This window comes from Robertmurraya sp. FSL R5-0851 (assembly GCF_038002965.1).
GTDB lineage: Bacteria > Bacillota > Bacilli > Bacillales > Cytobacillaceae > Robertmurraya_A > Robertmurraya_A beringensis.
Genome location: NZ_JBBOOE010000001.1, coordinates 1,553,074 through 1,610,744, shown reverse-complemented (window position 1 = coordinate 1,610,744; position 57,671 = coordinate 1,553,074). Strand labels below are relative to the sequence as shown.

At 38.9% G+C, this 57,671-nt stretch carries 61 protein-coding genes and 3 pseudogenes (2 of these 64 only partly in view); all 64 read right to left on the bottom strand.

Annotated elements, in window-relative coordinates; translation table 11 throughout:
- Positions 1–447: the 5' portion of a UMP kinase gene (gene pyrH, locus MKX65_RS08385; RefSeq protein WP_340903218.1), read on the bottom strand. Its footprint begins 279 nt before the window's first position; only the first 447 of its 726 coding nucleotides appear in the window; it begins with the start codon at positions 445–447; its stop codon lies off the left edge, out of view.
- Positions 448–580: 133 nt separating this feature from the next.
- Positions 581–1,465 (bottom strand): translation elongation factor Ts, encoded by an 885-nt coding sequence (gene tsf / locus MKX65_RS08380; protein ID WP_340903217.1) that lies wholly within the window; start codon positions 1,463–1,465, stop codon positions 581–583.
- Between the two features lie 149 nt (positions 1,466–1,614).
- Complete coding sequence (rpsB, locus tag MKX65_RS08375) at positions 1,615–2,313, bottom strand: 30S ribosomal protein S2 (RefSeq protein WP_119707565.1); 699 nt, start codon at positions 2,311–2,313, stop codon at positions 1,615–1,617.
- 146 nt (positions 2,314–2,459) lie between these two features.
- Complete coding sequence (locus tag MKX65_RS08370) at positions 2,460–3,077, bottom strand: hypothetical protein (protein WP_340903216.1); 618 nt, start codon at positions 3,075–3,077, stop codon at positions 2,460–2,462.
- A 9-nt stretch (positions 3,078–3,086) separates the two neighbouring features.
- Positions 3,087–3,395, bottom strand: a complete 309-nt coding sequence (locus tag MKX65_RS08365; protein ID WP_340903215.1) for a hypothetical protein — start codon at positions 3,393–3,395, stop codon at positions 3,087–3,089.
- A 50-nt stretch (positions 3,396–3,445) separates the two neighbouring features.
- Positions 3,446–4,207, bottom strand: coding sequence for a FliA/WhiG family RNA polymerase sigma factor (locus MKX65_RS08360; RefSeq protein WP_160545577.1), 762 nt, complete (start codon positions 4,205–4,207; stop codon positions 3,446–3,448).
- A gap of 157 nt (positions 4,208–4,364) precedes the next feature.
- A complete protein-coding gene (locus MKX65_RS08355; protein ID WP_160545578.1) occupies positions 4,365–4,862 on the bottom strand; it encodes a chemotaxis protein CheD in 498 nt (165 codons plus the stop codon).
- Positions 4,855–5,494, bottom strand: a pseudogene (locus tag MKX65_RS08350) (chemotaxis protein CheC). The gene MKX65_RS08355 and the pseudogene MKX65_RS08350 overlap by 8 nt, the downstream one beginning before the upstream one ends.
- Before the next feature lie 4 nt (positions 5,495–5,498).
- Positions 5,499–5,970: pseudogene (locus MKX65_RS08345) on the bottom strand (chemotaxis protein CheW).
- Between the two features lie 45 nt (positions 5,971–6,015).
- Positions 6,016–8,061: a chemotaxis protein CheA gene (locus MKX65_RS08340; protein WP_340903214.1), complete on the bottom strand. Its 2,046-nt coding sequence runs from the start codon at positions 8,059–8,061 to the stop codon at positions 6,016–6,018.
- Between the two features lie 19 nt (positions 8,062–8,080).
- A pseudogene (locus MKX65_RS08335) lies at positions 8,081–9,161 on the bottom strand (protein-glutamate methylesterase/protein-glutamine glutaminase).
- Positions 9,162–9,170: 9 nt separating this feature from the next.
- Positions 9,171–10,034 (bottom strand): MinD/ParA family protein, encoded by an 864-nt coding sequence (locus MKX65_RS08330; RefSeq protein WP_160545583.1) that lies wholly within the window; start codon positions 10,032–10,034, stop codon positions 9,171–9,173.
- A 3-nt stretch (positions 10,035–10,037) separates the two neighbouring features.
- Positions 10,038–11,252: a flagellar biosynthesis protein FlhF gene (gene flhF / locus MKX65_RS08325; RefSeq protein ID WP_340903213.1), complete on the bottom strand. Its 1,215-nt coding sequence runs from the start codon at positions 11,250–11,252 to the stop codon at positions 10,038–10,040.
- On the bottom strand, positions 11,249–13,285 hold the full coding sequence (gene flhA, locus MKX65_RS08320) for a flagellar biosynthesis protein FlhA (RefSeq protein WP_340903212.1): 2,037 nt from the start codon (positions 13,283–13,285) through the stop codon (positions 11,249–11,251). Before flhA ends, flhF begins: the two co-directional genes overlap by 4 nt.
- 33 nt (positions 13,286–13,318) lie before the next feature.
- Positions 13,319–14,401 (bottom strand): flagellar biosynthesis protein FlhB, encoded by a 1,083-nt coding sequence (gene flhB, locus MKX65_RS08315; protein WP_340903211.1) that lies wholly within the window; start codon positions 14,399–14,401, stop codon positions 13,319–13,321.
- Position 14,402: 1 nt separating this feature from the next.
- Positions 14,403–15,179: a flagellar biosynthetic protein FliR gene (gene fliR / locus MKX65_RS08310; RefSeq protein ID WP_340903210.1), complete on the bottom strand. Its 777-nt coding sequence runs from the start codon at positions 15,177–15,179 to the stop codon at positions 14,403–14,405.
- A 3-nt stretch (positions 15,180–15,182) separates the two neighbouring features.
- The gene (gene fliQ, locus MKX65_RS08305; protein WP_340903209.1) at positions 15,183–15,452 is read right to left on the bottom strand and encodes a flagellar biosynthesis protein FliQ; all 270 of its coding nucleotides are present in this window, start codon (positions 15,450–15,452) and stop codon (positions 15,183–15,185) included.
- A gap of 13 nt (positions 15,453–15,465) precedes the next feature.
- Positions 15,466–16,131, bottom strand: coding sequence for a flagellar type III secretion system pore protein FliP (gene fliP, locus MKX65_RS08300; protein ID WP_340903208.1), 666 nt, complete (start codon positions 16,129–16,131; stop codon positions 15,466–15,468).
- Entirely contained in the window at positions 16,128–16,805 is a 678-nt protein-coding gene (locus tag MKX65_RS08295) for a flagellar biosynthetic protein FliO (RefSeq protein ID WP_340903207.1), read from the bottom strand. The genes fliP and MKX65_RS08295 overlap by 4 nt, the downstream gene beginning before the upstream one ends.
- 25 nt (positions 16,806–16,830) lie before the next feature.
- Positions 16,831–17,193: a response regulator gene (locus MKX65_RS08290; RefSeq protein WP_160545590.1), complete on the bottom strand. Its 363-nt coding sequence runs from the start codon at positions 17,191–17,193 to the stop codon at positions 16,831–16,833.
- A gap of 20 nt (positions 17,194–17,213) precedes the next feature.
- A complete protein-coding gene (gene fliY, locus MKX65_RS08285) occupies positions 17,214–18,500 on the bottom strand; it encodes a flagellar motor switch phosphatase FliY (RefSeq protein ID WP_340906193.1) in 1,287 nt (428 codons plus the stop codon).
- Entirely contained in the window at positions 18,490–19,488 is a 999-nt protein-coding gene (fliM, locus tag MKX65_RS08280; RefSeq protein ID WP_340903206.1) for a flagellar motor switch protein FliM, read from the bottom strand. Before fliM ends, fliY begins: the two co-directional genes overlap by 11 nt.
- Positions 19,489–19,527: 39 nt before the next feature.
- A complete protein-coding gene (gene fliL, locus MKX65_RS08275) occupies positions 19,528–19,956 on the bottom strand; it encodes a flagellar basal body-associated protein FliL (protein ID WP_160545592.1) in 429 nt (142 codons plus the stop codon).
- Positions 19,943–20,167 carry a flagellar FlbD family protein gene (locus tag MKX65_RS08270; protein WP_340903205.1) on the bottom strand — a complete coding sequence of 75 codons (225 nt, stop codon included), beginning with the start codon at positions 20,165–20,167 and terminating at the stop codon, positions 19,943–19,945. Before MKX65_RS08270 ends, fliL begins: the two co-directional genes overlap by 14 nt.
- A 49-nt stretch (positions 20,168–20,216) precedes the next feature.
- Positions 20,217–21,401, bottom strand: a complete 1,185-nt coding sequence (gene flgF, locus MKX65_RS08265) for a flagellar basal-body rod protein FlgF (protein ID WP_340903204.1) — start codon at positions 21,399–21,401, stop codon at positions 20,217–20,219.
- Positions 21,402–21,480: 79 nt separating this feature from the next.
- Positions 21,481–21,864, bottom strand: a complete 384-nt coding sequence (locus MKX65_RS08260; RefSeq protein ID WP_160545595.1) for a TIGR02530 family flagellar biosynthesis protein — start codon at positions 21,862–21,864, stop codon at positions 21,481–21,483.
- 13 nt (positions 21,865–21,877) lie between these two features.
- Positions 21,878–22,510: a flagellar hook assembly protein FlgD gene (flgD, locus tag MKX65_RS08255; RefSeq protein ID WP_340903203.1), complete on the bottom strand. Its 633-nt coding sequence runs from the start codon at positions 22,508–22,510 to the stop codon at positions 21,878–21,880.
- Positions 22,511–22,519: 9 nt separating this feature from the next.
- Complete coding sequence (locus MKX65_RS08250; RefSeq protein ID WP_340903202.1) at positions 22,520–23,725, bottom strand: flagellar hook-length control protein FliK; 1,206 nt, start codon at positions 23,723–23,725, stop codon at positions 22,520–22,522.
- 36 nt (positions 23,726–23,761) lie between these two features.
- A complete protein-coding gene (locus MKX65_RS08245; RefSeq protein ID WP_340903200.1) occupies positions 23,762–24,361 on the bottom strand; it encodes a MotE family protein in 600 nt (199 codons plus the stop codon).
- A gap of 8 nt (positions 24,362–24,369) precedes the next feature.
- Positions 24,370–24,813: a flagellar export protein FliJ gene (fliJ, locus tag MKX65_RS08240; RefSeq protein WP_340903199.1), complete on the bottom strand. Its 444-nt coding sequence runs from the start codon at positions 24,811–24,813 to the stop codon at positions 24,370–24,372.
- Positions 24,814–24,815: 2 nt separating this feature from the next.
- The gene (gene fliI / locus MKX65_RS08235) at positions 24,816–26,129 is read right to left on the bottom strand and encodes a flagellar protein export ATPase FliI (protein ID WP_340906192.1); all 1,314 of its coding nucleotides are present in this window, start codon (positions 26,127–26,129) and stop codon (positions 24,816–24,818) included.
- Between the two features lies 1 nt (position 26,130).
- Complete coding sequence (fliH, locus tag MKX65_RS08230; protein WP_340903198.1) at positions 26,131–26,895, bottom strand: flagellar assembly protein FliH; 765 nt, start codon at positions 26,893–26,895, stop codon at positions 26,131–26,133.
- Positions 26,888–27,904 (bottom strand): flagellar motor switch protein FliG, encoded by a 1,017-nt coding sequence (gene fliG / locus MKX65_RS08225; protein WP_340903197.1) that lies wholly within the window; start codon positions 27,902–27,904, stop codon positions 26,888–26,890. Before fliG ends, fliH begins: the two co-directional genes overlap by 8 nt.
- A 15-nt stretch (positions 27,905–27,919) precedes the next feature.
- Complete coding sequence (gene fliF, locus MKX65_RS08220; RefSeq protein ID WP_340903196.1) at positions 27,920–29,515, bottom strand: flagellar basal-body MS-ring/collar protein FliF; 1,596 nt, start codon at positions 29,513–29,515, stop codon at positions 27,920–27,922.
- A gap of 66 nt (positions 29,516–29,581) precedes the next feature.
- Complete coding sequence (gene fliE, locus MKX65_RS08215; protein ID WP_340903195.1) at positions 29,582–29,887, bottom strand: flagellar hook-basal body complex protein FliE; 306 nt, start codon at positions 29,885–29,887, stop codon at positions 29,582–29,584.
- A 15-nt stretch (positions 29,888–29,902) separates the two neighbouring features.
- Positions 29,903–30,331 (bottom strand): flagellar basal body rod protein FlgC, encoded by a 429-nt coding sequence (gene flgC, locus MKX65_RS08210; RefSeq protein WP_340903194.1) that lies wholly within the window; start codon positions 30,329–30,331, stop codon positions 29,903–29,905.
- Positions 30,332–30,333: 2 nt separating this feature from the next.
- The gene (gene flgB / locus MKX65_RS08205) at positions 30,334–30,726 is read right to left on the bottom strand and encodes a flagellar basal body rod protein FlgB (protein ID WP_340903193.1); all 393 of its coding nucleotides are present in this window, start codon (positions 30,724–30,726) and stop codon (positions 30,334–30,336) included.
- Between the two features lie 402 nt (positions 30,727–31,128).
- Positions 31,129–31,908, bottom strand: a complete 780-nt coding sequence (gene codY, locus MKX65_RS08200; protein ID WP_160545604.1) for a GTP-sensing pleiotropic transcriptional regulator CodY — start codon at positions 31,906–31,908, stop codon at positions 31,129–31,131.
- 129 nt (positions 31,909–32,037) lie between these two features.
- Positions 32,038–33,444, bottom strand: coding sequence for an HslU--HslV peptidase ATPase subunit (hslU, locus tag MKX65_RS08195; RefSeq protein WP_340903192.1), 1,407 nt, complete (start codon positions 33,442–33,444; stop codon positions 32,038–32,040).
- A 10-nt stretch (positions 33,445–33,454) separates the two neighbouring features.
- Positions 33,455–33,997 (bottom strand): ATP-dependent protease subunit HslV, encoded by a 543-nt coding sequence (gene hslV / locus MKX65_RS08190; RefSeq protein WP_160545606.1) that lies wholly within the window; start codon positions 33,995–33,997, stop codon positions 33,455–33,457.
- 17 nt (positions 33,998–34,014) lie between these two features.
- Positions 34,015–34,917 carry a tyrosine recombinase XerC gene (gene xerC / locus MKX65_RS08185; RefSeq protein ID WP_340903191.1) on the bottom strand — a complete coding sequence of 301 codons (903 nt, stop codon included), beginning with the start codon at positions 34,915–34,917 and terminating at the stop codon, positions 34,015–34,017.
- Positions 34,918–34,978: 61 nt separating this feature from the next.
- A complete protein-coding gene (trmFO, locus tag MKX65_RS08180; RefSeq protein WP_340903189.1) occupies positions 34,979–36,286 on the bottom strand; it encodes an FADH(2)-oxidizing methylenetetrahydrofolate--tRNA-(uracil(54)-C(5))-methyltransferase TrmFO in 1,308 nt (435 codons plus the stop codon).
- Positions 36,287–36,440: 154 nt separating this feature from the next.
- The gene (gene topA / locus MKX65_RS08175; RefSeq protein WP_340903188.1) at positions 36,441–38,516 is read right to left on the bottom strand and encodes a type I DNA topoisomerase; all 2,076 of its coding nucleotides are present in this window, start codon (positions 38,514–38,516) and stop codon (positions 36,441–36,443) included.
- Positions 38,517–38,824: 308 nt separating this feature from the next.
- Positions 38,825–39,697: a DNA-processing protein DprA gene (gene dprA / locus MKX65_RS08170; protein ID WP_340903187.1), complete on the bottom strand. Its 873-nt coding sequence runs from the start codon at positions 39,695–39,697 to the stop codon at positions 38,825–38,827.
- A gap of 78 nt (positions 39,698–39,775) precedes the next feature.
- On the bottom strand, positions 39,776–40,678 hold the full coding sequence (sucD, locus tag MKX65_RS08165) for a succinate--CoA ligase subunit alpha (protein ID WP_340903186.1): 903 nt from the start codon (positions 40,676–40,678) through the stop codon (positions 39,776–39,778).
- A 15-nt stretch (positions 40,679–40,693) separates the two neighbouring features.
- Positions 40,694–41,851: an ADP-forming succinate--CoA ligase subunit beta gene (gene sucC, locus MKX65_RS08160; protein ID WP_160545611.1), complete on the bottom strand. Its 1,158-nt coding sequence runs from the start codon at positions 41,849–41,851 to the stop codon at positions 40,694–40,696.
- A 218-nt stretch (positions 41,852–42,069) separates the two neighbouring features.
- Complete coding sequence (locus MKX65_RS08155; RefSeq protein WP_160545612.1) at positions 42,070–42,357, bottom strand: FlhB-like flagellar biosynthesis protein; 288 nt, start codon at positions 42,355–42,357, stop codon at positions 42,070–42,072.
- The gene (locus MKX65_RS08150; RefSeq protein WP_340903185.1) at positions 42,354–44,111 is read right to left on the bottom strand and encodes a hypothetical protein; all 1,758 of its coding nucleotides are present in this window, start codon (positions 44,109–44,111) and stop codon (positions 42,354–42,356) included. The genes MKX65_RS08155 and MKX65_RS08150 overlap by 4 nt, the downstream gene beginning before the upstream one ends.
- Positions 44,112–44,125: 14 nt before the next feature.
- A complete protein-coding gene (locus MKX65_RS08145) occupies positions 44,126–44,899 on the bottom strand; it encodes a ribonuclease HII (RefSeq protein WP_160545614.1) in 774 nt (257 codons plus the stop codon).
- Positions 44,900–44,985: 86 nt separating this feature from the next.
- Entirely contained in the window at positions 44,986–45,861 is an 876-nt protein-coding gene (ylqF, locus tag MKX65_RS08140; protein WP_340903184.1) for a ribosome biogenesis GTPase YlqF, read from the bottom strand.
- Between the two features lie 16 nt (positions 45,862–45,877).
- The gene (gene lepB, locus MKX65_RS08135; RefSeq protein ID WP_340903183.1) at positions 45,878–46,429 is read right to left on the bottom strand and encodes a signal peptidase I; all 552 of its coding nucleotides are present in this window, start codon (positions 46,427–46,429) and stop codon (positions 45,878–45,880) included.
- Between the two features lie 187 nt (positions 46,430–46,616).
- On the bottom strand, positions 46,617–46,961 hold the full coding sequence (gene rplS / locus MKX65_RS08130) for a 50S ribosomal protein L19 (RefSeq protein ID WP_160545723.1): 345 nt from the start codon (positions 46,959–46,961) through the stop codon (positions 46,617–46,619).
- 136 nt (positions 46,962–47,097) lie between these two features.
- A complete protein-coding gene (gene trmD, locus MKX65_RS08125) occupies positions 47,098–47,844 on the bottom strand; it encodes a tRNA (guanosine(37)-N1)-methyltransferase TrmD (RefSeq protein ID WP_160545617.1) in 747 nt (248 codons plus the stop codon).
- Positions 47,841–48,359, bottom strand: coding sequence for a ribosome maturation factor RimM (gene rimM / locus MKX65_RS08120; RefSeq protein ID WP_340903182.1), 519 nt, complete (start codon positions 48,357–48,359; stop codon positions 47,841–47,843). Before rimM ends, trmD begins: the two co-directional genes overlap by 4 nt.
- Positions 48,360–48,374: 15 nt before the next feature.
- Positions 48,375–48,761: a YlqD family protein gene (locus MKX65_RS08115; RefSeq protein ID WP_340903181.1), complete on the bottom strand. Its 387-nt coding sequence runs from the start codon at positions 48,759–48,761 to the stop codon at positions 48,375–48,377.
- Positions 48,762–48,828: 67 nt separating this feature from the next.
- Entirely contained in the window at positions 48,829–49,059 is a 231-nt protein-coding gene (locus MKX65_RS08110; RefSeq protein WP_160545619.1) for a KH domain-containing protein, read from the bottom strand.
- 10 nt (positions 49,060–49,069) lie between these two features.
- Positions 49,070–49,342 (bottom strand): 30S ribosomal protein S16, encoded by a 273-nt coding sequence (gene rpsP, locus MKX65_RS08105; RefSeq protein ID WP_119707515.1) that lies wholly within the window; start codon positions 49,340–49,342, stop codon positions 49,070–49,072.
- A gap of 109 nt (positions 49,343–49,451) precedes the next feature.
- Positions 49,452–50,804 carry a signal recognition particle protein gene (ffh, locus tag MKX65_RS08100; RefSeq protein ID WP_340903180.1) on the bottom strand — a complete coding sequence of 451 codons (1,353 nt, stop codon included), beginning with the start codon at positions 50,802–50,804 and terminating at the stop codon, positions 49,452–49,454.
- 13 nt (positions 50,805–50,817) lie between these two features.
- Positions 50,818–51,135: a putative DNA-binding protein gene (locus MKX65_RS08095; protein ID WP_340903179.1), complete on the bottom strand. Its 318-nt coding sequence runs from the start codon at positions 51,133–51,135 to the stop codon at positions 50,818–50,820.
- A gap of 129 nt (positions 51,136–51,264) precedes the next feature.
- On the bottom strand, positions 51,265–52,257 hold the full coding sequence (gene ftsY, locus MKX65_RS08090; protein ID WP_340903178.1) for a signal recognition particle-docking protein FtsY: 993 nt from the start codon (positions 52,255–52,257) through the stop codon (positions 51,265–51,267).
- A 14-nt stretch (positions 52,258–52,271) separates the two neighbouring features.
- A complete protein-coding gene (gene smc / locus MKX65_RS08085) occupies positions 52,272–55,838 on the bottom strand; it encodes a chromosome segregation protein SMC (RefSeq protein WP_340903177.1) in 3,567 nt (1,188 codons plus the stop codon).
- A 19-nt stretch (positions 55,839–55,857) separates the two neighbouring features.
- The gene (gene rnc, locus MKX65_RS08080) at positions 55,858–56,637 is read right to left on the bottom strand and encodes a ribonuclease III (RefSeq protein ID WP_160545623.1); all 780 of its coding nucleotides are present in this window, start codon (positions 56,635–56,637) and stop codon (positions 55,858–55,860) included.
- Positions 56,638–56,800: 163 nt separating this feature from the next.
- Positions 56,801–57,034, bottom strand: coding sequence for an acyl carrier protein (locus MKX65_RS08075; protein WP_119707510.1), 234 nt, complete (start codon positions 57,032–57,034; stop codon positions 56,801–56,803).
- A gap of 66 nt (positions 57,035–57,100) precedes the next feature.
- On the bottom strand, positions 57,101–57,671 hold the 3' portion of the coding sequence (gene fabG, locus MKX65_RS08070) for a 3-oxoacyl-[acyl-carrier-protein] reductase (protein ID WP_160545624.1). 173 nt of this gene lie beyond the right edge of the window; only the last 571 of its 744 coding nucleotides appear in the window; the start codon falls outside the window, past its right edge — the gene reads right to left on this strand; it ends in the stop codon at positions 57,101–57,103.

Sequence of the window (57,671 nt, the reverse complement as noted above, 5' to 3'; positions counted from 1 at the left end):
ACGTAATGCAGCTGTTGTGTCTGTTGAGAAATAAGGATTTCCAGTACCTGCTGCAAAAATAACCACTCGCTTCTTCTCAAGATGACGAATGGCTCGTCTACGAATATAAGGTTCCGCTACTTGTCGCATCTCAATAGAGGATTGTACACGCGTTTCCACACCTGACTGTTCGAGACTATCTTGAAGCGCTAATGAGTTCATGACTGTGGCTAGCATACCCATATAGTCAGCATTCGCACGATCCATACCCATTTCTTCACCAATTTTACCTCGCCAGATATTTCCTCCACCAACAACAACGGCTACTTCAACACCTAAATCCGCAATTTCCTTTACTTGATCGGCAACCGATTTAATTACTTTCGGATTAATTCCGAATCCTTGCTCACCAGCAAGTGCTTCACCACTTAGTTTTAGTACGACGCGTTTATATTTCGGACTGGTCATAGAAACCTCCATATGTATATTGCTACTTTAAGCTTTCTTTAAAAATAGGGAACACAGGTGTGTTCCCTAGGAATAGAGTTGACGCTCTAGATATCCAGCTGCGACAGCTCAGAACTAGCTGTCTCCGCTTTTATTAGTTACCTTTAACTTGGTTCATTACTTCTTCAGCGAAGTTATCAGCACGCTTTTCGATACCTTCTCCTACTTCGTAACGAGTGAATTCGCGAATCTTTCCACCTTTTGATTCTACGAAAGCTTTTACTTTTTGATCTGGGTCTTTAACGAATGCTTGGTCGTTCACACATACGTCTTGGAAGTATTTGCTTAGACGGCCTTCAACCATTTTAGCTACGATGTTTTCTGGCTTACCTTCGTTAAGCGCTTGTTGAGTAAGAACTTGACGCTCACGCTCAATTTCTTCAGCAGAAACTTCGTCACGAGATACATACTTAGGGTTTAATGCAGCGATGTGCATTGAAACATCCTTAGCAGCAGCGTCGTCAGCTGTTCCTTCTAATACTGTTAACACACCAATGCGTCCACCCATGTGTAGGTAAGCACCGAATGCATCGTTGTCGCCTTTAGACTTGATTTCAAAACGACGTAGAGAGATTTTCTCACCAATTTTTGCGATAGCTGCGTTTACGTATGACTCAACTGTTGCGCCGTTAGCCATTGTTTGTGCATTTACTTCCTCTACTGAAGCTGGCTTGTTAGCTAGGATATGCTCAGCAAGTTCCTTAACTAGCACTTGGAAACCTTCGTTCTTTGCAACGAAATCTGTTTCAGAGTTAACTTCTAGAATAACTGCTTCGTTTCCTTGAGTAAGGATATAAGTAGTTCCTTCAGCCGCTACACGGTCTGCCTTCTTCGCAGCGCTAGCCATACCTTTTTCACGTAAGAAGTCGATTGCTTGTTCCATATCCCCTTCAGTTGCTTGAAGTGCTTTTTTGCAATCTAACATACCTGCGCCTGTTCTTTCACGTAATTCTTTTACCATTTGAGCCGTTACTGCCATGTGAGTTTCCTCCTTAAAAGCTATGTATTTTAGTGTTAGCTAGCTTTAAAAAAGCTAGTCAAAGATTGTGTTATTCTTTAAAAAAAGGTGATAAAGGGGGTCCCTCTTATCACCTTTTAGTAACTAGTGTTTCCTCAGGTCAAAACGTATTACGCTGTAACTTCTTCGCCTTGCTTCGCTTCTAAAATAGCATCTGCCATCTTAGCAGTTAATAGCTTAACAGCACGAATAGCGTCGTCGTTTGCAGGGATAACAACATCAATTTCGTCTGGATCACAGTTTGTATCAACGATACCAACGATAGGGATGTTTAATTTATGTGCTTCAGCAACTGCAATACGCTCTTTACGAGGGTCGATAATGAATAAAGCATCAGGAAGTTGCTTCATATCTTTAATTCCGCCTAAGAACTTTTCTAAGCGCTCTTGCTCTTTTTTCAGTTGAACAACTTCTTTCTTAGGAAGTACATCAAATGTACCATCTTCAGCCATTCTTTCGATATCTTTAAGGCGTGCAATACGCTTTTGGATTGTTTCGAAGTTTGTTAAAGTACCACCTAACCAACGTTGGTTAACATAGTACTGACCTGAACGGATCGCTTCTTCTTTTACAGAGTCTTGAGCTTGCTTCTTTGTACCAACGAAAAGAACTGTTCCACCGTTACCAGCTAGTTCTTTTACCCAGTTATAAGCTTCTTCAACCTTCTTAACTGTTTTTTGAAGATCGATGATGTAGATGCCGTTACGCTCAGTGAAGATATATTTCTTCATTTTTGGGTTCCAGCGGCGAGTTTGGTGTCCGAAGTGTACACCAGCTTCAAGTAATTGCTTCATTGAAATTACTGACATGTTTGTTTCCTCCTAATGGTTTTTATATTCCTCCGCCCATTTCAACTTTAGACAAAACTGTCGAAACAGCACCCTTTGTCCAAATCCATGAACGTGTGTATTAACACCAAGAGTTACTATAGCATAATCAAATGCTACATTCAAGTTTATTCTTGATTATTTTGGCGAAATTTGAGTAAAAGTTCTATCTCTGTCTGACCTTTATGGAGTTTTTTCGCAATTTCTTCATAGGTAAGGCCTTGCTCTTGTAAATGTACCACTTCTTCTAGCAGGCTCTTTTCTTTTGGTGCAGTCTTTACTTCTTGTACTGTTTCCTCTACTTCCTTTTCCACTTTGAGGTCGTTAGCAGGGTCTTCTGGCTCATTAAAGTCTGGAAGAAGCACCTCTACATCTTCGTCTGTTAATGACTGTGTAGCGCCTAACTTGTAAGCTTTAACAGCTTGGCTCTTTGAACTTTTAACCGGAAACCGGACCTTCTCTTCCTCTGCACTCGGAAGTATTGATTCTATGCTAGCTTCTTTCTTTCTTTTTTCCTGCTTGTTGGACTGATTATTAGCTGCCCTTGTCATTCTCTCAATAAAGCTTTCGTTTTCTTCTTTCATCTCAGCTAAATATGTTGAAATGACATCTTCCATTTCCTCAATCATTCTTTGTTGTTTTTTCTCTACTTCAAAAAGCTTTGACTGACGAAGGTATAAAATCACAATGGAAAACAAAGCAAAAATATTTAATAAGATACTAATAAACAAAAATACACTCGTCATATCATCCCTCTATCCGGAAAAGTCAAAAAAGTTTCCTTTATATGGATGAACTTCTTTCACTGGCTGACTCTCTTTATTTTTTCTATTTCTCTTCCCCTGTTGGTTGTCATTCTTATCTCTTTGATGATCCTTTAGGCGAACCTGTTCCTTTTGCTCATGTTTATTAACTGAGATTCTATTTTTTTCTACTTCTTTAGCAACGGTGTTTGCAGCAACATCATTTTGTTGCTGACCCCGCTGCTGTAATTGTTCTTGTAGCTTGCTAGCATCTTGCATCCTAGGAAGAGCAATTTGCATTTCGATTGCTTTTAAACTCATACCCGGTTGCCCTCTCCCTATTTATTATGTATGGATGAAAATAACCTCTGTTAAACGATTTTTTGTAATGTTTGTCTTAGCTTAAAAATGGCTTTTGAATGTATTTGCGATATTCTTGACGTTGATAAATCCATCACTTGTCCAATCTCAGTTAATGTCAACTCTTCCTGATAGAATAAGCTTAATACAAGCTGTTCTTTATCATTCAAATGAGAAATCATTGATGATAACTCAGAGATTAACTCATTTTTAATAATGGTCTCCTCTGGAATTTCTGCGCGTTCGTCCTTTAACGAGAATCCAGCTCCTTCTTTTTCCTCGCCATCCGGTTGCTCGTCAATTGATAATACATTAGCAAAAAAATGCTCGTTCATTGTATTGTGAACATCGTCTTCGCTCATATTTAGCTCTTCTGCGATTTCTTTAGAAGTCACATTTCTCATTAGTTTTTGTTCTAACTTTTCAATGGTTTGCTCAATTCGTTTGGCTTTATCTCTTGTATTTCTAGAGAGCCAATCTTCCTTTCTTAACCCATCAATGATGGCTCCGCGAATACGAAAGGACGCATATGTATCAAATTTCAAGTCCCTTGTAGGGTCAAATTTTTCAAGCGCATCGTATAAACCAATCATTCCTAAGCTCTTTAAATCATCTCGTGAAACATTCTTCGGTAAACCAACGGAAATCCTTTGGACATGATAGCTTACAAGCGGCAAATATTTTCTTACTAAAAAATCACCTGCATCACTGTCTCTTTTGGAAGTCCATTTTTCCCATATGTTTTGTTCCTCGATCGAAGGTGCCTGTCCCATGGTTTCCTCCTCCAAACGACATTGTTCAAATCAATCGTTAAATTAAATACTTTCTTAATATAAACAGTCCTTATTTCTTTCAAACAATAATCGATTTTTTAATTGCAAAAAAAATCAGCCATTCCAATAAAAGGCTGATCGTTCATTGCTTTCTATTCTACCATTCCTGAGTGCCTTTGTTAACCGTTCGGATGTGTAAGATTTTTGACTTCGGACAAAACTCAATCGTTCGCCCACTATTACCTCCAACATCCTCTGCTATGATAGCAATTTTCAACTCAGCCAACTCTCTTTTAACTGCTTCTACATTTCTTGGACCTATTCTCATCAGGTCACTTGTATTGCTAAATTGAAACATTTGCGCTCCACCAGCAATTTTTGCTTTTAGCATGGAAGGTCTTGCGCCTAATTGCACGAGCTTTTTTACAAGCTCCTTCACCCCGGTATCAGCATATTTTGCAAGATTCATCGTACCAGCTTTAGAAAGGGATGAATCAGGGAGCATAATATGAACAAGGCCTGCAATCTCTTTTACTTGATCATATATGACCACTCCCACGCATGATCCAAGTCCAGATGTTCGAATTCGGTTAGGAGCAGATACTACATTCATATCTGCTATGCCTACCTTAATAATTTCAACTTTTTCATCCATTAACCCTAACTCCTAAAGATTCAAAGATAATATGAAAGGAGTCCGGGTCAGGTAACAAGAAGAAGTGCCCTCGTACACTTTCACTTATTTCAACATCATCTTCATTTAGCGCTGTATCAATAACAATTGCATAATCACTCACCTGCGAAAGTTCAATCAATCCAAAACTTATAATTGCGCCGACCATATCCACGCTTAATGCAGGAACAGATGGATACAAGGCCAGTCCAGTAAAGTCGGATAATGAAGACAAATAGGAGCCAGATAAGATATTTCCAAGTTCCTGCAAGGCGGAGGTAGCTATTTCATTCTCAGCTAGTTGATCAAAGGTAAATTCTTCATCACCTATCATCTGCTTAATGAAGACCGTTGCTTGTTCAGGAGGTAAGACAAAAAACATACTGCCAGGTGCTTCTCCTTCAATACGGAGAAACACCGCTGCCACCACATGATCCGCACCACCCGATAGTTCCATCATTTCATCAAAGCTTACAATTTTCATGAGGAACTTGCATATCTATCTTTTTATTTAAAAGTTTAGAAAGCGCAGTTGCTGCGTGGCCCGCACCAATATTGCCGATTTCTTTTAATATGTCCAAATGAATAGAAGAAAGATTACTAATAAACCCCATTTGGTTATCCTTCAATTCCTTGAGATGCTCTAACTTCGTCTGGATTTAAGACCATTTCAAGGTCAAGTAAGATCATTAAACGTTTATCGACCTTTACCACTCCACTAATATAGTTTGTCTCTTCGGTCCCAACCACTTCTGGCTGAGGTTCTATTGCTTCTGTTTGGACATCTAGAACGTCGTTGGCTGCGTCTACGATTAAGCCAACCTCCATATCTTCTAAAGTAACAATAATAACTCTTGTACTGTCAGAATAAGATTCCTCTTCAATTCCAAAGCGACTTCTCAAATCAATAATAGGAGTGACAACTCCTCTTAAATTAATAACACCCTTTACAAAATGTGAGCTACTAGGGACTCTAGTAATATGCTGTACCTTTTCAATAGAACGAACCTTACTTACAGGAATGGCATATTCTTTTCCTTTTAATTTGGAAGATTATAAGTTTTAAATCTGCTACTGATGTCTCACTCATGAGACTTCCCCCTCTTTCCTAACATGCTAGACACACTTTTAGTTGTTATTTAATTAGTGCATTGCAATCTACAATGAGTGCCACTTGTCCGTCTCCAAGAATTGTTGCTCCTGAAATAGCAAATACATTTGTTAAATAGTTTCCTAGCGACTTTAACACTACTTCTTGCTGTCCAATAAAGGAATCAACCACAAGACCTGCCATCTTGTCGCCTTTTCTTACTATAATCACAGAGTAAAACTCATCCTCTTCTTCAAAAACAGGAACTTCAAAAATATCCTTTAAAAATAAGAGTGGAACTACTTTCCCTCTGAAATCAATTACCTTTTGGTTGTGTGCATTCAGAATATCTTCCTTTTTAACAATGGCTGTCTCAATAATTGAAGAAAGCGGGATTGCATATTTTTCCTTCTGAATTTCTACTAACATAACAGAAATAATAGAAAGAGTAAGCGGAAGTTGAACGGAGAATATAGAACCTTCTCCTTCTTTCGAATCAATTGACACGGTACCGCCGAGTGATTCTATTGTGTTTTTCACAACATCAAGGCCTACACCACGTCCAGATACATCAGAGATTTTTTCTGCTGTTGAGAAACCTGATGCAAAGATCAATTCATATACTTGCTTGTCTGTTAGCGTGGCAGCCGTTTGTTCTGAAATAATTCCGTTCTTTAGTGCCTTATTTAACACTCGATCACGGTTAATTCCAGCACCATCATCCGATAATTCAATAAACACATGGTTTCCACTATGGAAAGCCTTTAAGATAACAGTTCCTTCTTCACTCTTGCCCTTCGCTTTTCTTACCTCAGGTGTTTCCACTCCATGGTCTAACGCGTTTCGAATGAGGTGGACAAGAGGGTCACCGATTTCATCTATTACGGTACGATCTAGTTCCGTTTCTGCACCAACAATTTCTAAATTAATCTTTTTCCCAAGATCCCGCGCTAATTGTCGTACCATTCTTGGGAATCGGTTAAATACCGTCTCCACTGGTACCATTCGCATATTTAAGATAATATTTTGAAGATCTCCAGAAATTCGACTCATTCGCTCCACGGTTTCATGAAGCTCGGAATTATTTAAATCTCTTGAGATTTGCTCTAATCTACCTCGGTCAATGACAAGCTCTTCAAACAAATTCATTAAAATATCTAGTCTCTCAATATTTACACGAATCGTTTTATTACTAGCCTGTTTCACCGATGTTTGCTTTTTCTGTTCCTCTTGTTGAGCAGGTTCTTCTATTATTACTTCTTCTGCAATGATTACTTCCTGTTTAATTGGTTCAAGAGTTGTTTCTGCGGTTGGACGAAGTTGTTCAATGGATAGAGAGTGAATGTCAACTCTATCAACCTCGGATACTTTCATCACCTTGCTTTGAATATCAGACATTGGTTCCCTTGATACAATCGTTACGGTGAACTCTTGATCAAATTGTTCCTCTTCTAGCTGATCTACGGAAGGTGTTGATTTAATGACTTCTCCTAACTTCTCAATCACTTCGAATACCATGAAAACTCTTGCCGCTTTCAACAAGCAGTCCTCTCTCAGCGCAATCGTAATTTCATACGTTTGAAAGCCTTGTTCGATCGATTGTTGTAGTACCGTATACTCAAACTCATCGTATTCACCTTTTAATGCACGAGGAGCATCTGGAGTTAATGTGGCAGCTACCTCCTTTGCACTCTGAGATACAGCTGGACTTTCTCCCTTTTCAATCAACTTAAGCTTTTCCACTACAATAGCAACATCACGTTTTCCGTCGCCTCCGTCAGCAATCGAAAACACCATTGCCTCTAAATCATCTGTAGCTTCAAACACAACATCAAGAGTTTCAGGTGTAACAGATATTTTTTGGTTTCGGATCGCGTCCAAAACGTTTTCCATTTGATGAGTAAGACTAGCTAAGTCTTCGTAACCCATCGTTGCTGACATTCCTTTTAACGTGTGTGCGGAGCGAAAAATATCATTAACAATGCTAAGATCACTTGGATTTTTTTCAAGATCAAGTAATCGTTCATTACAGTTCTGAAGATGCTCTTTACTTTCCTCTATAAAAACCTCTAAATATTGGCTCATTTCCATGCCCAACAGCTCCTTGGAGTTATACATATTTCATTATTGTTTCTGCAATATTATCAACGTTTTTAACTTCATCCACTAGCTTTGTTGCAATAGCTGCTTTCGGCATTCCAAAAACGATGGATGTTTCCTCTGATTCCGCGATAGCCAACTACATTCCCTAACTCTTTTAGCTTTATAAGCCCTTTTGTACCATCCGACCCCATCCCAGTCATGATGACGGAGATCTTTGCATAGGCAGATAACTCACTACAGGATTCAAACATCACATCTACAGCGGGACGATGGCCGTTTCTTGGTGGAGATTGATCTAATTGGATCGCTAAATTAGCTCCTACCCATTTTAGTTTTAGATGAAGACCACCTGGTGCAATATAGACTGTTCCTTTTTGAATGATGTCTCCTTCTTCAGCTTCTTTGACATGAACCTCGGAGATCGAGTCTAATCTTACAGCGAGACTTTTCGTAAATCCTGCTGGCATATGCTGTACTACTAAAACAGGGGCATCAATCGTCTTTGGCAGCTTAGTAATTACTTGTTGAAGTGCACGCGGTCCACCCGTCGATGTACCTATACACACTAGTTTTTTTCCTGACAAAGCATTGAATTGATTCTTTTTACTTGGTTCTATTTTACTATAACCCATACGCTTTTTTACAGTGTTTTTTTCTTGACTGTTCAGCTTCACAAGCTGCTTAATATTAGCTTTACTCGCAGAAACTACCTTTTCTACCAACTCTTCTTTCACTTTATACAAGTCAAGAGAAATCGCACCTGATGGCTTTGTAATAAAATCAGTTGCACCATATTGAATCGCTAATATCGTGTTTTCTGCTCCCTGTTTTGTTGTACTCGAGAGCATAACGACTGGAGTTGGTTTCTCAGACATGATTCGTTTTAATGCCTCAATCCCATTTAATATCGGCATTTCAACGTCCAATGTTACTACATCTGGCTCGAGTTCTATCACTTTTTTTATTGCGTCCTCACCATTTCTTGCTGAGCCAACAACAGTCATTCTAGGATCCTCAGTTAAAAAGTCTTGAATGAGCTTTCTCATAAATGCCGAATCATCCACAATAAGCACTTTAATTTTGCTCATAAACAAGCACTACCTTTCAAACAAAAATCGCTTTAATTTCGAAACAAAATGCGTCTTAGGTTTATCTGAAATTACTTCAAATTGTCTTTCCTCAAAACGACTCGTCATTTGTTGTAACGCTTTAGCAGCTGGTGCTTTCTCGTTAAAAATAAATGGCGTCTGTTTCGTGACCGCTTGATGAACCTGGCGATCATCCGGTATCATACCGAACTCAATAATTTCTCGGTTTAAAAAACGATTAACTACTGTTCGTAATCGTTTAAATGTTTCCATTCCTTCTTTATCAGAATGTACTCTATTGACAATTAGCAAAAATGGCAGATCCGAATCATGCAAATGAATATGCTTCATCATTGCATAAGCATCTGTAATTGATGTTGGCTCTGGTGTTGTAACCACTAGAACTTCATCAACCGAGAGGATAAAAGGCACCGTTTCTTTTGTGGCACCTGCCCCCATATCAAAAAGGATGTATTCATAATCTGAAAATAGATGAGACAAGTCCTCTGTAAACTTCATGTGAACCGGCTTGTCCATATTAACAAAATGAGATAGTCCTGTTCCTCCGGCAACATAATGCAATCCATGAGGTCCTGTAGAAACAATTTCGGACAGTGTTTTTCGCCCTTCAAAATAGTCTACGATTGAGTATGATGCAGACTGACCAATTAGAATATCAATATTGCCCATACCCACATCCATATCAAATAGGAGAACTTTGTATCCTCGGCTTGCTAAAGAAAGAGAAAAATTTAAAGAGAAATTTGATTTCCCTACCCCTCCCTTTCCACTCACGACTGCAAGTGTTTTTGGAGATGGCTTCCCACTCATTTGTTGGATTCTTTGTCTTAACATTTCTGCTTGATCTTTCATGGCTTATTCGACCCCAAGTATCAAATTCGTTACTTGCTCACGATTAGCTGAAATCATATCGTCTGGTACATTTTGACCGTTTGTAATATAGGCCACACCGATATGACTAGTTTTCATCATATGGAGCATAGCACCATATGTAGATGTTTCATCAGCTTTTGTAAAAATAAATTTATTAATTTTTATTAATGAAAATTGTTCGTATATATCCATCATGTCTTTTTGTTTGGCTGTTAAAGCTAACACAAGAAATGTTTCCATATCATGTTCAAAATCAACAACCTTTTTTAAGTCCTCAACATATTGTTGATTTCTAAAGTTTCTGCCTGCGGTATCAATTAATATAATGTCGTAATCCTTAAACGCTTCACATGCTTGTTTGTAATCCTCCAAGCTGTAGCAAACCTCTAATGGAACATTTAATATTTTCGCATACGTTTTCAACTGATCAATGGCAGCAATTCGATACGTATCGGTTGTGATTAACGCTACCCTTTTTTTATACTTCAGGGCACATTCAGCAGCAATTTTGGCTAATGTTGTCGTCTTACCAACACCCGTTGGTCCCACAAGGTTTATATATTTTTTCGTAAAGGTAATTCTACCAAATGAAAGAGTGCTCAAACGATCATATAATTCTTGTCGCAACCACTTTTTTACTTCTCTTTCGTTTGCACCCGAACCATTTGAATACCATTTTTGTAGAAGTGATGTTAGGAGTTCATCCCTTATGTCCTTTGGAACTTCCTGATCCAATAAGCGCTGAACACAATTTTGTATGGGCTCAGGAAGCGGAAGATCCGTTTGCTGTTCTGTGATTGTTTGTAACATCTTTTTTAAACCTGCAATTTCAGCAAGCATGTCCACATCAGGCTTTTTATTGCCTTCGTTTGTCTGTTGTTTAGGTAGGGGGTTGGGAATAGACGGTGCTACATTCCTACTCGTAAGTGGAACCACTTCTCTATTTTCCATTGTAGGCATCGGTTTCACTATAGGCTTCACCTTCACCTTGGGCTGTTCAAATTGCATTTTTCTTTCTGCTTGAACCACTTCATCTATGGCCGCAATCACTTCAATATTTTCTTTTTTAAATAACCCTAAGAATCCGCCTGTTGTGACAATCTTAGAATTTAATATTACTGCATCGTTTCCAAGCTCCGCTCGAATCTGCTTCATTGCTTCAGGCATAGTCGGAGCTGTATATTTTTTTACCTTCAATCTATATTCACCACCCCAACGCTTTGTACTTCTACATTCGCTTCAAGCTCATTGTATGAGAGAATCGGTATCTGTGGAAAATATCGCTCTGTTAACTGTCGAACGTACATTCTTACAGCTGGTGAACATAACACAATTGGCGATTGTTCCATAATAGATAGCTGTTCTACTTGAGTAGCCAGAGACTCTAAAATAGATTGTGAAACAGAAGGGTCAAGTGCTAAGTAGTTCCCATGCTCCGTTTGTTGAATATTATCGACAATCAACTTTTCAATTTTCCCCGAAACAGTCACCACTCGAATCGTTTGACCACCGGCACGGTATTGATTAGTAATCTGTCGTGCTAGTGCTTGTCGAACGTATTCTGTTAGCAAATCGGTATCGATAGTTACCTTTCCAAAGTCGGCAAGTGTTTCAAATATAATTGGTAAGTTTCTAACAGATACATTTTCACGAAGAAGCTTCCCAAGTACTTTTTGGATTTCACCTACTGTTAAAGGATTAGGTGTTACCTCTTCTACTAAAATCGGGTAGCTTTCTTTTAAATGATCGATTAACTGCTTTGTTTCCTGTCGACCCAGTAGCTCATGTGCATTGTTTTTTATGACTTCAGTAATATGAGTCGATACAACAGACGGCGGATCGACGACTGTATATCCGAAAATTTCCGCTTGCTCTTTTACTTCTTCAGTAATCCATTTCGCTGGTAAGCCAAACGAAGGTTCAACTGTATCAATTCCCTCGATACTATCATCGTCAATTCCAGGGCTCATCGCTAAGTAATGATCCAATAACAACTCACCTCTAGCCATTTCGCTCCCTTTAATTTTCAAACGATACTCATTGGGTTGAAGCTGAATATTGTCCCGGATTCGAACAACAGGTATCACAAGACCTAATTCGATAGCAAGCTGTCTACGGATCATGACAATCCGATCAAGTAAATCTCCGCCCTGATTAGAATCAGCTAGTGGGATTAACCCGTAACCAAATTCAAATTCAATTGGATCTACATTCAGAAGACTGACCACACTTTCTGGCTTCTTCATTTCATCTGTCTGAATTTCTTCTTCCATTTCTTGAATCTCTGTCATGTCCTGCTTAGGAACTCTAGAAAACATGTACCCACCTAATACTAATAGTCCTGCGATTGGAATGGTTAATATATCTTCTATCGGCGTAAATAGACCAAGTATGAAGATTGTTCCACCGGTAATATATAGCATTTTTGGATAAGCCATTAATTGTCCAGTAATATCCGTTCCTAAATTCCCCTCTGAGGCAGCTCTTGTTACAACAATACCTGTCGCAGTTGAAATTAATAATGCAGGCAACTGACTAACAATACCATCTCCTACGGTTAGCAAAGAAAAATGTTTTGCAGCTTCAGCTATTGGTAAACCAAGTTGTGTCACACCAACAATAATCCCGAAAATCAAGTTGATCATCACAATAATGATCCCTGCAATGGCATCTCCCTTAACAAACTTACTTGCTCCGTCCATCGCTCCGTAAAAATCAGCTTCCCTGCTAACCTTCTCACGACGCTCCTTTGCTTCGTGCTCAGAAATCATTCCTGCATTTAAGTCTGCATCTATACTCATTTGCTTACCAGGCATCGCATCGAGTGTAAATCTCGCTGCAACCTCAGATACACGCTCTGATCCTTTTGTAATAACAATGAATTGGATAATAACAAGAATAACAAAAATTACAATCCCAACAATTACATTTCCCCCTACAACGAAATGGCCAAATGTTTCAACCACTCCACCCGCTTCCCCATGTGTAAGGATTGCTCTTGTTGTTGATACGTTAAGCCCCAACCTATAAAGGGTTAACAGTAATAACAGTGATGGGAAAACCGAAAATTGTAAAGGTTCCTTCATATTCATACTATTTAACAGCACAAGAAGAGCCAATGAAATATTCAGCATAATTAATATGCTTAATAACCAGGTTGGGAAAGGAATAATGAGCATCGCGACAATTAATATTACGCCTACTACAACCGATAAGTCTCGTCCAGACATCACTATCTCTCCTCAAGTAATACAATAATATCTTTATATCTTTTGCTTTGTTTTATAAACAAATGCTAGAATTTCTGCAACTGCCTTAAAAAACTCCTCTGGAATGGCTTCTCCAATTTCTGCTTGACTGTATAACGCTCTAGCTAACGGGCGATTTTCCATCATAACAACATCATGCTCTTTAGCGATCATCTTAATTTTTTGAGCCATAAAATCTACGCCCTTGGCAACTACGTAAGGAGCATCCTGCTTGGCTTCATCATATTTTAAGCAAATAGCATAATGAGTTGGATTCGTAATGACAACGTCCGCAGTAGGAACATCTTGCATCATTCTTCGCATGGCCATTTCACGTTGTTTTTGCTTGATTTTCCCTTTTATTTCGGGATTTCCTTCGATATTTTTATACTCATCCTTTATATCTTGTTTAGACATTCGAATCTTTTTTTCGAAGTCATATTTTTGATACATATAATCCAGGATGGAAAGAAATAAAAGGGCTGCAGACGCAATCAGTCCCATTTGTACAGTTAACCCTGCTAACGTAATCATGGAAGCGCCTATAGACTTTTGAGACAGAATTAAGATATCTTCTTTCCGATTCCATAAAACAGCAAAGGTGACTCCACCGACAAAACTAATTTTAAGCATGGACTTTAGCAGCTCTACAATCGCACGCATTGAAAAGATATTCTTTGCTCCCTTTATCGGATCAAGCTTTTCAAGCTTAGGTTGAATCGCTTCTGTTGAGAAAAGAAATCCAAACTGAGCAAAATTCGATGCGACACCTGCTACCATAGCTACTGCCATAATTGGTGCTAAAATAAGAACGATTTCACTAAGTATTTCAAGAAACATCATTTGAATATTGCTCTCGGTTATCTCCAGTTTCATATATTCTTGGAATGAATGTTGGAATAATCGAAAAATGATATCCTTTATATATCCACCTGCAAAGAAAAGGAACAAGAAAACAGCAAGTAAGACGACGGCTGTATTCACATCCTGACTTTTTGCAACCTGACCTTTCTTCCGTGATTCCTGCCGTTTCTTTGGGGTAGCTTTTTCTGTTTTTTCCCCTGAAAAGAACTGTAAATCCAAACGTAGGGTTTTCAAGTTACAGACCCCCAATCAATTCCATTAACCCTCTCATCATTGTTAACATCGTTTCAAATAGTGTTGCAACAGCTCCTAGTAATATACTCATAACAGCAATAAGAACAATAAAACCAACACCTAATTTTAGAGGCAGACCCACCACAAAAATATTTAGCTGGGGTACGGTTCTTGCTACAATTCCGAGGGCAACATCAACCAAAAATAGGCTTCCAACAATCGGTATTGATAATTGGAGGGCAACACCAAACATTTTTGAAATAGATGAAAGTATGTAATTAGGTATGCTTGCATCTCCTAGTGGAATCCAAGCTTGTTCCAAAGGAATAAATTGATAACTAAAATAAATTCCATCTAGTAAAAGATGATGTCCATTTAATGCTAATAAAAAAAACAAAGATATCGTATATAAATATTGTCCCATTAATGGACTTTGCGTTCCTGTCTGAGGGTCAATCACATTTGCAATCGCTAACCCCATTTGGAAATCAATAAAACCGCCTGCTATTTGGATGGCCGCCATAATGACATAAGCAATAAAACCCAACATAATACCAATCATCGCTTCTTTTATTATCAATAAAAAGTAAGCACCGTTTATTTCTAAAACCGGTGCATCAAATGTAAAAATCATAATCCATGATAAGAAAAATCCAAGTCCAACCTTATGAGTTGTCGGAATTGAACGATAAGAAAATAATGGCATTAATAAGAAAAAAGATGTAACCCGAACAAACACTAATAAAAATGCTGGAAATGTTGGAAGGAAATCTACCATTGGTTATCCCACATACCTTGTTAAATTAGTAAAGATTTCGTTTGCATAGGAGAGCATATGACTTAGCATCCAAGGTCCAAAAAATACTATTCCTAGCAAAACTGCAACAATTTTTGGAACGAAAGCTAGCGTTTGTTCCTGAATTTGTGTCGTCGCTTGGAATATACTTACAATTAACCCTACTATTAAAGCCAATGCTAGCAAGGGGCCACTAATCAGTATGACCATCCAAATCCCCTGTTCAGCAATGGTAATTACACTATCTGGAGTCAATCCAATCACCTTCTTAGAAGCTATCTAGTAGTGATTTAACCACTAAGTACCAACCGTCTACTAAAACAAATAGCAATATTTTAAATGGTAAAGAAATCATAACCGGTGGAAGCATCATCATACCCATGGACATTAAGACACTTGCAACAATCATATCGATTACTAGAAATGGGATAAAAATCATAAAACCAATTTGAAACGCTGTCTTTATCTCACTGATTGCAAACGCTGGTACAAGAGTGGTTAAAGGAATATCAGCCACCGTTTCTGGTCGCTCAGCCTTTGAATATTCAAGAAAAAGAGCCAAATCCTTTTGCCTCGTATGAGCACTCATAAACTCTTTTAGTGGCAAGGAAGCTCTTGTATAGGCTTCTTCAAGATTGATTTCTTCATTAAATAACGGTGTTAACGCTTGATCATTGACTTCTTGAAAGGTTGGCGCCATGATAAAAAAGCTTAAAAATAAAGCTAATCCAATTAACACTTGATTGGGTGGCATTTGTTGAGTAGCAAGCGCCGTTCTGACAAAGGAAAGAACGATTACAATTCGGACAAAGGAAGTCATTAGAACCAAAATACTAGGAGCCAAGGAAAGAACGGTAAGCATTAACAGTAGCCTTACTGAGGTAGACACATTTTCAGGATCGCTGCCGTTAAAAAACTCCATAAATTCATTCATCGCTTGTCTGACCCTTTCTTATCCATTTCATCAAAAAGCTTTTTCCTCCCTTTTGAGAGTTCCTCAAGCTGAGCTTTTAAAGTAGAGGAAAATGAGGTTTCTTCCTTACTAGTACCTTGCTTTATATTTCGTGTTCTTTCAATTAGCTTTGTCACAATATCGCTTGGTTGAACAAGCTGGTCCATACGATTGTTATAATCATTAATGATTTGGCGCGCTTCATCCTCATCATCGATTTCTTTTAGTAGCTTTACATCTTCGCCTACCCCAACTACTAACACACGATTGCCTATTTTCACAATTTGAATGGAGCGATTTGTTCCTAGTGCTGTTCCACCTAAGTTCTCCACAAGTTGATTACTAGAGAAGGAACGACTTCTTTTATTGATAAATTTTAATACTGCATACAATAATGCAATAACAAAAATAGTTGCAAAAACCATTTTAATGAAATCCCAAAAGGTCAAACCAACTGTTGGTGTATTTTCATTATTGTCAGTCGCAGGTTCCTCATTATTTTCTACTTCTTTCAATTGATCCTCACTACATTTGCTTTCGTCCTCTAAGCAGTCCTTAATACTGTTAAATTGCTCTGCCAAGGCTCCTTGATTGGAGCCCAGCAAAGCAATAAGTACTAGAAGCAACACTTTGAAGAATAACTTTCCTTTTTGCAATGCGCTGCACCTCTAACTTAAATTATTAACCAAGTGTTTTTGAGATTGCTTCAATTACACGATCCGCTTGGAAAGGTTTTACAATAAAGTCCTTTGCTCCCGCTTGGATTGCATCAATAACCATTGCTTGCTGACCCATTGCAGAACACATAATGACCTTAGCATTTGGATTAATTTTCTTAATTTCCTTTAATGCAGTGATTCCATCCATTTCTGGCATCGTGATATCCATTGTCACTAGGTCCGGGCTTGTCTCTTTGAATTTTTCAACTGCTTGAGCCCCATCTGCCGCTTCTCCAACAACTTCATATCCATTCTTGGATAGTATGTCCTTTATCATCATTCGCATAAATGCAGCATCGTCAACAATTAGAATTTTATGTGCCATGAAAATTTAACCCCCAAAAATTATCTTAATTTTTTTATTCGATCACTCTGACTAATGATGTCTGTTACGCGAACACCAAAGTTTTCATCAATCACAACTACCTCACCTTTGGCAATCAGACGATTATTTACAAGAATATCCACTGGTTCTCCTGCTAGTTTGTCCAATTCAATTATTGAACCTGCTGATAACTCAAGAATTTCTTTAACTGACCGTCTTGTACGACCAAGTTCAACCGTAACCTGAAGAGGAATATCTAACAGCATGTCAAGGTTTTTAGACTCTGATTGCTGAAGTGGCGGATATTGCTCAAAGCTTGAAAAACTTGCTGGTTGAACATTTGGCTGTGCACCCATTGACGCATAAGGTGAACCAAAATGCTGTGGACCTTGTGGATACACTTGAGTTGGTGGGGCTTGGTAGTAGCCAGGTGGCGGTACTTGGCCCCATTGCTCTTGGTTCGGATGAGTTTGTGTTGGTGGTTGCATTTGTCCACCATAGCCTCCTTGCATTGGAGGTTGCTGCCCTGCACTTGGAATTGGTGTAGGCTCCACTAGGTCATTAGCCCTATGAGCACTCGTATCCTCTATTTTACCTGATTCCTTTTCATTTGTGGGACTTGGATTTAATAATTCTTCCACTAGTCCTTTTGCAAACTCTAATGGTACCAATTGCATGATACTAGAGTCGATTAATTCACCCACTTTTAGTCGGAAAGAAATTTTCACTAACATATCATCGACTGGAAGTCTGTCTGTCCCTTCCCCTTCAAGTACATTTAACATGTCAATCGAAGGCGGTGAAATATCTACCTTTTTACTAAAAATGGTCGACATCGAAGTGGCTGAAGAGCCCATCATTTGATTCATTGCTTCTTGCACTGCACTTAATTGGATTTCTCCCATTAGGTCGGCTGGTTGTATCCCATCCCCGCCTAACATTAAATCAGCTATGATTGCTGCATCAGACTGCTGGATAACTAACAGATTGGTTCCTGAAAATCCTTCCGTATAACTCACTTGTATCGCAACATATGGTTGTGGGAATTCCTCTGCTAGTCTATTCTTTGGTATGACAACTACAGTAGGTGTGGTAATATCTACTTTTTGATTTAGAAGAGTTGATAGTGCTGTTGCTGAACTACCAAATGAAATATTACCAATCTCCCCAAGAGCATCTTGTTCCATCGAAGAAAGATAATCTTCCACATTAATGGCTTCTTCTGTTGCCATGTCATTATCAGGTTCATCTGTTCCTCTTAGAAGAGCATCTATTTCATCTTGTGAAAGCATGCCATCACTCACCATCATCGTCTCCTCCCTTCAATGTCTCTAATACTTGCACTGCAAGCTTTTTATTTACCTTTCCTGGTTGGGCCAAGAATTTAGGTATATCTCCAACTTTAATTGTTAATGCTCTATCGATTGCTTGATTCAACTCAATAACATCACCAATATCTAGCAATAGGAAATCTTGAATAGAAATTTCCGAATGTCCAAGCTCTGCAGAAATAGGAACAGTAGCTGTTTGAATTCTTTTTTCTAATTGAGCAATCTCCTGCGGTTCTCTTTCCTTCTTTTCTGTTTGCATCCAATAGTGAACAGAAAGCTTTGGAATGATCGGTTCTAACACAACATGAGGAATACAAATATTGATCATTCCAGTTGTTTCCCCAATCACGGTATTAAGAGAGATTACGACAACCGTCTCATTCGGAGATACCATTTGCAGAAATTGAGGATTGACCTCAAACGCAGCTAAATACGGATCAATTTCTGAAATCGTTGACCAAGCTTCCTGTAAGTTATCAAAGGATTTTTCAAATGTATTGGACATGATCTTTGTTTCAATTTCTGTTAAATTCTCTACCTTATTAATACTGGAACCTCTACCACCCATAAGGCGGTCTAGCATGGCATAAGCGATATTTGGATTCACTTCCATCAGGATTCTTCCTTCAAGTGGCGGAACCTCGAAAACGTTTAAAATTGTCATTTTCGGAATGGAGCGAATGAATTCCTCATAAGGAATTTGGTCTGCTGATGCAACAGAAATTTGCACATACGTACGTAATTGAGCTGAGAAATACGTGGTCAACAATCGAGCAAAATTCTCGTGTATTCGCGTTAGACTACGGATTTGATCCTTCGAGAATCTTAGTGCCCTTTTAAAATCATACACACGAACTTTCTTCTCAGATTGCTCCTTTTTTAACTCATCCGCATCCATTTCTCCAGTTGAGAGTGCCGATAAGAGAGCATCTATTTCACTCTGTGAGAGTACTTCACCTGACAAATGTCCTCACCTCCGTTCTTCCTCTCTAAGGTTGCTATCTTACTGGAGGAGTGATTCTGTAATATACACATGCTCTACTTTTCCTTCTTGCATGATCTCAGAAATCTTCGTTTTTAAGTCATTCTCTAGCTTTTGCTGACCTTCTTTTCCTTTTAAATCCTCAGCAGTTTTTTCAGATAACTCTAAAATGATGATGTTTTTCACCTGGAAATCTCTTTTTTCTAATTCTTCTTTTGCTTTTACACTATCAGTTTGAATTTTGAATGAGATACGAATAAAGTCATTACTAGCAAGGTTTGCTGTCATTTGTGGAATATCTACTGATGCTTCTAGCACTTCATCAATGGTTAATTCCTTTTCTTTATCTTCCCCAGTAACCTTAAGAATCACTACAACCGCTATGGCACCAACCAGTGTTATTGCGACTAGCAAGATTGCCATAATCATGACTAGCTTATTTTTCTTCATTTTCTTTATCCTCCACCTGAAGCCGTCCTAAAAGGTTGACAGATTGATAAAACTTCTGTATTGCTTCATAAACTTGATCCTCTGCCTCTTTTACGACATATTTCCGCCCATTTGAAAGCGTGATGGTCGTATCGGGAAAAGATTCGATTGTTTCAATATAAACAGCATTTAACATGAATGACTTGCCATTTAGACGGGTTACTTTAATCACGGCTATTATTAGGGTTGAGTGTTTGGCTCAACCCTATCCCTCCCTTAGCTTATCGTTTTAAGTTTACAAGCTCTTGTAAGATTTCATCTGATGTTGTAATAATACGTGTATTTGCTTGGAATCCTCTTTGTGCAGAGATCATTTCAGTAAATTCTTCAGATAAGTCAACGTTTGACATTTCTAATGTACCAGCTGCGATTGAACCTCTACCTTCACCTGCTACATTAATATTTGCCACACCAGAGTTAATGGACTCTTGGAAAAGGTTTCCTCCAGCCTTTGTTAAACCTGATGAGTTGCTGAATTTAGCTAGAGCAAGTACACCAAGAGTTCTTACTAAACCGTTTGAATATACTCCATTGATTTCACCAGAAGAACCGATGTTAAAGCTCTCTAGAGCTCCTTCTGTGTTTCCGTTAGGATTAACTAGTGCACTTGTGCTTCCAGCTACTTGAGTTAACTCACTAAAGTTAAATGTAACACCATTGATTGACGATGAATCAGTAGTAATGTTACCAGTAAATTCTTGTGGTGTTACAGTACCATTCTCAAAATCAAGCGTAGTCAGAAGTGTATCATTTACACTCACTTCCCAAAGATCTTCATCTGTTTTTGTAAATTTGACATCAACTCTGTGTGCTTGGCCAGAATTATCAATTACTTGAACCTGTTGTGTGAATGGTGTTCCATCGCTCACTGAATTACTTGCAAGGTTCCCCGAGATTGAAATAATATCAGTTGTAACCGGAGGTAATACTGCATTTACGTTTACAGCCACATCACCGAACTGGTTAGATACATTTCCTGTATTTGGATCTATAGTAAAGGCCTGTACTTTGTACCCATCGCCGTTTACTAAAGAACCATTATCATCTAAGTAGAAGTTACCAGCTCTTGTATAGAACTGTGCATCTCCTTGTTTAACCATAAAGTAACCATCACCTGAGATCGCTAAGTCAAGTGAGCGACCCGTAGTTTGCAAACTTGATTGTGTATGAATGGTATCAATGGTTGCTAATGTAGAACCGAGACCAACCTGTGTAGGGTTTTTCCCTCCTCGGTTATCTTGTGATGCACTTGCCCCTGACACCATTTGGTTCATTGTGTCTTTAAATGTTACACGACCTTTTTTGAAGCCATACGTATTTACGTTTGCAATATTGTTACCAATAACATCTAATTTAGTTTGGAAGTTTTTCATTCCACTAATACCTGAGTACATTGAACGTAGCATGATTTCGTTTCCCCTTTCATAGTAAGCTACTTCTATCGGTCCGTAGCTTGTTGGCCTCCAGTTGGTCCAGCCAAAACAATTATTCTAAAATGATCGTTCCATTAATATTTGTAAAAATTTGTGCAGTAGCTTCCTGCCGATCCATAGCCGTTATCACTGTATTATTTTTTGCACTGACAATAAGGGCTGCATCCTGTAACAATACGAGCGAATCTTTAACACCCATTTTCTTCGCTTCATTTACTTTCTCTTGAATTTGGCCCCACTTGGCCTCATCGATTTGAATACCCCTTTGGGACATTCGCTCTTTTGCATGTTTACTTAATGTTAGTTTTTCTGGTTGTAATGCTTTCTGTAAATGCTGAGAGAAAGAGTCCGTGCTCGTAGGTTTAGATGTAACCGATCTTAGTTGATGGTTACTAATCGGCTGCGAATGAATCGGTCTAAACATAGACTTGTCCATTCAAACCATTCCTTTACGCTTCTATTTTTGTAATACTTGTGCTTGACACACTCTCTCCATTTTCTAACTGAAAGAATGATTTCCCATCTTTTAAGGAAACGGATATTACCTTGGCTTCTTTTACTTCATTGTTTTCAGAAGAATAAGTGACCGTTTTTCCAATCATCATACTGGCTTGTAAAAGCATGGTGTCGCCTTTGGTGTCATTGATTTGCGAGATGTTCCCAGATGTTAAACTTGTTCCGTCCTCTAACAAGAAGGTCGCTACTCCATCTGTAAATTTCAAAGATACAATCTTTCCTGTACCTTGTTCAATTTCAGAACTTCCATCATCTGATTCCGTTAGCTTATGCCAACTAACTTCTTTCCCGATGAACTGACTGTATGAAATTAATTGGTTTTGTTCTTGAGCACTGACTAATGATGTAATGGACTTATTCATATTGGTCATTTGTTCAAGGCTTGTAAAGGTAGCCATTTGCGCAATAAAGTCTTTATCTTGCATTGGGTTTAAAGGGTCTTGATTTTGCAACTGTGTCATTAAGATTTTTAAGAAATCATCTTTTCCTAATGTATCTGAACCAGTACTACGTTGAGTAGTTTGATAGTTTGATAGTAAAAGAGATGAATTAATTGTGTTTGCCATTTTTTTCACCTACACTTCCGTATTTAAGAGTGCTTCTTCAAAGGATGAGGTAAAAACTTGATCAGATGTTTGTTCTTCCTTTTGTTCAGCTTGTTCCTGCCTTGCTTGTTGTTGTTCACCGTCTCGGTTTAAGAATCGCTCTTGACCTGATGTGTGTTGAGAAATCTCGACGCGTTCAACCTGAATGTTTTGAGAATTAAAGGCTTGCTTTAAATGATTAAGTTGACCTTCAATTGCCTCCTTTGCCGCCTGCGTTGATGTGACAATTTTCGCAACCATGACAGAATCCTGTTGAATAATCTCAATGCGTAGCGATCCTAAATTTCCTGGATTTAGCTGTAAAAACAATCTTTGAACGCCATTAACATTTGAAAATTGGCTTCTAGCTAAAATATTTTCAAACTGCTTTATTAATTGTTCCGATTGGACTTGCTTTGATCCATTTGAAAGAGTTAGCGTTAATTGTTCAGGTCTTGACATCTGCATAAATTGTACAGAACCAGAAATCATATCTGATTTTGATGAAGGCGTACTCGTTAATTCTTCTCTTGAAGAGGAACTTGTCATAATACTAGAGAAAGTTTGTTTTAAAAAGGCTAGTCTCGAAGCAGTTTGCTCACTTTTAAACATGTTTCCCTCAAGGATGATTGTTAATTTTGCACTTAATGACTTAAAATCAAGTTTATTAGATTCTCCATTTAATGAGTCTTGATTTTTCGCCATTAGTTCATAAAGCTTTGTTACCTTTATTAGTTTTAAAGAGTCCTTATCTAAAACATTACCTAGCTGGTTCGCTGTTAATTCACTCATTTTTTCTACGACTTGAAGCAGCTTTGCTAAATCACTTTGCCCTTCCCCACCTTCAACTTGGAGCTTCTCCACTACGTTAGATAGCAAATTTTGAAATTGGGTATGGCTCATTCCTAGATAATTCTCAATCATTGCAAGTAAATCTTCGTTACTATTCGATATCAATTGATCCAGCAGCTGTAAACCCTCTTCCACTTCTATGAGATCCTCTTTAGATAAAAGGGATAAAAGTTCTTTTACGTCTGTAGCAGTTATTTTCACTGTCGTGTGTTCATTCGATGACTCTTCTACAGGAGCAGTAGCTGATTGGAGAAGATTTGAAAAGGATGATTTCTCCTGGCTCGTAGAAGCCTTGTTCAACTGTGAAGCAAGCTTTTGAGTGAAACCTAAGCTCTCGATTTGCATATTTTCAATATCACCTCCTTCTTATGAACAAAACCGTTACTCTTGGTTGTTTTCAGCGGTAAGAAGCTCTGTATATTTTGCAGCGTCCTCTGCTGTCATATTTTCCATAATCGCCGCGAGTTGATCTGATTTTATAGTTGTTAGAATTTTTAGTGCTTCTTGTTCACTCATGGCTGTAATAATTGGCGCCGCCTTTTTTGCCGACATCGATTCATACGTTTTAATAATATCTTTAAACGCACGCTTGTTTTCTTCTTGAATGGCCAAGAGTTCATCAATTTGCTGCTGCAATTGTTCTTTTTCTAGATTTGATCGCTCTACTTGAGTATCTTTGCTTTCGATTTCGGATTCCAACTTTTCAATCTTGGCCTCTCGATCCTTAATCTCACCTTCTAATGCGATTATGCTCTTTTCCCACTCTTCTTCCGTTTGTGTTCCTTCTTCTGAAATTAGCGAGGAAACAAATGGAATCTGTGCACTAAGCTCTTTGGACTTTTCAAATACGTTTACCCCAGCAAAGCTTAAAACAACTAACGCAACTGTAACTAAAAACAAGAAGGGAATAAGAAAGACAAAAATAAACATTTGAAATTTATTTGATTTCTTTTCTTCTATTTCTTCAATTTCCTTTGCCATTCAATCACCTAACCTTCTCGATTCATGTACATTTGTATCGAGATATCGTCCATCTGTTTACCTTCGAATACTTTTAAATCCTCGGTAAATTTCAAGTAATCCTTTTCTCGGATTTTTTCATATTTTTTTACTTCTATATTTTTTTCTAACAATTTCTCCTGAAATAGAAGCATTCTGTTTCTGGCGTTGATAACCATCTTTTGATAATGTTCAATCATCTTTTCGATATTACTAATGAACTGTTGGTGATGACGAATTTCTTGAATAGATAGTCCCCCATGTAGGCGTTCGGACTGATATACTTCAAGATCCTCTTTCCTTTTTAACAGTTCATAAAGCTTTTCTGCCACTTCTTCAAATTTTCGAACTGAATCTTGGTAGATAGAAACGGCTTCGTCTTTTTCACGTTCTTTTACAGCGAGGATTTTATGAAACTTGAACTCATATCTCATTATTAGTCACTTCTTCCAAGTAATTCATATAACGATTGGACACCTTGTTCAAAGGATACCTTTTCATCAGTTGCTTGCTTAATAAACGAAATAATCTTAGGATACGAAGCAATGGCATCATCTATTTCTTTAGAAGATCCACGTTTATAGGCCCCGATATTTATCAAATCCTCAGAATTGATATAGGTACTTAATAACTCTCTCAGTTTTTCAGCAGATTTTTTATGGGCTTCAGGTACTATATTGTTCATAATTCTACTCACGCTTTTCAGCACATTAACAGCCGGATACTGGCCCTTATTAGCTAATGATCGATCAAGAACAAAGTGTCCGTCCAATATCCCACGTACGGTATCGGCGATCGGTTCGTTCATGTCATCTCCATCAACTAGTACCGTATAAAATGCAGTAATTGATCCATGTTCATTCGTACCTGTTCTTTCTAACAATCTAGGTAGTATCGCAAATACAGAGGGTGTATATCCTTTCGTTGTCGGTGGCTCTCCGATAGCCAACCCTACCTCACGTTGGGCCATTGCAACCCTTGTTACTGAATCCATCATCATCATGACGTTTAAACCCCGATCACGAAAATACTCCGCTATCGCGGTTGCTGTAAAAGCACCCTTTATTCGCATTAGTGCTGGCTGATCAGAAGTTGCGACAATAACGATTGACCTTGCTAAACCCTCTGGTCCTAAATCCTTCTCGATAAACTCTCGAACCTCACGACCACGTTCACCAATTAATGCGATCACATTCAAATCAGCATTTGTATTACGAGCAATCATTCCAAGCAATGTACTTTTCCCTACACCACTTCCGGCAAAAATCCCTACACGCTGACCCATACCGACTGTGAGAAGACTATCGATTAATCGAACCCCTACTTCTACAGGTTCAGATATCGGTGGTCTTGTCATAGGATTCGGTGGATCCTGGTCTGTTCCTACTGATCCAAGTCCTTTTGGAAGCTGACTCCCGTCGAGAGGTTGCCCTAAAGAATCTAGTACGCTACCGATTAAAGCTGGACCTATCTTCACCTCTAAAGGCTTCAATGTTGCCTCTACCAAACAGCCTGGTGAGATTTCATTTAAGCTTGTATAGGGCATAAGCAGTATATTTTCATCCTTAAATCCAACAACCTCAGCTTGAATTTTCCGGTTGTTTTTGCCGATATGAATGTAACAAACATCACCGATTGAGCTTTCTGGTCCTTGCGATTCAATCATTAGACCCACGACACGCTTTACTCTTCCATAGCGTTTAAACGTTTTCATCTGATCAATTTGTCCCAACAAATCGGCAGCTAGCACTCTATTCACTCTCCAATAGCTCGTAAAGTTTTCTTTTGATTTCATCGAGTTGTTGATCCACACTTGCATCAATACGACCATTTGCAGATTCAATAATACAGCTCTGTTCTGTTAGCTCACTATCTGGAAAAATATATAATTCTGTCTCCTTTGGGAAAATCCGAATTAGATCTTCCTTTTGGACAAGTAAAAATTCGTAATGTGATGGATGAACGTGAAGCTGAATTTCACGATATTCTCTTGCTTCTTTTAATGCTTTTTTCACTATTGGTAAAAACTGCTCCGAGTCACCTGTTAGTGTGTCAGCAATAATTTTCTCAGCCACTTTAAGTGCAAGAGACAAAATGGTTCGTTCGCTTGATTCAATCTTCTTCTCATAGTCATACTTTGCCAAGGTAACTGTTTCCTTTGCCTGGTGAATGATGGCTTGTGCTTCGTTGTATCCAAGCTGTTTTCCTTCTTCATGACCTTGTACAAACCCTGCATTTTGAGCTTGTTCTGCCATCGTTTGTAACTCCAACTGAAACGATTGTTGCTCAAGCTCCATCTGTTCACGAACACCCGCTGCATATTCCCTTGCTTCTTGGACGATTCTGTCAGCTTCACTTTGCGCTGCTGCAACAATCCTCTCTCTCTCTTGATAACTTACAAAAGACGACTCTTCTTCTGTATCATCGGTGTGATTCTTAATTGATTTAATCGAAATCACTTTGTTTTCATTGGAAAATTCTTGTGGAACCCACGTGGATTTAATCAGCCTAGACAATGATGTCGTCACCTCCGCCACGAGCAACCACAATTTCTCCTGCTTCCTCTAGACGACGAATGATGGCAACGATTCTTGACTGTGCTTCCTCTACATCACGAAGACGAACTGGTCCCATAAACTCCATTTCATCCTTAAAGCTTTCAACCATACGTTTCGACATATTTCCAAACACGATATCCTTGACTTCGTCGCTTGATACTTTTAGTGACAGCTTTAGATCTTCATTATCACAGTCACGAATAATCCTTTGAATTGCACGGCTATCCAGTGTAACAATATCTTCAAAGACAAACATTCTTTTCTTAATTTCTTCCGCTAACTCTGGGTCTTGAATTTCGAGTGCATCTAGAATCGTTCTTTCGGTTGCACGGTCGACTCCATTTAACACTTCCACAACAGCCTCAATACCGCCTGTTTGCGTGTAGTCCTGTGTCACAGATGCAGACAGCTTTCGTTCTAAAATTTGCTCAACTTCATTGATTATTTCAGGAGAGGTACTATCCATTACTGCAATTCTTCTAGCAATATCAGCTTGAACTTCCTGAGGAAGCTCAGATAAAATTTGACCTGCTTGGGCCGAATCCAAATAAGATAAAATAAGTGCGATCGTCTGCGGATGCTCATTTTGAATAAAATTAAAAATTTGTCCTGGATCCGCTTTTCTAGCAAAATCAAAAGGTCGAACTTGAAGGGATGAAGTTAAACGGTTAATGATAACAGCAGCCTGCTCAGTCCCTAGTGCTTTTTCAAGAACCGTTTTTGCATACCCAATACCGCCTTGTGATATATAGTCCTGAGCTAGTGCAATATTATGAAACTCTTCAAGAATTTCTTCTTTTGCAGTAGATTCCACTTTTTTTACCCCGGAAATTTCTAGCGTTAATTTTTCTATCTCTTCTTCACTTAAGTGTTTATATACTGATGCAGACACATCCGGCCCAAGTGAAATGAGAAGAATGGCTGCTTTTTGTTTACCTGTTAATTCCTTTTGATCTCTTTTTGCCACCTTCACGCACTCCTCCTAGTCTTCAGCAATCCATGAACGCAATAGTTTTGCGAAATCCTCTGGCTTTTCTTTCGCCATTTTTTCTAGTTGTTTCTTTCTCAACGATCCTTCTGTTTCTTCCTTATCTTCATCAATGTCACGAATAGAAATAGGTGTGTAATGATCAAATGCTACATCTTCTTGCTCTTGTGCCTTCTTCTTTCTTGCTCTCATAAACAGAATAATTAACACGATTATAGTAGCTAGAAGGACTCCACCGATTGCGTATACCCACCATGGAATAGATGCCGTCTGAGTATCTTCAAGCTCTACCTTCCCGTTAAATGGTTGAACCGATACAAGAATCTTTTCCTGTATTGCCTCATCCGTTAGTTCACCATCAACCGTTGTTTTATCAATAGAAGTACGAACAATTGATGCCAACATTTGCGTAATATCATCCACACGTTCTTGAGGTAAAGTAGTAGGATCATCCGCCGTTGGAGGTTCTACCATTACCTGAATACCTAAGTCTCTAATTTTATAAGGACTTTCAACAATTTCTTTACGGATTTTATTCACTTCATAGTTGATTGTCTCTTCAATTCTTTCATAATCACCCGTTCCAGTTGCTCCCTCAAGGTAACCTGTTCCAAGAGAGTCTGCTGCATCTTCTGTAACTGGTTCGCCACCCACATCAGCTGCATCACCTGTAAAGGTTTCAGTGATTTTTTGGGCACTTGCTGCAATACCTTCCATGTTCTCTTCATCTACAGGAGTAACAAGATTTTCTTCGCGATTTTCTTGTGTAAAGTCAACATCTGCAGTAACAATTACTGCTACTTTGTCTTGTCCCATTAAGGTACCAAGCATACTTTGTACTTGGCGTTGAACATCACGTTCAATTTGTTTTTTGATATCATTTTGAGCAGCAAAAGTCGAACCTGAAGAATTTTCTTCATTATTTAAGTCAAAGTACTCAAAGTTTTGGTTCGTAATGACGATATTATCTGTAGGGAGGTTGGGAACACTCTTTGATACTAGATGGTACAACGCTTTGATCTGGCTTTCCTCAAATTCATAACCAGGTTTCGTGTTCAGTACAATAGAAGCACTGGCCGCTTCTGATGCATCTGTTACAAAGATCCCTTTCTCTGGAAGATTAATCATAACCTTCGCATCATTAATCCCTTCTATACCCTTCATTAAGTTCGCTAACTCTGTTTGCATTGCGTCAAGCTTCATGACATTAAACTCGTTCTCAGTCATTCCAATTCCTGCATTTTGACTAAAAAATGAATAATCAATGCTTCCTGAATTAGGTATTCCTTCCGCAGCAAGTTCAACCTTCAACGTATCAATGCTCTCTTTAGGCGCCAATATCGTCGTTCCATTATCAGCAATCTCAGATACAATTCCTCTTGCATCTAAGCTTTCTTTAATAGCCCCCGTTTCGGCTGGCGACAAATTACTATATAAAGGTTCTAAAGTCATTCTAGTTGCAAAAAACGTTACTAATGAAATTAGTGTCACTAAAGACACTAAACCGCCAACAAAGAACATTTTTTGCTTTTTAGAACGACTTGTCCAATATTCTTTTATTGCATGTAATTGTTTTTGCAATTGGTTCATCACGTTCCTCCGGTTCAGTGTGTCATGCCAAAAGGTGCCAAAAGCACCTTTCCAACACAAAAGCTATTAAACTTGCATTCTCATTACTTCTTGATATGCTTCAATGACTTTATTTCTCACTTCAATCGTTGCTGACATGGTAATGCTTGCTTTTTGACTTGCAATCATCACTTGGTGAAGATCTACATTTTCGCCTCTTGCCAATTTCTCTGTCATCACATCTGATTGGTTTTGTGCTTCATTAACTTTTTCAATTGAATCCTTTAATACGGACGCAAAACTCTTTTGTGCTTCGTATGGTGTAGTAGATGGAGTAGAAATTGCTGCATTTGATTGAAAAACTTTAGATACAGATGGAATAGATATAGTCATTATTTATTCTCCCTTTTATTTACCGATCTCTAATGCTTTCATAAGCATTCCTTTAGATGCGTTCATTACAGTCACGTTTGCTTCATATGATCTAGTCGCGCTAATTAAATCCACCATTTCACGTAGTGGATCAACATTCGGTAGTTCTACATAGCCATTTTCATCCGAATCAGGATGTTCAGGGTCATACACAAGTTTAAAAGGAGTTTCTGTGTCTTCAACAATTTTAGAAACTTTTACTCCGTTTCCAACACCTGTCGTTTGTTTTGACATTGCTTGGCTCATAAAAGAAGAAAAGTTTCCTTCCTTGGGCTGAAGCACAACTGATTTCCTTCTATAACCCGCTGTGTCTACGTTTGCCATATTGGAAGAGATAACATCCATGCGCAATCTTTGTGCCGTTAAAGCAGATGCTGAAGTATTGATGCTATGAAAAATAGACATGGTTATCTTCCTCCTTTTATGACTGTTTGTAGCGAGTTGAATTTCCCACTAATTCGTTCAATCATGGCATTATAATAAATTTGATTGGTTGCAAGGTCAGACATTTCTTTATCAATATCAACATTGTTTCCCGTGTGATTGTATGATGTGGTACGATCTGTAGTTATTGTTACTCCTGCCCGTCCTGAGCTTTGAATGGCAATATGCTTACTGTTCGTTTGATTCCCCGTAACAGTCGACATGGCATCGTTGAGTTCTGACTTAAAACTAACGTTTTTAGCCTTATACCCCGGAGTATCGGCATTCGATATATTTTGTGCGATCACTTTTTGTTTTGTAGAAGAATAATTCAACGCATTTTCAAGCGTATTAATTGTATTTGAAAAGAGCTTCAAGTTCTCCACCTCATATATAAATATATATATTTGTTGATTGGTGCAGAAACTTGTAGTTTTACGTCGGATTCTGCAAAACAATCATACTACTAATTTTAATAAATCGCATATAGGATGTCTATCTCAATACGGGCGAAATACTTAATCTATAAGTCCTATTTTAATCGATTTGTCCTATAAGCAAAAACTGAAAAGATTGGATTCATGTACATATTTTTTACATTTTTCAGTTCATCAGGTCCATTTGTTTACTAAGAACAAGGAACTAGTAGGAATGTCTTATTTTTGTAATTGTGTATTTAGAATAAGCGAACACATTTTCATTGTAAAGAAAAAGTAGAATTCTGTCGAAATGTACCATAAAAAAACTCCTTATTTCTAATCGAAATAAGGAGTTCTTCATTAGTTAGATTTTAATTTACTTAATTCTATTAAGAACTTGTCGTTTAGAACTTTAATATATGTTCCTTTCATACCTAACGAACGTGATTCAATAACACCAGCACTTTCTAGTTTTCTAAGTGCGTTTACAATCACAGATCTTGTAATTCCTACACGATCAGCAATTTTTGAAGCAACTAATAACCCTTCTTTTCCACTAAGTTCTTCAAAAATATGCTCGATTGCTTCTAGCTCACTATAAGATAACGAGCTAATTGCCATTTGTACTACTGCCTTACTTCTAGCTTCTTCTTCAATTTCTTCTGCCTTTTCTCTTAGAATCTCCATCCCTACAACTGTAGAGCCATATTCTGCAAGAATTAGATCATCATCATGGAATTGCTCTTGCGTTCTAGCTAGGATTAATGTTCCTAGTCTTTCTCCGCCACCAATGATTGGAACGATCGTTGTTAAACCATTTTTGAATAGATCTTTGTTTTCCACTGGAAAAGCTGTGTATTCACTATTAACATCTAGGTTAGGTGATGTTTCATTGATGTTAAATAGGTTGTTTGTATACTCTTCAGGGAATTGACGATCTTCTAGCATTTTCTTAATACGTTCATTTTCAATCTGTTGGTTTACCGCAAAGCCTAATAATTTCCCACGGCGACTTACGATAAAAATATTAGCTTCGATGACTTCACTTAGTGTTTCTGACATTTCTTTAAAGTTAACCGGTTTTCCTGCTGCCTTTTGAAGTAAGGCATTAATCTTTCTTGTTTTTGACAGTAAATCCATTTGTTCTTCCTCCTAATTAGCTAAAACCATTGAGTAGCACTTACTCTGAATTCTGCATATGTATTGAACTGTTATGTGTCACATAATATACGTTTGATTCCCCCAACACGAGGGAATCAAACTCATGAATTACAAAATAAATTGACTTAAGTCTTTATTACGCGAAATGGCTCCGAGCTTTTCTTCTACGTATTGTGGTGTGATTGTGATTTTTTCCATTGTGATATCCGGTGCTTCAAAAGACAAGTCCTCTAGAAGCTTTTCTAAAATGGTATGCAATCTTCTTGCTCCAATGTTATCCGTATTTTGATTTACATCATAAGCAACTTCTGCAATCTTACGAATAGCATCGTCAGAAAATTCAATTTCTATACCTTCCGTCACTAACAATGCTTGATATTGCTTAATAAGTGCATTATCAGGTTCAATTAGTATCTTATAAAAATCGTCTACCGTTAATTTTGTTAATTCTACTCTAATTGGAAAACGTCCCTGAAGCTCCGGTATTAAATCAGACGGCTTCGCGATATGGAATGCTCCCGCTGCCATAAATAGAATATGGTCTGTCTTCACTGATCCATACTTCGTAACGACAGTCGAACCTTCAACAACTGGAAGAATATCTCGTTGTACGCCCTCTCGAGAAACGTCAGCAGATGATCCTCCTCCGTTTTTGCTAGCAATTTTATCAATTTCATCAATGAAGATGATTCCTGTTTGCTCAGCACGGAAAACAGCCTCAGACGTTACTTCATCCATATCAATCAGCTTTGAGGCTTCCTCATTTGTTAACACTTTTCTTGCATCGCGAACCGAAAGCTTCCGTTTTTTTCGTTTCTTCGGCATTAAGCCACTTAAAGCATCCTGCATATTCATTCCCATTTGCTCCATGCCTGAACCTTGAAGCATATCAAACATAGATGGTTGCTGTTCTTCTACTTCAACAGAAACCATTTCATTTTCAAGCTCTCCTTTAGAAAGCTTTTCGGCAACAACCTTCCTTTTTTCAACGATATTCATGTCTTCAGTAGGTGTTGGTTCTTGTTCCTGTGCACCACCTCCACCGAATAGCATCTCTAAAGGATTTTTATAGCCTGTTGCTTTTTTCGCAGAAGGTACTAACAAATCAACTAGTCGTTTATTTGCATTTTCCTCTGCTCGTTCTTTCACTTTTTGCATTTTTTCTTCTTTTACAAGTCTAACTGCGGTTTCTACGAGATCTCTTACCATGGATTCAACATCACGGCCCACGTAGCCCACTTCCGTAAACTTTGTCGCTTCAACCTTCACAAACGGAGCTGATACAAGCTTTGCCATTCGTCTAGCAATTTCTGTCTTTCCGACACCCGTAGGTCCGATCATTAATATATTCTTAGGACTGATTTCATCCCTTAAACCTTCGTCAAGCAAACTACGTCGATAACGGTTTCTCAGTGCAACCGCTACTGCTTTCTTTGCATCCTTCTGCCCAATGATATACTGATCCAATCGTTCAACAATCTGACGTGGGGTTAGATTTGTCCCTTTAGTGACCATTCGATCCCTCCTAAAGCTCTTCAACGATAATATTGTGATTTGTATATACGCAAATTTCAGCGGCAATCTCAAGGGAAGCCTTTGCGATTTCCTTTGCCGTTAGATGCTCTCCGGAATACTTCTTTAATGCTCTTCCGGCAGATAGTGCATAATTTCCACCAGATCCAATCGCAAGGATTCCATCATCTGGTTCAATAATCTCTCCTGTACCAGAAACCAATAGCATATCCGTATCGTTCATTACGATTAGCATGGCTTCAAGACGTCGTAGAACTTTATCGCTTCTCCACTGTTTTGCAAGTTCAACAGATGCTCGTTGTAGATTGCCATTATACTCTTCTAACTTACTTTCAAACATTTCAAAAAGAGTAAAGGCATCCGCAACAGATCCGGCAAATCCTGCTAAAACCCTCCCGTTAAATAACTTTCTAACCTTACGAGCTGTATGTTTCATCACAACAGCATTGCCAAAGGTTACTTGACCATCTCCAGACATAGCACATTGACCATTATGACGAACAGCAAAAATAGTTGTTGCATGAAATTGCGTCATATTATTCCTCCTAAAGCTTAAGCCCGGGGGTGGTGGGCCATATATGTTTTTCGCAAGTAATCATTTGTAACATGTGAATAAATTTGTGTAGAAGACAAAAACGAATGCCCTAACAACTCTTGAACACTCCTCATATCTGCTCCGTTATTAAGGAGATGTGTCGCAAAGGAATGCCTTAGTTTATGCGGATGGATGGACCCGTTTAAAGATGATTTTTTTATCATTCGATCCAGAATATGTCTCACTCCGTTTGTTGTAAGTGGTTCTCCACGAAAGTTAACAAACAAGGAATCATGTGAATGCTTTTCTCCAAGAAGTGCTTTTCTGCCATTGTTGATATATGTATCAATCGCTTCTTGAGCAAAGCTACCAAATGGAATGTATCGATCCTTTTGGCCTTTCCCATGAACAAGTACCGTTCCAATGTATAAATCAATATCTTTTAATCGAAGCTGACAACATTCACTAACTCGCATTCCTGTAGCATATAAAATTTCAAGCAAGGCAAGATCTCTTTGGCCGACAGGGGTATTAGCATCACAACTCAAAAATAATGCTTTAAGCTCCTCTTCATAAAAAAAATCGGGCAATCTCTTTTCTTGCTTTGGCATAATCACTTGTGCAAAAGGATTATTCTGAACGAGATTATCTCGTAATAAAAACCGGTAAAAGCTTCTCATACTAGATATTTTTCTCGCCACAGATTTTCTTGCTAGATTCTTCTCAAAAAGCTTCGTTAAATACAGCCTAACATCGGAGTACTCGACATTAGCATAATCAGCTAACGATTGCTCCTTCATAAAAAGAGTAAAATCCCTAACATCCACTTGATAATGCTCAATTGTATATTGTGAATAATTTCTTTCTATTTGTAAATATTCAAAAAATAACTTTGCTGAATCGTTCACATCTTCTGACAATATTCGTCACCTCACAAAGGCTCCTAAATCGTATCACACTTCACATACCCTTGCAAGCAATTTACAAATTTTTCACAAAGTTCTGAATTGTTTCTAATGCTCGGTTTGCATGATGCTCTGCTCTTTCCTTTTTTCCTCTGATTTTAGTCGGTAACTCTGGGAACAAACCAAAGTTCGCATTCATCGGCTGAAAATTCTTTGCGCTTGCACTCGTGATGTATCTTGCCATACTCCCGATCGCAGTTTCTTCCGGAAACACAACAAGCTCTTCTCCTTGTACAAGTTTGGCTGCATTAAGCCCAGCAACTAATCCACTTGCTGCAGACTCCACATAGCCCTCTACTCCTGTCATTTGACCAGCAAAGAATAAATCCTTACGATTTTTGAATTGATAGGTCGGTTCGAGTACTTTAGGTGAATTAATAAAGGTATTTCTGTGCATAACACCATACCTTACGATTTCAGCATTTTCTAATCCAGGGATTAATTGAAGAACCTCCTTTTGTGGTCCCCACTTCAAATGTGTCTGAAATCCAACAATATTATAGAGTGTTCCTGCAGCATCATCCTGTCTAAGCTGAACTACAGCAAACGGACGCTTTCCTGTTTTTGGGTCCTCAAGGCCAACTGGCTTCATTGGACCAAAAAGCATGGTTTTCTTTCCGCGACTAGCCATTACCTCAATCGGCATACATCCTTCAAAGAAAATTTCTTTTTCAAACTCTTTCAATGGAACCGTTTCTGCTGAAACAAGTGCCTCGTAAAAACGATCAAACTCTTCTTCGGTCATAGGGCAGTTTAAATATGCTGCCTCCCCTTTATCGTAACGGGATTTTAAATACACCTTCTCCATATCAATGCTATCTTTTTCAATGATAGGAGCTGCAGCGTCATAAAAGTATAAATATTCCTCGCCAGTCAGTTCTTGCAGCTTAGCTGAAAGCGCCGGACTTGTTAAAGGTCCCGTTGCAATAACAGTAAGCCCCTCTGGAATTTCTGTTATTTCCTCATTGATCACTGTTACATTGGGATGATTTTTCACCTTATCTGTTACATGAGCAGCAAACTCATGACGATCCACGGCAAGCGCACCTCCTGCTGGAACTGCACAAGCATCTGCAGAAGCGATAATAACAGAATCTAGCTTTCGCATTTCTTCCTTCAGGACTCCAACTGCATTTGTTAAATTATTTGCGCGAAGGGAGTTACTGCAAACTAACTCAGCAAATTTATCTGTGTGATGCGCAGGAGTTTGCTTCACTGGTCTCATTTCGTACAAGCGAACCTTTATTCCCCTCTTTGCAAGTTGCCAAGCGGCTTCACTTCCAGCTAAACCTGCTCCTATTACATTCACTGTTGCATCTATCATTTTATGAACCTCCAATAGCTCGTATGTATCTTTTTTGATATTAGCTTTTCCATATTCCATCTGCATTTTACACTACGTTTGAGAAACTTAAAAGTTTCAGGCATTTTGTCTTCACTGACAAGCGCAATAAAAAGAGTGAGCATAGTGCTCACCCTTAGCTTTGTGGCTCTTCCTTGTAGTCACAACTAATGCATTGAACTTGGACACCTTTTTTAAGCTTCTTCTCGATCAATAGTGATTCACATTTCGGGCAATTTCTAGGCAGCGGTTTATCCCATGAAATGAATTCACATTCTGGGAATGTATCACAGCCATAGAAAATTCGACGCTTTTTACTTTTTCTTTCTATAATATTTCCAGTCTTACAATTTGGGCATTTAACACCTATATCCTTTACGATTGCTTTTGTGTTTCGACAATCCGGGAAATTACTGCATGCCATGAACTTTCCATAGCGACCCATTTTATAGACCATCTCATTTCCACACTGCTCACAATCCTCACCAGCAGGCTCATCTTTAATTTCTACCTGCTCCATTTCCTTTTCGGCCTTTTCTAAATGTTTTTCAAACCCTCGATAAAACTCATCGATGATTCGTACCCATTTTGTTTTTCCTTCTTCTACATTATCTAATTCTTGTTCCATTTTTGCGGTAAACTCGACATCTAAGATATCTGGGAAGAATTCTACCATGAGTTCATGAACAATTTCTCCAAGTTCGGTTGGAATGAATCGCTTATTATCAAGAGTAACATATCCACGTTTTTGGATGGTATCTAGTGTTGGAGCAAATGTCGACGGTCGACCAATCCCCAGTTCCTCCAACGTCTTAACTAATCTAGCTTCCGTATACCTAGGAGGAGGTTGGGTAAAGTGTTGTTTTGGTTCGATGTCCTTTTTGAGGACTGTATCGCCTTCCTTTAGATCCGGAAGCATTTTGTTCTTGTCCTCTGTTTGATCATCTGTCCCCTCAACGTACACCTTCATAAAACCTGGAAACTTCACCTTGGATCCGGTTGCTCTAAAAATTACTTCTCCATTCTTCAAATCCACACTCATTGTGTCCATAACAGCCGGTGCCATTTGACTAGATACGAAACGCTCCCAAATTAACTTATATAGTCTCAATTGATCTCTAGACAGAAATTCTTTCATACTAGAAGGATCACGTAGCGTACTCGTTGGTCTGATCGCTTCATGAGCATCTTGTGTGTTCGCACCTTTTTTTTCTTTACGCTTTTCCTCAGGTAAAAAGTTGGCACCGTAAGTTGACTCAATATACTGATTTGCTTCTGCTTGGGCTACTTCAGAAATTCTAGTTGAATCTGTTCTCATGTATGTAATTAACCCGACGGTTCCTTCTTTTCCTAAATTGATTCCTTCATACAGCTGTTGAGCTAGCATCATTGTCTTTTTTGCTCGGAAGTTTAATTTTCTAGCTGCCTCTTGTTGAAGGGAAGAAGTCGTAAATGGAACAGCTGGATTTCTTTTACGTTCTTTTTTGGTCACAGAGGTTACTTCAAACTGGTTGCCTTTCATTTTAGCTAAAATCGATTTTACCTCATCTTCTGATTTTAGCTCCATACGCTGATTTACTAATCCGAAGAAATCAGCCTCAAAACTCGTTGTCCCCTTTAAGAATTCGCCTTCTATCGTCCAGTATTCTTCAGGGATAAACGCTTTAATTTCGTTTTCTCGGTCAATAATTAATCGTACAGCTACGGATTGAACTCGACCAGCACTCAGCCCTTTTTTCACCTTTTTCCAAAACAACGGACTAATATTGTATCCAACCAAACGGTCTAAAATTCTACGTGCTTGCTGGGCATCTACTAAATCCATGTTAATGGGTCTAGGATGCTTAAAAGACTCTTTAATCGCATCCTTCGTAATTTCGTTAAATACTACCCGACAATCTGAGTGGATATCCACATCCAGTGTGTGAGCAAGATGCCAAGCGATCGCTTCCCCTTCACGATCCGGGTCAGCCGCTAGATATATTTTCTTTGCTTTTTTTGCAGCTGTTTTTAATTCCTTTAGAACAGGTCCTTTTCCGCGTATAGTAATATACTTTGGTTCGAACTCATGATCAACGTCGACTCCCATCTGACTTTTTGGAAGATCACGTACGTGTCCCATCGACGCCTTAACTTTATATTTTTTTCCTAAGTATCTCTCTATCGTCTTCGCCTTTGCAGGTGACTCAACGATTACTAAAAACTCCGACATCTATTGTCCTCCTCAAGAGGGATTATATAAAAATTCACTTATTGAATGTTTATTGTAAATATTCATTATTATTAAACTTTTTATTGAAACTTGTCAAATATATCGTAAACGGTTTCAGCTTGCTTACTTTAAAATTTGTATTTTTATTTTCGAACGTCTGTTGCAAAATGTATAACAGTTTGAGCGATATTTCAACCTTTTTCATAAAAATATATTAAAATTTGGTGAAAAAGTATGGTAAATCGATGACATTTCCCTATTCCGTACCTTTTTGTCATCATATGTGATGTTCAACCGGATTACAAACATTATGCATAAAATAATTCATTGAGTATATCTTCATGGCTTCTAACAAGCTTCGCTCCCTGCTGAATTAAGTCATTTGTCCCTGTCGAATGCTGACTGAAAATATTTCCTGGGAGGGCAAACACCTCTCGACCCTCATGAACGGCAAAATTTGCTGTGATTAAAGAGCCACTCTTTCTTTTTGCTTCTATTATAAATGTACCTTTAGAAACACCACTAATAATTCTATTTCTCATAGGAAATTGCCAGCGCGAAGGAGTCGTATTTGGAGGATACTCGGAGATCACAAGATGGTGCTTCATAATATTTAGAGCAAGCTTTTGATTGGTTTGTGGGTAAATATGGTAGATACCTCCAGCGATGACCGCTATCGTCTTCCCGCCTAGTCGAATGGCAGCTTCATGAGCAAGCGTATCAACCCCTAAGGCTAAGCCGCTAACGATAATAACCCCCTTTTCAATCAGTGGTGGAAACAACCGATCAATGGCTCTTTTACCATACTCTGTTGCCTGTCTAGAACCGACCACAGCAAGCTTGGTTTGCTTCCCAAGCAAAGAAATGTCCCCCTTTGCATACAATACCCACGGCGGCTGATACGTTTCTTTTAATAATTCAGGATAAGCTGAGTCAAAGTAAGTAATTATTTTAATATCATTTTGTTGATAATGGCGGATTTGTTCCAATAAAACCGGTGAATGAAGATCTTCGAATAAGGTTTGAATGATAGATGATGGAAGTTCAGGGAATTGGTAGAGGAAAGTTGGGGAATATAGCTCTTTAAGCTCGGGATCATGCTTTAAAATATGATAAACCATTTTCCAGCCCGCTCCACGACAATGAAGCAAATGACACAAACGTAATGAAAAAGATTCCAAAATAGATAACCTCCTTTAGGAATAGTATTTTAATAATATCACAAATAGCCCCTCTAAAAAGAGGGACTATTTGAATTTTTAGTGAGTTTTACATTGATCGTAAAGATCTTTTTCTTTTAGTACTTTAATTAATGTTTCTCCCATAACTGAAGGTGTATCAGCTACTTGGATTCCACATTCATTCATCACACGAATCTTTTCGTCAGCTGTTCCTTTTCCACCGGAAATAATCGCACCAGCATGCCCCATACGCTTTCCTGGAGGGGCAGTACGACCACCGATGAAACCAACTACCGGCTTAGTCATGTTTGCTTTTACCCACTCTGCTGCTTCTTCTTCAGCCGTACCACCAATTTCACCGATCATAATAACGGCGTACGTTTCTGGGTCTTCATTAAATGCTTTAAGTACATCGATGAAGTTTGTTCCGTTAACGGGATCTCCACCAATTCCAACTGCTGTAGATTGGCCAATACCTGCTTGTGATAATTGATGAACCGCTTCGTACGTAAGGGTTCCAGAACGTGATACCACGCCAACATGGCCCTTTGTATGAATATAACCTGGCATAATACCAATCTTACACTCATCAGGAGTAATAACACCTGGGCAGTTAGGACCAACTAGGCGAGTCTTTTTCCCTTCCATGTAGCGTTTTACTTTAACCATATCTAATACTGGAATATGCTCAGTAATACAAATCGCTAAATCAAGATCCGCATCAACCGCTTCTAAAATAGCATCTGCCGCAAATGGTGCAGGTACGTAAATGACAGAAGCATTCGCTCCAGTAGCCTTTACAGCATCTGCAACCGTGTTAAATACAGGTACACCCTCTACTTCTGTCCCACCTTTACCAGGTGTTACACCAGCAACAATTTGCGTGCCATATTCTAACATTTGTTTTGTATGGAAAAGGGCTGTAGAACCAGTAATCCCTTGAACTATCACTTTAGTATCTTTATTAATAAATACGCTCACATCAATTCCCCTTCCTTATACTAATGAAACGATTTTTTGTGCGCCGTCAGCCATAGATTCAGCAGCAATAATGTTGATATCTGATTCAGCAAGAATCTTCTTACCAAGCTCAACATTTGTTCCTTCCAAACGAACGACTAAAGGTACGTTTAGACCAACCTGCTTAGCAGCTTCTACAACACCAGTAGCAATAACGTCACACTTCATTATTCCGCCAAAGATATTTACAAAAATACCTTTTACATTTTTATCAGAAAGGATGATTTTGAATGCTTCTGTTACTTTTTCTGCAGTTGCTCCGCCCCCAACATCAAGGAAGTTTGCAGGGTCTCCACCGTAATGCTTTACAATGTCCATTGTAGCCATAGCAAGACCAGCACCATTTACCATGCAGCCAATATTTCCATCTAAAGAAATATAGCTTAGGTCGTATTTCGATGCTTCAATTTCCTTTGCATCTTCCTCGTCAAGGTCACGATACTCTAACACTTCTTTTTGACGATATAATGCATTTGAATCAAAGTTTAGCTTTGCGTCTAACGCCATTACATTTCCATCACCTGTTACAACAAGCGGGTTAATTTCAGCGATCGAGCAATCTTTTTCAACAAACGCTTGATATAATCCCATCATAAACTTCACTGCTTTATTTACTAATTCTTTTGGAATATTAATGTTAAATGCAATACGACGAGCTTGGTAGCCTGTTAAACCAACAACTGGGTCAATTACTTCTTTGAAGATTTTCTCAGGAGTTTTTTCTGCTACCTCCTCGATTTCTGTCCCACCTTCTTCTGAAGCCATTAATACAACACGTGAAGTAGCACGGTCTAGTACTAAACCAATATAGTACTCTTTCTTAATGTCACAGCCTTCTTCAATTAAAAGGCGCTTTACTTCTTTTCCTTCAGGACCCGTTTGGTGAGTGATGAGTGTTTTTCCGAGAATTTCGCTCGCATATGTACGGACTTCATCCAAGTTTTTGGCAACCTTAACCCCACCTGCTTTTCCACGTCCACCTGCATGGATTTGGGCTTTTACTACACAAACTTGTGTTCCAAGTTCCTTTGCAGCTTCCACCGCTTCTTCAACTGTAAATGCTACCTTCCCATTTGGAACAGCAACCCCGTATTTTCTGAGGATTTCTTTTCCTTGGTACTCATGGATATTCATTTCCCATCCTCCTTCTAATCTTGCTTTTGGCTATTGCAGCAATAAAGATATTCTACACTTTTTCCTGCAATCCTGCCTGCATTCATTTTTCCCTTTGATCGTTTTATATCTAAAAAAACAAGACTGCGCTTTCATTTTATATAACAACACATACCTTGTCTACTATTTCACACAAAATATTAAATTATTCAGAAATAAAAAAATAAAAGAAGTAGATTTTAAGATTTCCTTTTACCTACTTCTTTATCTGTACGATAAACAAATGCAAACACTTCAGCCACTGCTTGATATAACTCTTCTGGGATGCTGTCATTTATATTTAATTTACTTAGTAACTCAATTAGCGTTGGATCTTCTTGGATTGGAATATTATTCTCTTTTGCCTTCTCGAGAATATTATCAGCTACTATTCCTTTTCCTTTCGCAATCACCTTTGGCGCGTCATTTTTCGTTGCTTCATAACTTAGAGCAACCGCTTCTTTTCTTTTTAGCTTTTCATTTATCATATTTTAATATCCACTCCACTATAAGATGAGGTCAATGGACTAGGAATGGCTGCTTTTTTCGTTTGGACAACGGCTCTATCAGCCTGGGTTTGAAAACTAACATTCGAAAGCTGGTAATCTAGCGTTTGTAAGCTATCTTTTAAACTAGCTAAAAAAGGGGTGGAAAGGTGTTTTATATTGTCATGATCATTGATAATCGTAATTTTCATAATGCGATTCTGAATTTGCATATCGATGATCGTTTCATTCATGTGCTCTAAATCTAAGTAAAAAAGAACACGACAATAGCTTGGATCAATTTTTCCATTGGCGTCCTTTCTACCATTCCACTGAATGGTAAGATCGGTTTGCTTATTCATTAGAACAAGTGGAATCTGCATGACAATTTGCTGGACTGGAGTTGTATCCGATGACATGAGTTGTATCCCTGTTAATCGGTTCAGTAAAGCTTCTGCTGAATCCTTTACCTTACTCGGAATATCTTCATTCAGTAACTGAATCAATAACGATTTCACATTCTCCACTCTTACACCTTCATCAGACACTTTTCCTTTTATCATATCAAGTGACTCAGATTCATGAGAAAGACCTAGCGTTTGAATACCTGATTTTAACAATGATTTAAACTCTTCTACTGGCTCTCTGTCTACCTGTGAAAGTACCGCTTGTAGATGCTGTGTCACTTCTTTATTAAGAGTTTTATTAGCGTCTATTCCGTCCTTACTCACTAGAGAGGCAACCGCTTCGTCAAATGTGGCCGAATCTAATTTTGGTGATAATAAGTGGAACAATTGCTTTATCGTTTGATTGCTTACATGAGAATCATTGATGATACTACCGATCCAGTTTTTCAATACTGACGATACATCCTCTGTTCTTCCTGCTGCTAGTAGTGCCGATACTTGTTTTGCCGTTTGATCCATTCCAGGTAATTGGACCTGTGCTCTTTCTTCTGTAAGTCCAGTGAGCCTTTTAGCGGCTTGTTGCAAGATATTTTGTTCATTCTCAATAGGCAAGAAGCCCAATTGCTGCAAAGCTTTCAATGCCTGTTGTGAGGTGAACGGATCCTTGGTCTGAGTCCAACCCCTAACTGTCTCCCTTAGCACTTCTGCTGAAAGGTTTTCTTTCCCTGTTTGGATATACGGCACTATCGTCTCTTTTAAACGTGTACCTGCTTGAGGCAGTGTTTCTAGAGAGTCTAGCTCATTCTTGAAGGTAGCCATGACAGCATGAAACGAAGGGCTTTTTATTGTTGATCTCACTGCATCAAATGTGGTCTTTGATAATGGCAGATCGCGAGTGATTAACTGCTTAATTGCCTCTAAGTCCTCCTTCGTCATTGTTTTCCCTTGAAATAGGCTATTAGCTATAGAAATGGATTCTTTTGTGATTGGGAGCTGTTCACTTAGAAAAAAACGTAATAACGAAATACTTGTTTTTGTTTCAGGGATGGAGAACTGCTTTAACAGTCCCTCTAAATGAGCATTCCCCGTCCCTCTTCCTTCCGTTAGTACCTTCAGATGAACTTGCCCTTCTCCTTGTTGTACTTGAAACCAATATCGTTCCCCGGCTGAAAGTGGGATTTCTAACTGGGCGATTACCTTTTGAGAACCCACTTGTACTTCTGCAGTTTGATTGGGAAAAAGCTTCAATACCTTTCCTTGAAATACTTGTCCAGTCCGAAAACTTAGCTTGTTTCCTTCTATTGACTCTGGCCGATTACTAATTGTATGAACAAGATTAGCTTGTAACAAGTGAGTTCCCTCCCTTATTGTTTGTTTAATTCTTTAATAGGAGCAAATGATCTTCGATGATATGGAGTCGCTCCGTAAAGCTGTAGAGCATCGATATGTTCCTTTGTACCATAGCCCATATTTTGTTCAAAACGATATTCTGGAAAGCTTTGAGCAAGTTCCTTCATCATTCGGTCTCTCGTGACTTTAGCGATGATGCTAGCCGCTGCAATAGAGATACTTTTGCTATCCCCTTTAATAATAGCTTCTGATGGGATTGGGGTTGTTAGCTTCATGGCATCCACAAGTAAAAAATCAGGACTAATATGTAATTCGTTTAAGGCCACATACATCGCCTTTTTAGTGGCTTCATAAATATTGATTGTATCGATTTCCTTGGCTTCAATAATTCCTACACCGATGGAGAGAGCCGTTGAACGAATCAATTCATAAAGCTCCTCACGCTTTGTTTCCGTTAGTTTTTTTGAGTCATCAATTCCTAAAATTTGAAAATCATCTGGTAAGATTACAGCCGCAGCTACGACTGGGCCAGCTAGCGGGCCTCTTCCAACTTCATCAATTCCAGCGATTAAAGTAAATCCTTGGCTTTTATATAATCTCTCATATTCGCTCATTTCCAACAGCTTAAGCCTAGCCTGTTCTTGAGCCTCTTTTCTCTGCAACCATCTCTTTACTAATTGCTGTACACCTTTTCTACTATCTTTTTGAATTTCTATAAAAAAAGGATCTTTTACATCCTCAACTGTTTTTAACTTCGTCTGAATATCATCAATAGTTAATTTGTTCAAAACTAGTACTTCCCTTCGGACTTATATCTTGTATATCGGCATGTAACAAAAAAAATAAAGCCTTCTCAAAAAGAAGGCTTTCCTATTTACTCTTCTACATCACTAGCAACTAGGTCAGATGGTTTCTCAAGCGTGATAGGACCAAATAGTTCAGAGCGAAACTCTCGGATAACCAATTCAGCTACCTTGTCATAATCTACCACGCCACCGCCCATTAGACAGCCCCTACGCTTTCCGATTTGATCGAAGAAGTCCACTATGTCCTCAGGAATATATTCAAGCTGAAAACGCTCCTTTAAGCGCTCTGGATATTCACGCTCTAAAAAACGAAGCGCATATACACATATATCCTGTAAGTTAAGAATGGTATCCTTTATGGCCCCTGTTAAAGCAAGCTTTGATCCTACTTCTTGATCTTCGAATTTTGGCCATAATATACCCGGTGTATCTAAGAGTTCTAACTCTTTGCCTACTTTGATCCACTGTTGGGCTTTTGTTACACCTGGTGTATTCCCAGTCTTTGCAATGTTCTTTTTCGCTAGACGATTGATAAGCGTTGATTTCCCTGCATTTGGAATCCCGACAATCATTGCTCGGATCGCTCGTGGTCTCACAACACCTTTTGCTTTCATACGATCAAATTTTTCTTTTAAAATTAATTCGGATGCAGAGACTATTTCTTTCATCCCTACGCCAGCTTGAGAATTAATCGCAAGTGCTTTTATCCCTTTTTTGTCAAAAAACTGAATCCAATCTTTTGTAATCCTTGGATCTGCCATATCCGCCTTATTTAGCAGCACTAACCTTGGCTTGTGCTGAATAATTTCATCTATCATTGGATTTCTAGAAGAATACGGTATTCTTGCATCCACTAATTCGAATATGATGTCAACAAGTTTTAGCTTCTCCGTGACCTGCCTTCGTGCTTTGGCCATATGCCCCGGAAACCATTGAATCGTCATGGGTGCAGCCCTCCTTCTATTTCACTATTTTCACGTCTTCAATCGGCCAGTAAATCACGCTCGTATTTCCTAACACCTTCTCCATTGGGACGGTACCAATATGACGACTATCCTTACTGAATCTTCGGTTATCTCCCATCACAAATAAGTGTCCATCAGGAACGGTTTCTTGACCGATAATTTCTTCTAATGTAAACGGCTCAGTTAAAGGACCATCTACTACTTGCTCTTTAAATTCATCAAGGTACGACTCTTCATAAGCTTTCCCATTTACATAGAGTGTATCATCCTTGTATTCAATTTTATCTCCAGGTAAACCAATCACTCTTTTTATGTAATCTTTATCTTCAGGGGCATGAAACACGATAATATCAAAACGTTCTGGTTCCCCAATTTGATAACTAAACTTATTAACGATCATACGGTCTTGATCTCGTAATGTTGGCATCATGGATAACCCATCCACTACGATCGGTGCAAATAAGAAATATCGAATAATTGCTGCTAATAACACCGCAATGATTAGTGCCTTTGTCCATTCCCATAGTTCATTTTTGCTCTTTGCCATAACACATCCCACCAATCACTGTTCTTTTCGTTTATTTCTCGCCGTACAGCTTTATTTTACAGTATCGGTATTTATTATACACGTAATAACTACTAGATAGACTACGAAAAAGGAGCTTGTATGACAAGCTCCTTTCGCATTTGTCCAGCAACTTTTCCATTTATCATGAAAAAGTCGCTTTTCTTTTTTATCGGATTTCTTTAATACGAGCTTTCTTACCACGTAGGTTACGTAGGTAGTAAAGTTTCGCACGGCGAACTTTACCGCGACGGATCACTTCAAGCTTCGCAATTTTAGGTGTGTGTACTGGGAATGTACGCTCAACGCCTACACCATAAGAAACTTTACGTACTGTGAAAGTTTCGCTAATTCCACCACCACGACGCTTAATCACAACACCTTCATACACCTGAATACGCTCACGCGTACCCTCGATAACTTTAACGTGTACACGTACAGTATCACCAGGACGGAAAGCAGGAAGATCAGCGCGAAGTTGTTCTTTTGTGATTTCTTCGATTAATTTTTGCATCGTTTTCAACTCCTTCCAACAGACGCTCATGCATAACTGAAGCATATACTGACTGCAGCGGAACATCGTTATAAGACTGAACTATTTGTCACAGTCACAAAAAATATCATAACATATATATCAATGAACTTCAATACTATTTCTTTTGATTTTCAAACTCTAGCAACCATTTCTTCTGCTTTTCTGTAAGGTCAAAAGCCTCTAATAAATCTGGACGCCTTTCAAAGGTACGCTTTAGAGACTCTTTTTCTCTCCACTCATCTATTAAGCGGTGGTTTCCTGATGTTAAAACATCCGGTACCTTTAACCCACGAAAATCGGCTGGTCTCGTATAATGGGGATGCTCTAATAAACCTGTGCTAAAAGAATCTTGCAAATGAGACTCCTCTTTCCCTAATACATTCGGAAGCAGACGAACCACACTATCAATAATAACCATAGCACCGAGCTCTCCACCCGTTAACACGAAATCACCAATCGAGATCTCATCTGTCACTACATGCTGCCTGATTCGCTCATCATAACCCTCGTAATGGCCGCAAACAAAGATTATATGTTCTTCCTTGGATAGCTCTTCCGCCTTCTTCTGGTTATAACGTTCACCTTGTGGACAGAGCAACACCACTCGTGGGGGTTTCGTCGTTTTGGCATGTTCTTGACAGCTCTTTACCGCATCAAAAATGGGTTGCGGCTTCAAGACCATTCCCGCTCCCCCACCATAAGGGTAATCATCCACCGTCTGGTGTTTATTATCAGCAAATTCTCTAAAGTTGACAATATTGTACCGGGCAGCCTGCTGTTCAGCCGCTTTTTTTAAGATCGATTGTCCGAACACCCCATGGAACATCTCAGGAAACAGGGTTAGTACATCAATATTCATCATGATAGCAGACCTTCCATAGGCTCAATTAAAACGATCTTTTCCTTCACATCAACCTTCTTCACAATCTGCTCGATATAAGGAATGAGAATATCCTTTCCACCCTTTCCCTTTACGACCCATACATCATTCGCTCCAGGTGTTAAGATCTCACGGATCTTTCCAATTTCTTCCCCATGCGTGGTGAACACAAGACAGCCAATAATTTGGTGAAAGTAAAATTCATTTTCCTCCAACTCACCTTGTTGTTCTTCTGTGATTTTCAGAATTCCACCCTTCATCGGCTCCACATCATTCACATTTGGGTACCCATTAAAGGTTAATAAATCAAATGATTTATGCTTCCGGTGAGATTCAACCGTCAGCTTCATTGGATCCTTTGAGTTAGGCATAAACAAATACAAGTGATTCCCTGGCTTATACCGTTCATCAGCAAAGTCAGTCTGCGAAACCACTCGAACTTCCCCTTTGATACCATGCGTATTCACAATCTTTCCGACATTAAACCATTTTTCCATCATCTTCACCTCAAACTACCGAATTTCATCAACGACTCCGTCCTTGATGATAATCGTTTTTTCAGTCTGAATAACCTCCCAAGCGTCACCTACATTCACTTCCACGATCGCTTGGCATTCCTTTTCCTTTAATTCGCTTCCTAAAGGTAGCATATGTAATTGTTCTATTTTAAAATCAAGCAGCTTAATCTTTTCTAATCTAGTATGAATCTCATTTTCGAAACGATTCTTAAATGAGTTAACGGTCATTTTCTTTGCTTTTTCAAGCTTTCTCATTTCAAAGCGAAGCTGTTCTGATTCCTTCTGAAGTTGGCTTTTCTCAAGTTCAAACTTGCTTAGCAATACTTGTTTGCTAGTTTCCGTTAATACTTGCTTTACCACGACGGTTTGAAGAATGTTCACGGACCACATCTCCCTTCAGAAATAACTACGAAAAAAGGAGGGTTGTCCCCTCCTTCTTCAGTAGCATTTATTCAATAATTTCTAGGTAGACTTTCTTCTGCTGTGATGCTCCTGCTGAATAGACAACAGTTCGAATAGCTTTTGCAACACGGCCTTGTTTTCCGATTACTTTCCCCATATCTGTTTTGTGAACAGCTAGTTGAAAAGTTATTTTATCCGATTCTTCTAGCTCAGTTACACGAACTTCGTCTGGAAGATCAACAAGTGCCTTGACAATGGTTTCGATGAGCTCTTTCATTATATGCAGATTACTTGCTTAATTTTGCGTTATGGAATTTTTCCATAAGGCCTTGTTTTGAGAACAAGTTACGAACTGTGTCAGATGGCTTAGCGCCGTCTTTTAACCATTTTAAAGCTAAGTCTTCGTTGATTTCAACGATTGCTGGCTCAGCAACTGGATTGTAAGTTCCAACTGTTTCAATGAAACGTCCATCACGTGGTGAACGAGAATCTGCTACTACAATACGATAAAAAGGAGATTTTTTTGCTCCCATACGCTTTAAACGAATTTTAACTGCCATTTTAAATAAGCACCTCCGAATAGTTTCACACAAGATAGTATAATATCAATTGTTTTTTAGTTTGTAAAGTCTTTTTTCTTGTCACTATTATTTTCCTGTAATTTCGGCGTCAAAAAGGGTTAAACGGAAGCTTAAATCCGCCCTTTTTCTTAGCCTTGCCCTGCATACCCGACATCTGCTTCATCATTTTCTTCATGTCTTCAAATTGCTTTAAAAGACGGTTTACTTCAGGTACTGAAGTTCCACTTCCCTTTGCAATCCGCTTTCTGCGACCAGCATTAATGATTTCTGGATGAGTTTTTTCTTCCTTTGTCATAGACTGGATGATCGCTTCTACATGAGAAATTTGCTTTTCATCGATTTGCAGATTATTCAGGCCTTTAATTTTGTTCGCACCAGGCATCATCTTTAATAGTTCATCAAGAGGTCCCATATTACGAACTTGTCCAAGCTGATCTAAAAAGTCATCAAATGTAAACGAAGCTGTACGCATTTTTTGTTCAAGTTCTTTTGCCTTCGCTTCATCGACATTGGCCTGAGCTTTTTCGATTAACGTTAAAACATCGCCCATTCCGAGGATTCTTGAAGCCATTCGTTCTGGATGGAACGGCTCAATCGCATCCATTTTCTCTCCTAAACCGATAAATTTAATCGGCGTATTCGTTACGGAACGGATTGAGAGGGCGGCTCCTCCTCGAGTGTCTCCGTCGAGCTTCGTTAAGACGACCCCTGTAAGCCCAAGCTGTTCATTAAAGCTTGAAGCTACATTTACTGCGTCTTGACCAGTCATCGCATCGACAACAAGAAAGATTTCATCAGGATTTGCGAGTTCTTTAATATCTTTTAATTCTCCCATAAGGGCTTCATCGACGTGCAAACGACCAGCTGTGTCAATTAGAACGTAGTCATGATGGTCCTCTTTCGCCTTTTGAATCGCTTGTTTCGCTATTTCAACCGGACTTACTTGGTCTCCAAGTGAAAATACCGGCATGCTGAGCTGCTTTCCAAGCGTCTCTAGCTGCTTAATGGCAGCAGGACGATAAATATCAGCCGCAACTAACAATGGGTTGCGGTTATATTTTTTTCGAATCAGGTTGGCAAGCTTCCCCGTGGTTGTCGTTTTCCCTGCCCCTTGCAATCCAACCATCATAATAACGGTTGGCGGGCGATTAGAGACAGCAATTTTGCTTTGCTCACCGCCCATCAAGGTTGTCAGTTCTTCTTTAACCACTTTAATGACCTGTTGTCCAGGTGTTAAGCTTTGCATGACTTCCTGACCAACAGCACGCTCGCTTACTTTTTTGACGAACTCTTTAACAACCTTAAAGTTAACGTCCGCCTCTAAAAGGGCTAAGCGCACCTCGCGCATCATTTCTTTAACATCGGCCTCATTGACTTTCCCTTTGCCGCGAATTTTTTGGATCGTATTTTGCAGTCGGTCGGCTAATCCTTCAAATGCCATCTTAGGCCGCCTCCTAGTCTAATTTCTCAAGCTGTGCAACTAGCTCTAGCAGTGTGTCGTCTGATAAAGAACCCTTTAGCTGTACTAGCAGCTTGTTGCGCTCCTGAAATTTATGGAATAATAATAGCTTTTCCTCGTATTCCTCAAGCATCGCTTCTGTTCGTTTAATATTATCATAGACCGCTTGTCGGCTGACATGGTACTCTTCAGCAATTTCGCCTAGCGAATAGTCGTCCAAATAATACAGGGACATATAGCTTTGCTGCTTAGGAGTAAGTAATGACTGATAAAAGTCATACAAATAATTCATCCTATTTGTTTTCTCCAGCATCGCTCATCCCCCTTTGTTAAGTGAAAAGCCTTTACATACTTTAGTTTACACAGAGAGACGTTTAATGTCAAGATAGACCACGTGTCTCAACAAAAAAGCCCGGGTATTTTTATCCCGGACTTCTCTCGTTTACTCTTGTACTTCTAGATCTACTAAGTCTGCAAACAATCCATACACGTATTGTTCGGCATCGAATTGTTGGAGGTCGTCCATTTTTTCACCTAGACCTACAAACTTCACTGGAATTTTCAGCTCATTACGTATCGCTAACACAATTCCACCCTTTGCTGTTCCATCAAGCTTGGTTAGAACAATTCCGCTAACATCTGTCGCTTCTTTGAACGTTTTTGCTTGGACCATCGCGTTTTGACCCGTCGTAGCATCAAGGACAAGTAATACTTCATGTGGGGCACCAGGAATTTCCCGTTCTATCACTCGCTTTACCTTCTCAAGCTCCTTCATCAGGTTCACTTTATTTTGAAGTCTTCCAGCTGTGTCGCACAATAGAATATCTGCATTTCTTGATTTGGCTGCTTGAACGGCATCATACATAACCGCAGCAGGATCTGAGCCGGCACTTTGCTTAATCACTTCCACTCCGACTCTGTCCCCCCAAACCTCAAGCTGTTCAATTGCCCCTGCACGGAAGGTGTCTCCCGCAGCTAACAACACTTTCTTGCCTTCATTTTTATATTTATGTGCAAGTTTTCCGATTGTCGTTGTTTTTCCAACACCATTTACTCCAACAAACAAAATAACCGTTAAGCCATCTTGGATATTAATCGTATTAACTTCTTCTTCCTCATCACCCTTATAGATATCAACAAGCTTCTCAGAGATAACGGCCTGAACAGCTGCTGGGTCTTGAATGTTTTTACGCTTAACTTCCATTTTCAGCTCATCGATGAGTTCCATAACGGTATCAAAACCTACATCAGCGCCGATTAGGATCTCTTCAAGCTCCTCGAAAAAGTCTTCGTCGACTTTCCGATAACGAGCAACAAGATCATTAACTTTCCCCGAAAAATTGTCTCTTGTTTTCGTTAAGCCATCCTTAAACTTTTCAGTTACTGCATCCGTTTGCTTTGTAATTTTTTCTTTTAGCTTTTTAAAAAAACTCAAAACTCACACGTCCTTTACGTTTCAATCAATTCTTTTGTTTCTTCCAATCTAACAGAAACAAGCTTTGAAACCCCCGACTCCTGCATCGTTACCCCGTAAAGCACATCCGCTTCTTCCATTGTGCCTTTTCGGTGCGTAATAACGATAAACTGCGTTTCAGCACTGTATCGTTTTAAATATTGACTAAAACGATACACATTGGCTTCATCTAACGCAGCTTCTACTTCGTCGAGAATACAAAATGGTACAGGTCTAACCTTTAAAATGGAGAACAATAGAGCAATTGCTGTAAGAGATCGCTCTCCACCGGATAAAAGCCCTAAATTCTGGAGCTTTTTCCCTGGTGGTTGTGCAACGATTTCAACCCCTGTATTTAATAAGTCCTCTGGGTTCGTTAACTTCAAGTCTGCTCTTCCACCGCCAAACAGTGCTTGGAAAACAAATTCAAAATGTGAACGAATTCCGTAGAAGGTTTTTTCAAATCGCTTCTTCATTTCTTCGTCCATTTCATCGATGACTTGGAATAATGTATCTTTTGCTTCCTGCAGATCATTTTTCTGCTCGAGTAAGAATTCGTAACGTTCGGAGACACGCTCATACTCTTCAATAGCACCAATGTTTACTACTCCGAGCTCTTCAATTGCAAGACGAATCAGCTTTACTTTTTTACGAGCCTCCTCAACCGGTAAAAAAAGAGGATACTCCTCTTTCGCCGCTTCAAATGACAGCAGGTACTCTTCTCGGAGATGAGAAAGTCTATTTTCTAACTCCACATCGAGACGACCTAGCTTTACTTCTTCATCCTTAAGCGCAAGAGTTAAACCCTTATGTTGTCTTAATAGCTCTCTTAATTCAAGCTCAGAATCTTCCAAGGTACTGTGAAGCTTCAAACGTTCTTCACGTCGTTGGGAAATCATAGAGATCGTTTCATTTTTATCTTGTAGCTTTTTGGAAGCCTCTTGTTCCAATAACTGTTCCCCTGAACTACTAGAGTTCATCTCCGTTGATAACAAGGATAGATCCTCTTCATACGTTTCATGTCTCTTCGAATGTTCTAATAGAGAAGCTCTTGTCGCTTCAAGCTTTTCGAACAACCCATGATGCTGCTCCATTAGTGCTGCGAGCTTCACCTTCAGTTCCCCAATTTCATTGGCCACTGATTCTTTTGAACTATTTTGGAAAGATTTCTTTTCTGATAGTGCTTGAATTTGCCTATCAAGTTCAGCTAGTTCCATAGCATACGTTGATAGCAATTCATTTAACTCCACTTTACGTGAAGACAATTGCTGTTGGTCTTGTAAAAATTGAGACATATCGAGATCATAGATTTTTAGCTTTTCATTGATATTTTTTTCTTCAAGCTCAATTTCTCTAAGGTCACCTTTTTTTGATTGCTCGAGAAGGCGAAGATCTTCCCCTTGCTTTCGGATATCCTCAAGCTTTCGCTCTTGGACTGTAATAGAAGATTTAAGCTCCTTCACCTGAGCTTCTAGCTCATGTGTTTGAGCTTCCATACCCGCTAGTCTACCTTTAAGCTCTTCAAGCTCACCTTTACGGCTCAGTAGCGAAGATGTATTTGCCTTTACTGCACCACCAGTCATCGAACCACCTGGGTTTACGATATCTCCATCTGTCGTAACAAATCGACATCGATACTGTAGAAGCTTAGCAAGTTCATTCGCACCCTTTAAGTCCTTCGTAATGACTACCGTACCTAAAAGATTTGAAAATATTTCTTCATATTTTTGATCAAACCCAATTAAATCCTTTGCTACGCCTACATATGACGAATGTCCTTTTAGTGACTGAAGCTGATTACTGGAAAGACTCTTCCCTCTAATGACACTAAGAGGCAGAAAAGTTGCTCGTCCAAAAGAGTTTTGCTTTAAATAGAGAATCGCTTTTCTTCCGTTCTCCTCATTCGCAACGACAACATGCTGCATCGCAGCACCTAAAGCAGTCTCAATCGCCACTTCATAAGATTTCGGAACTTGGATAAGCTCTGCTACAGCCCCTTCAATCCCAGAAAGCTTGCCATCTCTAGCCTTTAATACTTCCTTTACTCCTTGGAAAAAACCAGAATAGTCATCTTCCATCTCTTCTAGCATATCTTTTCTAGACTTTGCTTTTTGTAAAAATTGATACGCTTGATAAAGCTGTGTTTCTTGCTTTTGGTACTTATTCTTCAAGTTCTCAAGCTTTTTCTGCTCTTCTCTAAATACATGTACCTGTTCTTCAAGATTATTTTGAACACTAGCAATACCCGCTTCAATTTCCTGTTTACGGGCTGAGATTCTCTGTCTTTCTTGAAGATATTTTTCGTTATCAGCTTCTAATCTTGTGTTTTTTACACCTTGCTGTCCAAGCTGCTTTTCTGTGTTTTGAAGTTCGTTTTTACTTGATGCTTGTTTGTTTAGAATTTCAATATAATCACTTTTTAATGACTCGATTCGCTCTTCCATATTCTCACTAAACGAAGCGAGAACTTCCTGCTTTTCTTTTAGCAGTTTTTTAAGAGATAATACCTCATCATTCATACGCTGATAGCTTTCCTCTTGCTCCAGTTGAAGCGAGGTTAACTCTTGAATTTTAAGAGAAACTTCCTCGATGCTTTTTCTAAGCTGCTCTTTGTTTTGAGTAGCATTTTTCTTTCTCTCTTTTAGAACCTCTTTTCTGCCTTCAACCTTTTCAAGTTCCTCACTTACACGCAGTAGAACGTCCTGTAAATCGGTAATCGATTCATCGAGGGCAGCCATATGATCTCTCATTTCAACAATCTTAGCTTCCTTTGATTGAAGAACGGTAGACAGCTTTATTTCGTCTTCTTTATGCTGTTCAATCTGTCTAGTTAGCTTTTCCCACTTTTCATGAAGCTCCTCAATTTCGTGCACCGTTACCGCAACTTCTATCTTTTCAAGCTCTTCTTTTTGCTGAAGAAAATCCTTTGCAATCGACGCTTGAATTTTAAGTGGCTCTACTTGTGTTTCTAATTCATGCAAGATATCACTCACACGATTTAAGTTATCTTGGGTTTCTGTTAGCTTTGACTCTGCTTTCTTTTTACGATTTTTGTATTTTAGAACACCAGCAGCCTCTTCAAAGATCGTTCTTCTTTCTTCGGCCTTGCTGTTTAATATTTCTTCTACTTTTCCTTGGCTAATGATCGAAAACGCTTCTCTCCCTAATCCAGAGTCCATAAACAAATCAACGATATCTTTTAGCCTGCATGTTTGCTTATTGATTTGAAATTCACTATCTCCAGAGCGATACACACGTCTAGTGACACTTACCTCATTGTATTCAATCGGTAATGCTTGATCTTCGTTATCCAGCGTCAATGTTACTTCAGCAAAATTTAATGCTTTTCGTGAATCACTACCAGCAAAGATGATATCCTCCATCTTTGCCCCACGAAGCGATTTCGCTGATTGTTCTCCTAACACCCAACGAATCGCATCAGTGATATTACTTTTTCCACTTCCATTTGGACCAACCACTGCTGTGACACCCGGGACAAAATCGACCCCAATTCTCTCAGCAAACGACTTGAATCCGACTACATCCAAACGTTTGAGATACACAGCTTTTCCCCCTTTATCTCTACTCCTGTTGTTTTTCTTCTAGCTGTTCTTTTGCTCCATTAAGGTGCGATTTGATCTTTTCTAAAGCCATTTGTGCAGCATGCTGCTCCGCTTCTTTCTTTGATCTCCCTGTACCTTGTCCAAGCTCTTCGTTGTTCAAACAAACCTTTGAGACAAACTCCCTATTATGGGCAGGTCCTCGCTCTAGTAAAATTTTGTATTCGATTGTACCAATTCCATCTCTTTGTACAAGCTCTTGCAGCTGACTTTTAAAATCCATCACATGAGAAAAAGCACCTTCGTTAATTTTAGGAAATACTACTCTTTCTAAAAATCCAATCACTGTTTCAATTCCTTTATCTAAAAAGAGAGCTCCAATAAATGCTTCAAACACATCCGCTAACAGGGCTGGACGCTCACGGCCTCCTGTCATTTCTTCCCCTTTTCCAAGAAGGACTAGCTTCCCAAAAGAAAGTTCGTTTGCAAACCTTACTAAAGAGGGCTCACAAACAACGGCTGCACGAAGCTTCGTCAACTCTCCTTCGCTCATCATCGGGTATTTCTTGTAAAGGAATTGTGAAACGGTTAATTCTAATACAGCGTCTCCTAAAAATTCAAGCCTCTCATTATCTTCATAGGGCTTTCTACGATGCTCATTCACATATGATGAATGGGTAAATGCTTGTTTTAATAGCTTCTCATCTGTAAAGGAAATTCCTTGTTCTGCTTGAAATTCTTTAAATAATTTATCATAAGAGCGAAAGCTACGTTTCTCTCTTTCTTTTCCGTACTTGCTCATTTTGCCTCCACCTTGCTAATAGTTTACATACCATATCAAGTTTACGTAAAAGTTCTTAAAAACGCAAAGGAAGATTGAAGGTTTTTAATCAAATTTTTATACTTTCTAATCATCATGAAGAAAGCCCCGCATAGCTGCGGAGCTTTTTCATAAATTCTAACGATTATTGAGTACTTTTTATGTAATTCACAGCGTCACCCACTGTAGAAATCTTTTCAGCATCATCGTCAGAGATTTCCATATCAAACTCGTCTTCTAATTCCATAACTAGTTCTACTACGTCAAGGGAATCAGCACCAAGATCATCCTTGAAAGAAGCTTCAAGAGTCACTTGATTTTCTTCTACTCCAAGTCTGTCAACGATAATCTTCGTTACGCGCTCTAATACATCTGCCATGCGTTTCACCTCCCCTCAAGGGACATTATAGTGTATTTCCGACAATTAATAAATGTTGAATTTTGATTACATGACCATTCCGCCGTTTACATGGATGGTTTGTCCTGTAATGTAGCGGCTGTCATCAGATGCTAAAAACGTAACTGCATTGGCAATATCTTTCGGTTCGCCAAATTTAGCTAGTGGAATCATCTTTAACATTCCCTCTTTAATCTCATCAGTTAACTTATCTGTCATATCAGTCGTAATAAAACCAGGTGCAACTGCATTAACCGTGATCCCACGAGGAGCAAGTTCCTTAGCTGTCGTCTTCGTTAAACCAATTACTCCAGCCTTTGCTGCCACATAATTGGCTTGACCAGCGTTCCCGCTTTCACCTACAACGGAAGAAATATTAATAATTCTTCCACTCTTCTGCTTCATCATTTGGCGAGTAACGGCCTTTGTACAAAGGAACACACCTTTAAGGTTGGTATTAATAACATCGTCCCATTCGTCTTCCTTCATACGCATAATCAAGTTATCTCTTGTGATACCTGCATTATTGACAAGGATATCTAGGCTTCCCCAACGTTCTATCGTTTGCTTAACCATCTCTGCCACGGAATCTCCATTAGCAACATCGCATTGAACGGCA

Excerpts from the sequence above, each read along its gene's own strand:
- tsf (WP_340903217.1), bottom strand. The coding sequence starts at position 1,465 with ATGGCAGTAACGGCTCAAATGGTAAAAGAATTACGTGAAAGAACAGGC.
- rpsB (WP_119707565.1), bottom strand. The coding sequence starts at position 2,313 with ATGTCAGTAATTTCAATGAAGCAATTACTTGAAGCTGGTGTACACTTC.
- MKX65_RS08370 (WP_340903216.1), bottom strand. The coding sequence starts at position 3,077 with ATGACGAGTGTATTTTTGTTTATTAGTATCTTATTAAATATTTTTGCT.
- MKX65_RS08365 (WP_340903215.1), bottom strand. The coding sequence starts at position 3,395 with ATGAGTTTAAAAGCAATCGAAATGCAAATTGCTCTTCCTAGGATGCAA.
- MKX65_RS08360 (WP_160545577.1), bottom strand. The coding sequence starts at position 4,207 with ATGGGACAGGCACCTTCGATCGAGGAACAAAACATATGGGAAAAATGG.
- MKX65_RS08355 (WP_160545578.1), bottom strand. The coding sequence starts at position 4,862 with ATGGATGAAAAAGTTGAAATTATTAAGGTAGGCATAGCAGATATGAAT.
- MKX65_RS08340 (WP_340903214.1), bottom strand. The coding sequence starts at position 8,061 with ATGGAAATGAGCCAATATTTAGAGGTTTTTATAGAGGAAAGTAAAGAG.
- MKX65_RS08330 (WP_160545583.1), bottom strand. The coding sequence starts at position 10,034 with ATGAAAGATCAAGCAGAAATGTTAAGACAAAGAATCCAACAAATGAGT.
- flhA (WP_340903212.1), bottom strand. The coding sequence starts at position 13,285 with ATGTCTGGACGAGACTTATCGGTTGTAGTAGGCGTAATATTAATTGTC.
- fliR (WP_340903210.1), bottom strand. The coding sequence starts at position 15,179 with ATGGTAGATTTCCTTCCAACATTTCCAGCATTTTTATTAGTGTTTGTT.
- fliP (WP_340903208.1), bottom strand. The coding sequence starts at position 16,131 with ATGAATGAATTTATGGAGTTTTTTAACGGCAGCGATCCTGAAAATGTG.
- MKX65_RS08290 (WP_160545590.1), bottom strand. The coding sequence starts at position 17,193 with ATGGCACATAAAATTCTAATTGTTGACGATGCTGCATTTATGCGAATG.
- fliY (WP_340906193.1), bottom strand. The coding sequence starts at position 18,500 with ATGGTGAGTGATGGCATGCTTTCACAAGATGAAATAGATGCTCTTCTA.
- fliL (WP_160545592.1), bottom strand. The coding sequence starts at position 19,956 with ATGAAGAAAAATAAGCTAGTCATGATTATGGCAATCTTGCTAGTCGCA.
- flgF (WP_340903204.1), bottom strand. The coding sequence starts at position 21,401 with ATGCTACGTTCAATGTACTCAGGTATTAGTGGAATGAAAAACTTCCAA.
- MKX65_RS08260 (WP_160545595.1), bottom strand. The coding sequence starts at position 21,864 with ATGGACAAGTCTATGTTTAGACCGATTCATTCGCAGCCGATTAGTAAC.
- flgD (WP_340903203.1), bottom strand. The coding sequence starts at position 22,510 with ATGGCAAACACAATTAATTCATCTCTTTTACTATCAAACTATCAAACT.
- MKX65_RS08250 (WP_340903202.1), bottom strand. The coding sequence starts at position 23,725 with ATGCAAATCGAGAGCTTAGGTTTCACTCAAAAGCTTGCTTCACAGTTG.
- MKX65_RS08245 (WP_340903200.1), bottom strand. The coding sequence starts at position 24,361 with ATGGCAAAGGAAATTGAAGAAATAGAAGAAAAGAAATCAAATAAATTT.
- fliJ (WP_340903199.1), bottom strand. The coding sequence starts at position 24,813 with ATGAGATATGAGTTCAAGTTTCATAAAATCCTCGCTGTAAAAGAACGT.
- fliF (WP_340903196.1), bottom strand. The coding sequence starts at position 29,515 with ATGAACCAATTGCAAAAACAATTACATGCAATAAAAGAATATTGGACA.
- fliE (WP_340903195.1), bottom strand. The coding sequence starts at position 29,887 with ATGACTATATCTATTCCATCTGTATCTAAAGTTTTTCAATCAAATGCA.
- flgC (WP_340903194.1), bottom strand. The coding sequence starts at position 30,331 with ATGTCTATTTTTCATAGCATCAATACTTCAGCATCTGCTTTAACGGCA.
- codY (WP_160545604.1), bottom strand. The coding sequence starts at position 31,908 with ATGGATTTACTGTCAAAAACAAGAAAGATTAATGCCTTACTTCAAAAG.
- hslU (WP_340903192.1), bottom strand. The coding sequence starts at position 33,444 with ATGGTCACTAAAGGGACAAATCTAACCCCACGTCAGATTGTTGAACGA.
- hslV (WP_160545606.1), bottom strand. The coding sequence starts at position 33,997 with ATGACGCAATTTCATGCAACAACTATTTTTGCTGTTCGTCATAATGGT.
- trmFO (WP_340903189.1), bottom strand. The coding sequence starts at position 36,286 with ATGATAGATGCAACAGTGAATGTAATAGGAGCAGGTTTAGCTGGAAGT.
- topA (WP_340903188.1), bottom strand. The coding sequence starts at position 38,516 with ATGTCGGAGTTTTTAGTAATCGTTGAGTCACCTGCAAAGGCGAAGACG.
- sucC (WP_160545611.1), bottom strand. The coding sequence starts at position 41,851 with ATGAATATCCATGAGTACCAAGGAAAAGAAATCCTCAGAAAATACGGG.
- MKX65_RS08155 (WP_160545612.1), bottom strand. The coding sequence starts at position 42,357 with ATGATAAATGAAAAGCTAAAAAGAAAAGAAGCGGTTGCTCTAAGTTAT.
- ylqF (WP_340903184.1), bottom strand. The coding sequence starts at position 45,861 with ATGACGATTCAATGGTTTCCGGGGCATATGGCCAAAGCACGAAGGCAG.
- lepB (WP_340903183.1), bottom strand. The coding sequence starts at position 46,429 with ATGGCAAAGAGCAAAAATGAACTATGGGAATGGACAAAGGCACTAATC.
- rplS (WP_160545723.1), bottom strand. The coding sequence starts at position 46,961 with ATGCAAAAATTAATCGAAGAAATCACAAAAGAACAACTTCGCGCTGAT.
- trmD (WP_160545617.1), bottom strand. The coding sequence starts at position 47,844 with ATGATGAATATTGATGTACTAACCCTGTTTCCTGAGATGTTCCATGGG.
- rimM (WP_340903182.1), bottom strand. The coding sequence starts at position 48,359 with ATGGAAAAATGGTTTAATGTCGGAAAGATTGTGAATACGCATGGTATC.
- MKX65_RS08110 (WP_160545619.1), bottom strand. The coding sequence starts at position 49,059 with ATGAAAGAGCTCATCGAAACCATTGTCAAGGCACTTGTTGATCTTCCA.
- rpsP (WP_119707515.1), bottom strand. The coding sequence starts at position 49,342 with ATGGCAGTTAAAATTCGTTTAAAGCGTATGGGAGCAAAAAAATCTCCT.
- ffh (WP_340903180.1), bottom strand. The coding sequence starts at position 50,804 with ATGGCATTTGAAGGATTAGCCGACCGACTGCAAAATACGATCCAAAAA.
- MKX65_RS08095 (WP_340903179.1), bottom strand. The coding sequence starts at position 51,135 with ATGCTGGAGAAAACAAATAGGATGAATTATTTGTATGACTTTTATCAG.
- rnc (WP_160545623.1), bottom strand. The coding sequence starts at position 56,637 with ATGAGCAAGTACGGAAAAGAAAGAGAGAAACGTAGCTTTCGCTCTTAT.
- MKX65_RS08075 (WP_119707510.1), bottom strand. The coding sequence starts at position 57,034 with ATGGCAGATGTATTAGAGCGCGTAACGAAGATTATCGTTGACAGACTT.